Below are 57,671 nucleotides of genomic sequence, written 5' to 3' on the forward strand. Positions count from 1 at the left end.
AAAAGTGGTGAAATACCACAATGGGAAGGCACTGGTAATGCCCATACTGTTACAATTAAACCGGATGGCGTCGAGATTTTTAATGAGTACACCGAAGAAATCTTAATCATTTCAACGATAGAAGAGTTCAAGGGTTATCTCGAAAAGTGGAAAGAATTACTTCTGAGTAGAGAATAACCATGAAAAAGCCGGAAAGATCCCCATGATCTTCCGGCTTTTTTCTTTTTAAGAGCGGCTCAGCCCTTGCCCTTAGTTGCTGTTGTAGTTGCCAATTAGTTCCCGCATTCTCAGCTTAATTTCGCTAAGCTGGTCTTGCTGGCGCTGGTACTGTTGCTTAATGGTGCGGGTCTCGTCACTGTCAGGAATGAGCACCAGACAGCCATCCATAATCTTAACCGTGAGTGTGCAGCCTTTATCAAACCCAGCCGCCTTAAGCCACTGGCCTTTCAAATGGATCGCAGGCGGGGCGTTGGCCTTGTCATTTTGCGGCACGTATCCCACGGTGTAATAACGTTCTGTTTTCGTCGCTTTATTTACTGCACGGTTTTGCTTAGAATGCGCCTTAGCCATCATTCAACTCCTCAGTAGTTGGTTGTGGTGAGCAACTTCGGCGTGTTGCAAGCGCGCCGGAGCTGCGTTAAAAATGCGTTCTCTTTAGCTGCCTTTCTCCTGCTCAACCGGACGCATCGCTGATTCAACCCGGCTCTTCATAATCACCGCATCAATCAGTTTAATCACGGTTTCCTGCTCTTCCGGCTGGCATTCTTCAAGGGCTTTAAGCCGCTCGATTAACCGCGTGTTACTCAGCGGCAACTGCTCGTCAGACGAACCTAATAACAAATAATCAATCGACGTCGTAAATAATTCAGCCAGTTGTATCAGCTTATCCGCAGGTGGGATGTGCATCCCGGACTCGTACTTGTTGTACTGCGAAAGCTGCAATCCAATCAGGCCAGCGACTTCTTTCTGTGTCCGCCGTTGTTGGTTACGCAATGCTTTTAGCCGTTGACCAAATGCCCGGCGCTGTTCTTCGGTCTGCATAATCTCTTCTGTCATATCAGCCATAAAGTGCTCCGAGTATAAGGCGTGTTATTAAAACGACTTGCTTTACTATCGTATTGCGATTATATAATATATCGCATAGCGAATCAAAATAAATCTTGACAGGTTTTTAAAGGAATATCGGTATGGCTCGCATTCCCGATGCAGAATTACAGCACTTAAAATCCGCTGTCTCCTTAGTTGCTATCATTGAGCAGCAGGGGCGGCAGTTGTTTAAACGCGGCAAAGATATGACGGTGTTGTGCCCGTTCCATGAGGAGAAAACGCCCTCGATGGTGATTACACCGGCGAAAAATCTCTATCACTGCTTTGGCTGCGAGGCGGGCGGTTCAGTGCTGGACTGGGTCATGCAAACGGAAGGGCTGAGCCTGCGTCATGCCGTGGAACGCTTAAAAGCGGTGCTGGGGCACAATCCGGCGGTCGAGCCACACTGGTGCAACCGGAAGAGCTGGCCAATGATACGATCGGCCAACAGGGGTTGCTGTCACGGGTGGTTGAGTTTTATCACCATACCTTGCTGACTGCGCCGGTGGCTCAGGCGTATCTGTCCAAACGGCGGCTTAATCATCCTGAGCTGGTCAGCCATTTTAAGCTGGGCTTTGCCAACCGCACGCTTGCTTACCGCCTGCCGCCCAGTAAATACAAGGCAACCAGTGCGAATTTCACGACGATATCAAACTCTTTTTTGGCGTGAAGAGCAGGGAAAACCCGCGAGTTATGAAAGACGTTACTATATAGCAAAATCATACTAATATGTCATAATATCCAAATCCAAAATGACAAGGCATAAAGTGAAATGGGTTACAGTCTAGATTTTCGAAAAAGAGTACTGGCATACAAAGATAAGCATTCGTTGACTTTCGAACAAACGAGTGCCCATTTTGAGATTTCTATTCGTACCCTGTTCCGGTGGAGTCATAAAATAGAACCTTGCATGACGCGTGATAAGCCTCCCATGAAAATTCCTGATGAGGTGCTCATCGCGGATGTCCAAAATTTTCCTGATGACTATCAATGGGAAAGAGCAAAGCGCTTAGGGGTCTCACAATCGGCGATTCATTACGCGTTGAAACGGCTTCGCCTCACTCATAAAAAAAACCTTAAAACATCCTCGCGCTGATCCTCAGCTTCGTCAGGCGTTTGTCGAGCGCATCAGCGGCTATAAACAGGAAGGCAAACCGATTGTGTATTTGGATGAAAGTGGTTTCGCGCAGTCAATGCCACGGATATACGGGTATTCAGAGAAAGGGCAGCGTTGTTTTGGTACACAGGATTGGCACGCGAAAGGCCGTATTAACGTGATTGGAGCCATTCTCGAAAATACGTTCATCACCTTAAGCTTATTTACTGGCAACATTAACGCCGATGTCTTTCATGCGTGGGTGACGCAGGATTTATTGCCCAAACTCCCACACGGTGCCGTGATAGTCATGGATAATGCGCGTTTTCATAAACGACTTGATACGATACAAGCGATAGCAGAGAGTCAATATCAATTAGAGTGGCTGCCCGCTTATAGTCCGGACTTGAATCCCATAGAACACAAATGGGGTGGGGCAAAAGCGATAAGAAGACAAAAAAGATGTTCAGTTGATGAGGTGTTCACCGAGCACATCGAGTGTGTCAGGTTATGTTGATTCTGCTATATTTACAGAGCATATTGAATATGCCATGTTATGCTGATTTTGCTATAGCGGGTACGGCCATCCAGCACCAGTGTCAATTCCGGTGTAAATGGGCGGCCGTGGATGGGGTGCGCCACTTTCAAATTCAGGCTTTTACCATCACTGATCCAGCAGCCATTAACCGGCATCTGTGACCAGTCCCGTTTCTGGTAGGTTTCCAGTGCACGGGCAGCGGAGCCGGTGAGACGGCCCCGGGCTTTTTCCCGCTTCGGCAGTTTTGCCATCACCCAGCGTACCGCATCATAGGAAGGCTGGGCGTCCAGCATGGCCGGCTGGTCAGCGTAAAGTTGCTGCCATTCTTCAATAAAACTGCGGTAAGCCGCCTGTAATGACGGGCCATTCACATTGCGGTAATGTGACAGGAACAGGGGAAACCACTGCACCTGCTCCGGCTGAACTTCTTTATTATGACCGGGTGACAGTAAGGCCAGCCGCTCATCGCCGTTATTGGTGCTCTGGTAGAGCGTGCCCCATTCCTGCAAAGCCCGTGTACCGATGCCGCGCCGGTTTCCCTTGCGGGCATTGGCATTGTCTGCGGCGGCCTGGAGCACCGGCGGTAACGTCCCCTGACGTGATCCGTCAGAAAAATACTGCACCGCCGCCGAACGGGACATGCCCGCATCACGGAGGTTCAAAACCTCCAGCGCCAGCAGGGCGCGGGCATCCGCTACCTGCCGCTGTTGCTCCGTCAGAGACGACAGTTCACGGGACAACAACGCCGGGCACTGGCGCATTAACTGCAACTCATCCAGTGGGTGTACAGTCTGAGAGCCTATTCAGAATCTTTTTTGAATGTCATTGTTTTTCATGTATCCTGCCCGCCAAAATAAGATAAGTGTATATATCTATATAATTAATATGATAAAAATCTATCCGAGTGATATTAGTCGAGAAGCCTTTCAGGAAATTGAGACTTTATTACTCAGCAATAGAAAACGCACCCGGCCTCGGACAGTTGATGTCTATGAGGTATTTTGCGCGTTGCTGTATATCCTCAAGAGTGGCTGCCAGTGGGATATGCTTCCCCGTGATTTCCCCAGCAAAAGTACTGTGTACTATTATTTCAAACTTTGGAAAGAGAAGCCGTCAGAAATGGAGCCAAGCCTGCTGGAGCAGGCTTTAAAAAAATGCAGTTGGCGAGGTCCGCATCAGCCATGGTCGGAGCGCCAGCACTACTTTCATGATAGTTGATACGCAAAGTGTGAAAAACACGGATACGGCGCGTGAGAAAGGCTATGATGCTGGTAAGAAAATCTCCGGTATCAAACGTCATATCGCGGTATACAGTCAGGGATTACCTCATGCAATTGCTGTCACAACGGCGAATGTGACCGACAGGGGATGGCGCTGTACAACCTGTTCAGAGTCTTTACTAAAATACATTGAACCCTGATAATCTGAAGATGAGAAAAGTTTACCCCAGTGATATCACCCGTGAGCAATTTGAGCAGATACGCCCTCTGCTTGAACAAGCCCGTAAACGAACTGCACCCCGTAAAATTGACCTTTACGAGGTATTTTGTGGCCTCTTGTATCTGTTGAAAAGCGGATGTCAATGGCGCATGCTGCCGTCCGATTTCCCTAAATGGCGTACTGTACATTATTACTACCAGATTTGGAGTGAACCCCATGAATCCGGCTCTGTTTTGGCGCTGGCTTTAAAAAAATCAGGTTCAAGAAGCCAGACAAAAAAACGGCCGTGACGCATTGAGCACGTTTTTAATTGTTGATGCACAAAGTGTCAAAAATACCGATACAGCGAAAAGCAAAGGCTATGATGCGGGGAAAAAGATTTCAGGGATAAAGCGCCATATCGTTGTTGATAGTCAAGGACTTCCTCACGCCATGATAGTCACAACGGCCAATGTGACTGACAGGGAAGGGGCACTGGATGCACTGGCCGGGCATCAGGCCAATCTGGGAAACTTAAAATGCCTTTTGGCGGATGGGGGATATACAGGTGATCGTTTTGCTTTGTCGATCAAACTGTTGTGTGGTGCTACCGTGCAAATTGCCCAACGTCATGAGTTACATAGATTGATAGTCATTCCTAAACGTTGGGTTGTTGAACGCTCGTTCAGTGGGTTGGAAAAATGCAGACGGCTTTGGAAAAATTGTGAACGAAAACTGAATACCAGTTTGCAAATGATCAATTTAGCTTTCTTAGTGGTGTTATTAAAAAGACTCTGAACAGGTTGTAGTACTACAGTCGTAATGTGTCATGTGTCATGATAGCTATCGTCCTTCTTTCTAACCCTAAGGGAGGTGCCACATGGCCTCACCTGTCAATCTCTGGGAACAGGAGCTCCTGAACGCCCATTCCCGTCTGGCTCCGTTGTTTCACTCTGCGAGTTCTCAACAACGTTGTCTGGCCTATCTTCGGGGATTACTCAGTGATGTTGAACGTAAAAATGGCTGGCAACTGGCTGAATGGCTCGGTGAACGCTCACCGGATGGCATTCAATATTTTCTGGAACGTGCCCATTGGGATGCTGAAGCCGCTCGCGATATCTTACGCGGAGCATCTGGGTGATGAGCAAGGTATCCTTATTCTCGATGAAACCGGTTTTATCAAGAAAGGGACGCATTCTGCCGGGGTACAGCGTCAGTATAGTGGAACGGCGGGACGGGTAGAAAACAGTCAGGTCGGTGTCTTCCTGTGTTACGCCGGCAACGGCGGCCATGCCTTTATTGACCGGGCCTTATATCTGCCCAAACAGTGGACGGAGGATCGCCCCCGCTGTGACGCCGCCGGCATTCCTGACTTGGTGAGTTTTGCGACCAAACCCCAGCTCGCCCGGCACATGCTGGCGCGGGCATTCAATGCCAATGTCCCCTGCCACTGGGTCACCGCCGATGCGGTCTATGGACATGACCGCCGCTTGCGATGTTGGCTGGAATCCCAACATCAACCGTTTGTCTTAGCGATCCCCAAAAATGAGCGCCTCTGGTGGCAAAAACCGCACTACACCCGAGCAGACCCATTGCAGCCAGTCTGACCCCTGACGACTGGGAAAAACAGTCAGCCGGACTGGGAACAAAAGGCGAACGTTGGTATGACTGGGCACGGATCCCGCTCTGGCGCTTACAAGTGAGTGAAGAGGAACGGCGTTATGGCCATTATCTGCTGATCCGGCGTAACCGGGATGTGAAGCAGGAACTGGCCTACTATGTTGTCTATGCCCTTAAAGAGCAGGCCGATCTCAAGACGCTGATTCAGGTGGCCGGACATCGCTGGGAAATCGAAAGCGGTTTTGAGGAAACAAAAGGCGAGTGCGGTCTGGATCATTACGAAGTCCGGCAGTGGCAGAGTTGGTATCGGCATATTACGTTGTCATTATTGGCGCCTGCGGTTCTGGCGGTTTTGCGGATACAGGAGAAAAAAAACGCCGGCGGGACTGATAGCCCTGAGTGTAGCGGAACTGCGTAAGCTCCTGTCAAAACTGATGAGAAAAACAGGAGAAACCCTAAAGCAGATTTTATATTGGTCAACCTGGCGGCGACGACATCAGTATCGCGCACAACAATGCCATTATCGTCGGCGGAATAGCCTTATGATTACAGAACGATTACGACTGTAGTAGTAGAAGTATTGGTGCCCCATCAGACTAATTTAGGGCAGTTAAAGAGCCTTTTAGCTGATGGGGGTTATAGTGGTGATAAATTTGCATTATAAATCAATCTATTATGTGGATCTGACGTACAAATTGCCAAGCGCAATGAACTCCATACTTTTGCAGTCATCCCTAAACGTTGGGTGGTTGAACGTTCGTTTGGTTGGCTGGAAAAATGCCGACGGTTATGGAAGAACTGTGAAAGGTATTTGAATACCCGCCTCCAGTTCGTCAATTTAGCATTTCTTGTCTTGCTATTGCGTAGAAAAAATACTGAATAAGTTCTGAGTTACCGGGGTATTGATCAGGGGTTACGCATGAAAATATTGAGTGGATAATTCCTTCATTTTGAGAGGGGTGCAGATGAAAGAATTAGTGGAGGTCTTTTCTGATTTTCCAGAACCACGTTGTCAGGGAAAGGTTAAACACCGTTTTATTGATATCTTAGTGAGCGCCGTATGCGCTGTCATTGCCGGGGCTAATGCCTGGACCGATATTGAACAGTACGGCCAGCTAAAAAAAGATTGGCTGGGTTCATTTCTTCCGCTCAAAGGCGGTATTCCTTCACATGATACTTTCCGGCGCTGTTTCAGTTTATTAAATCCCGCTCTCTTTGAACGTCATTTTTATCAGTGGGTTTCTCGTGACGTCTCTTCAGAAAAGCGGGGGATCATTGCGATTGATGGTAAAAGTTTACGCCATTCGTTTGATAAGAAAATTGAACAAAGCCCACTACATGTGGTGAGTGCATTCTCGGTTGAGAAAGGACTCAGCTTATGTCAGTGTGCAGTAGACGGAAAATCAAACGAAATTAAGGCTATCCCGGCATTATTATCGATGCTTTCATTGAAAGGACATCTCGTGACGATGGATGCGATGGGCTGCCAACGCACGATTGCTCAGCAATTACGCGAGAGTGAAGCTGATTATATTTTGTCGCTTAAAGGCAATCAGGGGAAAACTTTTTCGGAAGCTGTTAACTATTTTCAACAACCACAGATAACCCGAAAACCTTACCTTAAACCTGACTATGATGAATTCGATGATAGTCACGGACGTACCGTCAGACGACGCGGGTGGGTTCTGCCGCTGACCTCAGAAACAAAATACTTAAGTTCTTGGCCAGATATTCAGGCTTTTCTGGTAACGGAAACGATACGACAAGAACGCTATTCTGACACAGTGGCCTCTGATTTTCGTTATTATTTAAGCCGTTGTCATGATTCTCCCGCCTTTCAACTAGGTGCCATAAGACAACATGGGGCTATCGAAAATAGTTTACACTGGGTACTGGATGTCACTTTTAGAGAAGATGATGCACGGATGAGAGAGCGGACCGCCACAAGAGTATTTGCCCAATGACGTAAAATGGTGCTCAATATTGTTAAACGAGATACCAACAGTAAACTGAGTTTGAGTGCTCGAAGGAAATCGGCCGGGTGGGATAATAGCTAAATGGAAGCGCTGCTATTTAATCAATTTTAGCCCACCAACATTTCATGCGTAACCCCTGGTCTTAGTAATGGGAAATAAAAAATCAGGATGAAAAAAACGGCTCCCGATTGGGAAGCCGCTTGAAAAGGCTTAGGCTAAGTTACCTTCCTCAACCTTAACACCCCGCCGATTTATCTGGCGAGATATTTGAATCTGGCTCCTCCAGCTGGACTCGAACCAGCGACATACGGATTAACAGTCCGCCGTTCTACCGACTGAACTATGGAGGAATCGGGTTGTTCTTGAGAACGGGGCGAATACTAGCGATGAACTGGAATAGTGTCAACGAAAAAATTCTTTTTTCTTACTGTTTGCTCATCATATGAACTTATTGGTTTGCTAGTGTACTATTTTATTGAATTTATTATATTTATGCACTTTTATTAACCATGCTAATAGATGGGGCATAAGGTGATTGTTCCGAACAAGCGAGCATAAACACATCATAAAAACAAACCTCCTGTTTCTTCTGCATGATATGCTTGATGTCATCTTTGATTATATTTGGCACTTGGGGATGAGTAAGTATCTTATTGATCGCTTTCTTAGAAACTTGCTCGTTGACAAACCATTCACCGTTATAGCATACCCGTAAATCAAGTACGTCAATATCTTCGAAATGATAGACTGGCTTGATATCAAATAGCAAAACGCCTGCCATAGCAATAAAGGCTAGAGTAAATGCAAAGAGAGACCCGGTGCCGAAATAGGGTGCATACCACATGAGCATAGCAAGAAAAGCATAGGCAATGACCATCGCCAGACACAAGTAGGGATGATGGCGAATAAAAGTGCTGTTGAAATGTACTTTACCATCACGATGCTCTGTAAGATTGATCCGCTCAAGATCTTGAATCAATATCTGTTGTATGATTTTCATAATATTAACCCACTCACTTTGTAGAAATTGTGTCGTAAAAAAATGCTGTAAAAATCGTGATCGAATTGAAAGTTATGGCATTTTCAAGGTTAGCATGTCCTGAACCGATATCTGTATAGCAATTGTTTTAATTTATTTGGCAAATTGTTATTGTTGGCAAGCAATATCTTGTATTTTTCGTGCTAAGAAAAAGTTGAATAAATCAAATAAAATTATAAAAAAACCTGTTTATTATATTATTCTGTTCTAATATTGAGCGTCTGAGTTTTTTTTAAAACGATAATACATAAAAAGGTTGATATTCGTGTGCGGTCATGCGTTAATGCGTTTGGCCTGATTAACAGACCTACTTTATGTACGACATATTGAGTTAATGCGTTATGTGTAAGTGCTATCCATCTGGTAGCCTTTGTTGACCGTTTCCTTCTTAGTGCCTCCATAAGTAATAGCTGATACTGGCCAACACATGCCCGAGGTGGCGAGTTTTTTTGATATATAGGAAAGTCAAATGTCTGACAAAATGAAAGGTCAAGTGAAGTGGTTCAACGAATCTAAAGGCTTTGGTTTCATCACTCCAGCTGATGGTAGCAAAGACGTATTCGTACATTTCTCTGCCATTCAAGGTAACGGTTTCAAAACCTTAACAGAAGGCCAGAACGTAGAATTCACCATTGAAAATGGTGCCAAAGGCCCAGCTGCAGCAAACGTGACTGCTATCTAATTTCTGCCTTTATGCCTTATTTAAGCTCGCCAGCGCAAATGCCATGGCGGGCTTTTTGTTTTCCTGCACCTGTGTTTTCTATACCATAAAATTTATTTCACGAATCTCATTTTATATGCCCAATCCTAAAATTTCCGCAGTTTATTTGTTTAGTTGATAAAAAATCACATAATGAAAGTAAATTAGGGAAAAACAGAAAGCCATTGCTGTTTTGTAGAACAATCTGCTTGTTTAAGGCCTTTACTTGTTAATTTTAACTGTTTATACTCCCTCGAAAATCCTATTGGAGAACAATTAATTGGACAGTCAATGTTTTTGGTTAAATAAAAAAATAATCTGGTAAGCTGTTCATATCCTTTCGATTTGCTGCTTACCTGTGAATGGTGGGCGGTGCTACTTTAACTTCATGAGTTGTACCCACCTGAAGAAAAATCATCCGATATTAAGGATCTACTGAGTTGGAATTCTTAGTAAGGTATTAACTGAAGGTATATCGGGGTATACATGATGTGGTCATATAGCAAAATCATCATAACATGGCATATTCAATATGCTCTGTAAACAGCTCATCAACTGAACATCTTTTTTGTCTTCTTATTGCTTTTGCTCCACCCCATTTGTGTTCTATCGGATTCAAATCAGGGCTATAAGCAGGAAGCCATTCCAGTTGACATTCGCTATCCACTATCGCTTGTCTCGTGTCATTTCTTTTGTGGAAAGACGCATTATCCATGACTATCACTGCACCGTGCGGGAGTTTTGGCAATAAATCTTGCGTTATCCATGCATGAAAGACATCCGCATTAATGCTCCCGGTAAACAAACTTAAGGTGACGAAGCGATTGTTGAGAATGGCCCCAATCACGTTAATACGGCCTTTCGCCTGCCAGTCGTGTGTACCAAAACAGCGCTGTCCTTTTTCAGCATACCCATGTGTACGTGGCATGGATTGAGCAAAACCACTTTCATCTAAGTAAACTATCGGTTTGCCTGCCTGTTCATAGCCATTGATCCGCTCGACAAACGCTTGACGAGCCTGAGGGTCAGCGCGAGGGTGTTCCAGCGTTTTTTTTATGCGTGAGCCGAAGTCGTTTCAAGGCGTAATGAATAGCCGACTGCGAGACACCTAAACGTTTTGCTCTTTCCCACTGATAATCGTCGGGAAATTTTTGGATATCCGCGATAAGCACCTCATCAGGAATTTTCATGGGAGGCTTATCACGCGTCATGCAAGGTTCTATTTTATGGCTCCACCGGAACAGGGTACGAATAGAAATCTCAAAATGGACACTCGTTTGCTCGAAAGTCAACAAATGTTTATCTTTGTATGCCAGGACTCTTTTTCGAAAATCTAGACTGTAACCCATTTCACTTTATGCCTTGTCATATTGGATTGGGATATTATGCCATATTGGTATGATTCTGCTATATATTCACTCCTTATTCCCTCCGGGAACATACGAATAATCGATTAAAGATTCGTTGTCAGAATATTCTATGTACGATGAAGAGATGATCTCTTCAGGCTATTTTTTGCGTATTAGTTTTAAACGAATTAAAAAACGCAACCAATAAAAAGCTCAACAAATAAAATGAGCCAGCCGCTCTGTACATGATTTTCTGCACCTGACAGATTTCAAGTTTGGGCTAATCAATCAAGTTCACAATCAATAACTTGAGGAACTTAGAGTATCTTTATCCATTTGATGTTATGGAGAATGCCATGTTGTTAACATCTATTGCAATGCACTTACTGTCTGCGCTGTGTTTTGGGGCCTTGATTGGAGCTGAACGTCAATGGCGCCAACGTATGGCGGGATTAAGAACCAACGCCTTGGTATCAACAGGTGCTGCACTTTTCATGGTTACTGCAATGAGCGTCTCTGAGGGAAACCCTGATCGTATTGCTGCACAAATTATCTCTGGAGTTGGTTTTCTTGGTGCTGGTGTGATTATGCGTCAGGGAATGAGCATCCGTGGTTTAAATACAGCAGCGACATTATGGTGTTCAGCGGGAATAGGGGAATTATGTGGTATGGGACTGTACTGGGCAGCAGGGATGGCTACAGCACTTATTCTCTGTGCGAACATTTTATTCTTCCATATGAAAGGTTAAAACCACCGACTTTAGTCGGTCAGCTTTAGCTGCAATACTGTGTTGTACCGGAGGTGTAATATGGATTACAGATACGGCAGCCACACAGTATTTCAGATTGAATATCATTTTGTGTGGGTAACAAAATATAGGTACAAAGTGCTGATAGGTGAAGTGGCTACACGGGTACGGGAGTTAGTCCGTCAGACATGTGAAACGTTTGAAATCAGGATATTAAAGGGCGTAGTGAGCAAAGACCATATTCGCATACTGGTGAGTAGCCCCCCCGACATTAACGCCCTCAGAAATCATGAGGAGACTGAAGGGAAGGACAGCGAGTAAGTTGTTTGAAGAGTTTCCGCATCTGAAAAAACGATACTGGGGTCAACATTTTTGGAGTAGAGGCTATTTTTGTGCCACGGTGGGCCAATTAACGGATGAGATGATAAAGGCCTCTCTGGAGCATCATTTTGAACCGAATCCGGATGATAATTTCAGAATGGACGATTGACGCGTCGTTTAGCCAAGGAAAAAGAATTTATCGTCGCGAGACGAGCTAATCAAAGCCTTGAACATATTCTTACTGATCTCAACGGCAGTACATTAGCTTTAACCTATGATGATGCCATAGAACGATTAGGACAGTATGGTATTAATGGAGTTGCACATGAAAAAACACCTCATGCCTTGATGCAACTTATTACCGCTTTCCACAATCCATTTATCTATCAGGGCGAGAGCGTGAACTTTTTGTTAAAAAATTTCAGGTTTGACGAATAAGAAAAAATATAATTTCATACTTCTTTTTTCGGGAAGTATTCTTATGAGAATCGATGCTTTTTCTCGGTATTTTAGTACATTAACAGACCCCCGCCAGTCGTCTAAGATCAATTATCCTTTGTTTGATGTCCTTTTTTTGTCGATTACAGCCATCATCGCCGGTGCAGAAGGATGGGAAGATATTGAAGATTTCGGCGAAACGTACCTGGACTGGTATCAAGAAAAAAACCCTTTTTCCTAATGGAATACCGGGACATGATGCTATCGCTCGCCTGATTTCTCGGCTCAATCCCGTTGAGTTTCAGCACTGTTTTATTCATTGGGTTCAATGGGTTAACGAACGCTCAGAAGGGAAAATTATCGCCATTGACGGAAAAACGTTGCGGGGAACTTATGATGGCAAGAATCGGCAGTCGATGTTCCACATGGTGAGTGCGTTTGCCACCCAGAACGGCGTAGTGATGGGACAACTGAAGACAGACAAAAAGTCCAATGAAATCACTGCGATCCCAAAATTACTCCGCTTGCTGGATATCACAGATTGCCTGATAACAATTGATGCGATGGGATGCCAAACGAAGATTGCGGAACAAATTGTGCAGCAGGAAGGTGACTATCTTCTGGCAGTTGAGGAGAGATTCGAACAACAATATCAATTTATTGATTTAAAACAAAAATATAAAAACAAAAATACACACAGTGCTATACACAGAAAAATTTGGTGAGAAAAAACGGATAGTTGAGCAAAATTTATCGGCCCTTGTTCGACTCCTCCATTTTCCGCTAACTCAGGAGTCGAACACAAAGAAACAGTACAAATATAACACGAAATGCTAAAAACCAGATATCTACTCTTTAATCTCTAAGTTAACGATTTCCCAATTTGAAATCGGAAAAATCAGCAGCCATTCAACTATAGAAGAAATCCCTATAGTTGTCGTAGATGGCTCAAATCTGATTCATGGTTGAAATTCCAACCATCTTCAAGGTGGGATATCCCACTTTAGGTATGGTGATTTCCTCTATACCTTTTACCCTCACAGGGTTACTTAATGTAACTCAGTGACTGACGATGTTTTTCGTCGGAATCAATGATCACCAGACTGTAAATATGCCGTCTGCTTACTTTTCAAGCTATCACTGTAACTCATTGATTTATCCGAGGCCGTCATTTTGCCCCCCGGAACATCTCAATATTATCGACGCTCAAACTATGAGCAGACGCCAAATATGGCGTTTGAATGTTTATCAATGGGTTAGGTAACTGACCCGAAATCATCGGGGAGCCTCCCAAACTGAGGACTACGGCAATAGGACTCCTTAACCTCAAGGAATCCCTATAGTTAACCCGAATTCTGCTTAAGCCATCATTGGAACATCTTCTTCTAAGTAGAAAACTTTCAGTGATGGTTTCTTCAATTTAAGGCAGTAAGCAATCAGTCCACCTAAAACGGTCAACATAAATCCTCTTAGACTTCGGTGACGCGAATGCTCTATCTGAGAAATCAATTTTAATTGCCCATTAATCGTTTCAATAATAAAACGCTTTTTTAACATTATTTTATCCCACTCAGCTTGCATGCACGCTTTCATGTTGCGCCGTTTTTTCGTGATGAAAGTGACATCGGTTTTGGCTAAATCGTCCGCCAATTCCTGGCTGAGATAACCTTTGTCACCGTAAAGAGAACCTATTAATTCTTTTGATAATTCATGAACAGGTTCCCGATCATCCACATTTCCCGCAGTCACTTTAAGCGCTAGAATTTCCCCCTGATGATTGACAACCAAGTGTAATTTGAAACCGTAAAACCAACCCATTGAATTTTTTCCGCGCTTTGCTATTCCCGCAAAGACCTTATGTCGAGGGATGCGAATGTTATGGCAGACACTCAAACTGATGGAATCAATAAAAGCAATGCCTGTGGGTTTCCCTTTTAATTGAGTCAGATAGCTGCATAGTGGCACCAGAACGGAAGAAGCCACACTGACAAAGCGAGGATAGCTGAGCAAGGTTGGAAAATCCTTATGGTGATATTTCCAAATATGCTCTAGATAAAAATGTTTAAAATCACGGTAATGCGACAGATGAAAAAGGATCAAAAGGGTCATGATTTCACTGGGATACATATGACCTTGTCGGCGGCGTAAACGATGCCCGCTATCGAGACAAAATTGTTCCCATTGAGGGATGAAAAAACGGCAAAAATCATCGACATCACAGAAAACTTCAACTAACTTGTCCATAGCCTGTTCCACCTCGGAGCGGTTTTTGGTGTGCACCAAAACTTTGCTCCCGGAACAGGCTTCTCGTCAATTTCTTATCCAGAATTCGGGTTAATTAGTTACTGTGATAAACTTCGCGCTTTTTAGTGGTGAAATATGGCTAAGATTGATGTTTGTTGTCGTTATTGTCACAAATCAGAAGAGGTAAAAGGAAGTGCCGGTCATCCCCGTTACCCTTGCTATGCCTGTCGAAAAACCTTTCAACTGAAATATAGCTACCGTGCCTGCAACCCCGGAGTGAAAGAGCAAGTTGTTGATATGGCGATGAATAACAGCGGCATTCGCGACACCGCCCGTGTATTGAAAATTGCCACAGCCACCGTCATGAAAACGCTTAAAAACTCGCTCCCCGAAATGTGACTACGCTTCGGCGTGATATCGAACTCATTTGCGAAGTTGATGAACAATGGTCTTATGTCGGTAACAAGAAAAATCAACGCTGGCTCTGGTACGCTTGGGAGCCTCGTCTAAAACGGGTTGTCGCCCACGTTTTTGGTGACCGCAGTACCGCCACATGACATAAACTTCTAAAATTACTGTCCACCTTTAACATTCGGTTGTTCTGTACGGATAATTATTCTCCTTACCAGGTACTTCCTGAAGAAAAACATCTGGTTGGTAAACAATTCACTCAGCGTATAGAGCGTGCTAATCTGAATCCGCGAACGCGAATCAAGCGATTGAATCGAAAAACCCTTTGTTTTTCCAAATCGGAAGCAATGCACGATAAAGTCATAGGAACTTTCATTGAGCGTGAAAACGACATTTGAGATGTGTATCTAACGCGATGCTCGACTTTAACATCCTATAACGTTGGCTTGTTGAAGCCAGTCGCGTTGACTTTTACCTTGTTTAACATTGGCAAAAATACCCAACGTGTGAGAAAGCAGTTTTCTGGCAATTCGATTACTCAAATGCCACAAATCCCGTGCCCAGCACTTCTCGATAGCAAATTGTCCAGCGAGTTGACCAATCACGGTTTCAATTAAACGGCGTTTGGCATTGATCATACTTCTCGTTTCCTTGGGAAGAGGATCATCCATATTGGCACGCATCGGCGTAATCATCTCAATGCCATGCTTCTTCATTTCCTGTTTAAATTCAATGCCTAAATAGCCTTTATCACCGAGTAGATACCCTTTTATCGGGGCGGCTAAATCCCAGGCGGCTTCACGTTCACTGACACTGGCGGGAGTCAACGTAACCCCGGTTAACACACCGGTTTCATCTATCATCAGATTCCCTTGTATCTTAAAAGTAGGTTAAAATAAATACGATTAGATTTGGCACAGTGTACGCAGTCTGAGTTGCCCTGGGGTTTTAAGCCCGTTTTAAAGCTATTGACGCATACACTGAGCCACTCATCTGAAACCCGAACAGTTGTCCGTCATCCATAACGTATTTGCAAGGCAGGGTAATATGAGTCAGCCAAATCCACTTTGTGTGGGCATCGATGTTTCCAAAGCCTCATTAGATATCGCCGTGAGTACTGGCGTAGAGGCATTCACCGCCAGTAATGATCCTGATGGTTTTGATGCCATTGTGTCCGTACTGAAGCAACATCTCGTGTCCCTGATTCTGATGGAAGCCACCGGTGGACTGGAATCTGCTGTTGCCTGCTCGCTTCAGGCCGAAGGGTTTGATGTCGTTGTTATTAATCCCAGGCAAGCGCGAGATTTTGCCCGGGCCATGGGATATCTGGCAAAGACTGACCGCATTGACGCCAAGGTCCTGACTCAGATGGCAGAAGTGATAAACCGTCATCCCGAACGAGAACGGTTTATTCGGGCGCTGCCAGATGCGGAACGTCAGATTCTTTCTGCCATGGTGGTGCGCAGACGGCAGTTGATTACGATGCTGGTTGCTGAGCGTAATCGCCTACATCCTGCGCATCCTCAGAGCAGAAAGAGCATCAACACTGTCATTAAAGCACTGGAAGCTGAGCTGGCGCGGATCGATGAAGATATGAATAAACATATCCAGATTCATTTTAAGGAACTGGCTGACCGGCTCAGCGCCATCAAGGGCATTGGGGCAATGACAACAGCAGCCCTGCTGGCAGAAGTCCCTGAACTGGGCAAGCTCTCGCGTCGGGAAATCAGTGCACTTGTTGGCGTTGCTCCTGTTAACCGTGACTCGGGAACTATGCGGGGTCGACGAACCATCTTTGGCGGGCGCGCTGGGGTTCGGACAGCGTTGTATATGGCCACACTCGTGGCAACCCGTTTTAACCCGGTAATCAAGACGTTTTACAACCGCCTGCTGGCGGCGGGTAAGGCCAAAAAAGTGGCTCTGATGTGGTCCAATGATTTTGGTCACCGTTATAGAGGTGATATTCTCACTTCAACACGCAAAATAGGTGACATGATGAAAAGACGTTTCAGCCCCGAATTTAAACTGGAATCTGCCCCGCTAGTCCTTGACCAGCATTACAGCATAAGAGAAGCGGCGAAGGCGATGAATGTGAGTAAATCGGCAATGGAATCTTGGGTTCGCCAGTTAAAACAGGAGCGACAAGGCCAATCACCCAAAGCCTCACCCATCACGCCGGAGCAAATTGAAATACGCGAACTGAAGAAGAAACTGCAACGCCTTGAAATGGAAAACGATGTATTAAAAAAAAGCCTCAGCACTCTTGATGTCGGACTACATGAACAGTTCTCGTTAATCGAGCAATTCAGAGTGCATTATCCGGTGGCTTCTCTTTGCCAACTGTTCGGGGTTCATCGCAGTAGTTATCAGGCCTGGCACAAGCGAATCAAGCGGCCAGACTCTGCTCGCGTAACGCTAAAAAGCCGGGTTCGTGAAGCCTTTAACAAAAGTCACGGTTCTGCCGGAGCACGAACGATTGCCTCGATAGTTACCCGTGAGGGGATCCCATTAGGCCGATGGCGGGCCGGAAAACTCATGGCTGAACTCGGGCTGGTCAGTCGTCAACAACCCAAACATCGGTATTCACGAAAGGAGCAGGAACATGTTGATATTCCAAACCATCTTGACCGCCAATTTGCTGTTACGGAACCTAATCAGGTTTGGTGTGGTGACATCACTTACATCTGGACAGGTCAACGTTGGGCGTATTTAGCGGTGGTTCTCGACTTATTTGCGCGTAAACCCGTCGGTTGTGCGATGTCATTTTCGCCCGACGCTGAGTTAACGAAGAAAGCCTTAACAATGGCATTTGAATCAAGAGGAAAGCCACAAGGTGTGATGTTTCACAGCGATCAGGGATGCCAGTATACCAGCAAAGCATTTAGGCGATTATTACAGCAATACGGTATCAAACAAAGCCTGAGCCGACGGGGAAACTGTTGGGATAACAGCCCAATGGAGCGGTTTTTCAGGAGCTTGAAAAGCGAATGGGTGCCTTTAGAGGGATATGCAAATTTTATGGCAGCCAGATATTCAATCACCCAGTATATAACAGGTTATTACAGTCAGCTTCGCCCTCACTGGTATAACAACGGATTAACCCCCAATGAATCAGAAAGATTATTTTGGGAAGCCTCTAAGTCAGTGACCAATTTTTATTGACCACTTCACTCTTGTGGCTTGTATGCGCAAGCGCAAGCTGCTGACCATCTTGAATGTGATGATTAGAAAAAATGAAGAATGGAATAATTCGTATCATCAGATAACGCCATAAAATCGCTTTCAAGACAGTTGCTTAGGATTTTTTCCAGAAGTATACCCGTAAAAAAATAATATTGTTGGGTTGATCGATTCACCTTTCTATATCTGGCAAGACAATGTGCTAGGCTATTTTCTGCTGTGAAGTGCATCTTTAATTTTCCGATTTGTACCTCCGAATGTAAAAAAGGATAGTTTCTAATGTCCAATAGTGGCCTCACCCCAAGCAATGTGCTCTGGTATAACCAATTAGGCATGGATGACGTTAATCGGGTTGGTGGTAAAAACGCCTCGCTTGGCGAGATGATCACCAATCTGGCTGAACTTGGCGTGTCTGTTCCCAATGGTTTTGCGACAACTGCACAGGCATTTAATGATTTTCTGGAACAAAGTGGTGTGAACCAGCGTATTTATCAATTGCTGGATGAAACCAATGTTGACGATGTCAATCAGTTGGCTAAAACTGGCGCACAGATCCGTCAGTGGGTGATTGATACGCCATTTACGGCTCAACTTGAAAAAGATATTCGTGATGCCTATCTGCAATTGTCTGAAGGCGAGCCTGATGCCTCTTTCGCCGTGCGTTCTTCTGCAACCGCAGAAGATATGCCGGATGCATCTTTTGCTGGACAGCAAGAAACTTTCTTGAATGTGCAGGGCATTGATGCGGTGATGGTGGCTATCAAGCATGTCTTTGCATCACTTTTTAATGATCGTGCCATTTCTTACCGTGTTCATCAAGGTTATGACCACCGTGGTGTTGCACTTTCTGCGGGTATACAGCGCATGGTGCGTTCTGATTTGGCCTCGTCTGGGGTGATGTTCACGATTGATACTGAATCAGGTTTTGATCAGGTTGTGTTCATTACATCAGCTTATGGTTTGGGGGAGATGGTTGTGCAGGGGGCAGTAAACCCTGATGAATTTTATGTCCACAAACCGACGTTGAAGAACAATCGCCCGGCAATAGTGCGTCGTAATCTTGGCTCTAAAAAAATACGTATGGTTTATGCAGATAGCAAAGAGCATGGTAAGCAAGTGCGTACGGAAGCTGTATCAGAGGAGTTGCGCAATCGTTTCTCTTTGGCTGACAGTGAAGTGGAAGCGTTGGCTAGACAGGCTTTGCTGATTGAGAAGCATTATGGTCGTCCGATGGATATCGAGTGGGCGAAAGATGGGCATAATGGCAAGTTATATATTGTGCAAGCCCGTCCTGAAACTGTTCGATCAAATCAGCAGGTAATGGAACGTTACCAACTCAATGAGCAAGGTAATGTATTGGTAGAAGGTCGAGCAATTGGGCATCGTATCGGTGTTGGAACAGTCAAAGTTATCCACAATCTGAGTGAAATGGATCGCATTCAAGTGGGGGATGTATTGGTTACTGACATGACTGATCCGGATTGGGAACCGGTCATGAAAAGAGCCGCAGCCCTTGTCACTAATCGTGGAGGACGTACCTGTCATGCCGCCATTATTGCTCGTGAGCTGGGGATTCCTGCCGTTGTTGGTTGTGGTGATGCGACCGAACGTCTACAGGAAGGTCAACAGGTAACGGTTTCTTGTTCGGAAGGTGATACAGGTTACGTTTATCAGCATAAACTAGATTTCAGTGTTCAGAGTGCCCAAATTGATAAACTGCCGGAATTGGATGTGAAGATCATGATGAATATAGGCAATCCTGATCGCGCATTTGATTTCGCCTGTTTGCCAAATGAAGGAATTGGCTTGGCTCGACTGGAGTTTATTATTAACCGGATGATCGGTGTGCATCCTCGTGCTCTGCTTGAATATTCCAAACAGTCTCCTGAGCTGCAAGAGCAAATTAACTCGTTGATGGTGGGTTATGATGATCCGATTGAGTTTTATATAGGGAAATTAACCGAAGGGGTTGCAACGCTAGCGGCAGCATTCTGGCCCAAACGGGTGATCGTTCGCTTATCAGATTTCAAATCCAATGAATATGCGAATCTGGTGGGGGGGAACAGATATGAACCCCATGAAGAAAACCCAATGCTGGGTTTCCGTGGGGCAGGGCGCTACGTTTCTGACAGCTTCCGTCAATGTTTTGCTTTGGAATGCGAGGCGATCAAGCGGGTGCGTAATGTGATGGGATTAACTAACGTTGAGGTGATGATCCCGTTTGTGCGTACCGTTGATCAAGCGGAAGCGGTAATAGCGGAATTGGCATCTCAGGGTTTGAAGCGCGGTGAGAATGGCTTGAAAGTTATCATGATGTGTGAAATTCCATCGAATGCGTTGTTAGCAGAGCAATTCCTTCAATATTTTGACGGCTTCTCAATTGGCTCAAATGATATGACGCAATTAGCTCTGGGATTAGATCGCGATTCTGGTGTGGTATCCGAATTATTCGATGAACGTAATGACGCGGTGAAACAATTACTTTCTATGGCAATTCAGGCAGCTAAACGGCAGGGGAAATATGTTGGCATCTGTGGACAAGGGCCTTCGGATCATGAAGATTTTGCTCAATGGTTAATGAAGGAAGGAATTGACAGTTTATCATTGAATCCTGATACAGTCGTGAAAACGTGGATTGCGTTGGCTGAAAATAATTAACTGGAAATCACTCATAGCATTTAATTCAAATATAAATATAAGAGCCTGTTAAGATACTTTCAGGCTTTTATATTCTGTGTTACATGTTTTTTGGAATGCAAAAAAAAGCCTATCATGGGCTGACAGGCAAAGACTACACACAGCAATATATATACTTCATTGAACCCAGCCTATGGCGTTATAAGCTGAGACGGCAATACTCTGGGAAACATGTGTTTCGATGAACTGAATACTAATTTAATAGGTGAGTTTATTCATTAAGAATCCTCTTAATAAATAGAGATTAGGAAAAAACTTTATGAAAATAACTTTTTTTGCAACAATTTTCTTGGTGGGTTTTATTTTTACGAAAAATAATTTTATATTTTAGGGGGGTGATGATATATCCATCAATTTTATAATCGCGCGAAAAGATAGTATTTTCGCGCGATTATTTAATTATTTGACGTGCTTTTTCCCGAAATGTTTTTCCATATCTGTCATATTTCCTTCGGGTTTAGGAACTTCATTCATCCATGCCAATAGTAAACTGTAAGAAACAGCCAATACAACAGGCCCAATAAATAGCCCAATGACACCCAATGACAGGATCCCGCCGATGACACCAGTGAGAATTAATACCATAGGTAAGTCAGCACCAAGACGGATCAGGAAAGGGCGCAGGACACCATCCATGGTGGTTAATACCAGGCTCCAGATAATTAAAATTGTTCCCCAGGTTGTTTCTCCCGTCCAATAAAGCCATGCGATAGATGGAACGAGAACAAGCAGAGGCCCTAACTGGGCAACACAGCATACAAACATGAGTACTGTCAATATCATTGGATACGGAATGCCGACAATTGCCAACCCAATTCCGCCCGCGATGGCTTGAACCAATGCCGTTACCACCACGCCAAGAGCGACGGCGCGGATCGATCGGGCAGCCAGCAACACTACGGCATCACCTCGTTTATCTGCTAACCGGATAGCAAAATGGCGGATACTCAGCATCACCTGATCACCCTTCCAGTAAAGTAATACACTGAACATGACCATCAGTACCAGATGGAAAAGAAAGCGTCCTGCATTAGCGGCTTGGGTAAAAAACCATGTTGCTGCTTTACCGATATAAGGGGGAATTTTGTTGAGAAGCATGTTACTGCCATCAGCAATCAAATCCTGCCATTTAAGATATAAATCTTTGCCAATGACAGGGACTCGATTGAGCCATTCCAGTTGTGGAAGTTGGAACGAGGAAGGCGATTTTGCCCACTCAATCAATGGCGCACTGTTTTCTACCAAACTGCTGACAAGTAACGCAATAGGGATAACAAATAACAAAACCAACAGTAACGTCATGATAGAAACTGCAATCCAGCGTTTTCCCCATAACCGTTGTTGTAACTTCTCCAAGAATGGCCAGGTTGCGATAACCACCATTCCTGACCAAATAAATCCTAAAATAAAGGGACTTAAGACCCAAAAGCTGGTGGTAATGAGCAATAAAATGAAGAATAGAGCGAATAACAACTTAGGTAAATCTTGGTGTGATTGTGATTTTTCCATGAAATCATTTCTCAGGTAATTAAATAGTGTTGGCAGTAACAACGATAATTAAATATAACGTTATTTCATTGGTTGCTCAAAATCGATAAATATTGTGATATGGTTGAAAACCTGCTCAGAAACCAGAAAATTGTCTGAGTGACGTTATCCAAGATAGTATATAGATAAAGCAATGTGGATATTTATTAGAATAAGGGGCAATTAGCCAATGATCCCACGTATATCACAAGCCCCCCATGTCAGTGAACTGGCTCAAAACTATTTGATTACACTGAAAGAAGCGGGTTTTACCGGAGACACTGCCAGTAGCTATGCCGACAGGCTGACCATGGCGACAGATAATAGTATTTATCAACTGTTACCACAAGCTGTTGTATTTCCTCGTTCCAGTGCCGATGTTGTTTTGCTGACAAGAATAGCAGAAGAGGCGCGTTTTAAGACTCTGACTTTTACCCCCCGCGGCGGCGGAACGGGCACGAATGGGCAATCACTTAACCGTGGTATTGTGGTGGATATGTCCCGTTATATGAACCGCATTCTGGAAATCAACCCAGAGCAGGGATGGGTAAGGGTAGAAGCCGGTGTTATCAAAGATCAGCTTAATCAATATCTAAAACCTTTCGGTTATTTTTTCTCTCCAGAACTTTCAACCAGTAACCGTGCTACGTTGGGCGGCATGATCAATACGGATGCTTCCGGTCAGGGATCGTTGGTTTATGGCAAAACCTCGGATCATGTCTTGGGTATACGTGCGGTTTTATTGGGAGGGGAAATGTTAGATACCCGTCCTGTGAGCACAGCATTAGCGGAATCGATTGCTCAGGAAGAGAGTATAGCGGGTCGTATTTATAAAACGGTATTGGAACGTTGCCGTGAACAACGGAAACTAATCATTGAGAAGTTCCCTGAACTCAATCGATTTCTGACGGGATACGATTTACGTCATGTATTCAGCGACGATATGCAGTCTTTTGATCTCACCCGTATTTTGACGGGTTCTGAAGGTACTCTGGCCTTCATTACCGAGGCGACACTGGATATCACGCCGTTACCTAAAGTCCGGCGACTGGTGAATGTCAAATATAACGCCTTTGATTCTGCCCTACGTAATGCTCCCTTTATGGTCGAAGCCAAAGCACTCTCGGTTGAAACGGTAGACTCTAAGGTACTGAACCTGGCGCGCGAAGATATCATCTGGCATTCAGTGAAAGAATTGATTACTGACGTGCCTGATAAAGATATGCAAGGCCTGAATATTGTCGAATTCAGTGGTAATGATGAACAGAAAATTGATCAGCAGTTGCAGGAGCTTTGCTTACGCCTTGATGAATTGATGGAAAAAAATCAGGCGGGCATTATTGGCTATCAGATATGCCATGATTTGATGGATATTGAGCGCATTTATGCCATGCGGAAAAAATCCGTCGGATTGTTAGGCAACAGTAAAGGTTCTGCTAAACCCATTCCCTTTGTCGAAGATACCTGTGTTCCTCCTCAACATCTTGCCGATTATATCTCTGAGTTTCGCCAGCTTTTGGATAATCACAAACTGAATTACGGTATGTTTGGGCATGTAGATGCAGGTGTTTTGCACGTGCGTCCTGCGTTGGATATGTGTGATCCTCAGCAGGAAATCTTGATGAAACAGATTTCTGATGAAGTTGTTCATTTGACGGCCAAATATGGCGGTTTGTTATGGGGAGAACATGGAAAGGGTTTTCGGGCAGAATATAGCCCTGCCTTTTTTGGTGAGGCTTTGTATAACGAACTGCGCCGCATAAAGACGGTGTTTGATCCACTCAATCGACTCAATCCGGGGAAAATCTGTCCACCCATTGGCGTCGATGATCCTATGATGAAAGTTGATGCAGCCAAGCGCGGGACTTACGACCGTACCATTCCTGTTAATGTAAGGAGAGCATTTCGCGGCGCGATGGAATGTAATGGTAATGGATTATGCTTCAATTTCGATGTCAGAAGCCCGATGTGCCCGTCAATGAAAATCAGTCAGCATCGCATACATTCTCCCAAAGGCAGGGCGACCTTGGTGAGAGAGTGGTTGCGGCTTTTGACAGAACAAGGGGTTGAACCCAAATTGCTGGAGCAGGGGCTGGAGCAAGTGCGCCCCAGTTTGCGGGGACTGATAGAAAAGACGCGCCATAGTTGGCAAGCGTGGCGTGGTGAGTATGATTTTTCGCATGAGGTCAAAGAGGCAATGTCAGGTTGTTTAGCCTGTAAAGCTTGTTCAACCCAATGTCCGATCAAGATTGATGTTCCTTCGTTCCGTTCCCGCTTTTTAGCGCTTTATCACAGCCGTTACTTGCGCCCATTGCGTGATCATATTGTTGCTAATGTTGAATCCAGCACGCCAATGATGGCAAAAGCGCCGCGAGTATTTAATTTTTTCCTGAAACAACCGTGGGTACAAAAAATCAGCCAGTACACCATTGGCATGGCCGATCTGCCGTTACTCTCCTACCCGACATTGCAACAGCAACTGGCGGGTCATTATGCAGCAAGGACAACGCTGGAACAGCTGGAAAGCTTGTCATCATTACAGCGTGACCAATATGTGCTGATTGTCCAGGATCCTTTTACAAGTTATTACGATGCTAAAGTGGTCACCGATTTTGTATTGCTGGCAGAAAAGTTGGGGTATAAGCCTGTTTTACTGCCATTTTCACCCAATGGAAAAGCACAGCACGTTAAAGGATTCTTGCATCGATTTGCCAAAACCGCAGGAAAAACGGCTGACTTTCTTAATCGAATAGCGCGCCTGAATATTCCTATGGTAGGTGTCGATCCTGCTTTAGTTCTGTGTTATCGGGATGAATATAACGCGATTCTGGGTGAACGGAGGGGAGATTTTAACGTTCAGTTGGTACATGAATGGTTAATCAGTATTTTGCCGGAAAAAATGTCACAAGCGAAAAACGAGGGTTCAATGTTCAGAGACGACTGGTATCTGCTTGGGCACTGTACCGAAGTGACAGCATTGCCTAATAGCGGCAAACAATGGGCTGATATCTTCTGCCATTTTGGTCATCAATTGAATCATGTCAATGTTGGGTGTTGTGGTATGGCTGGTACATATGGCCATGAAAAGAAAAATCTGGAGAGATCCATTGGCATCTACAATCTTTCATGGGCACCAGCACTGAGAAATCTATCCTTAGAACATTGTCTGAGTACCGGGTATTCGTGTCGCAGTCAGGTGAAGCGTATAGAAGGAAAACTGCTTAAACATCCATTACAAGCCCTATTGGAGATAATGTCGTGATTTGGAAACGTAATATAGATGTAAATACACTTAATCAATTTAATGGTGAGTGTATGGTAAGACATGTAGGGATCGAATTTACCCAGCTTGGTGATGATTTTATCGAAGGAACAATGCCCGTCGATCAACGCACTAAACAACCCTTCGGGATCTTGCATGGCGGGGCATCGGTGGTATTAGCTGAAACACTCGGCTCGATTGCCGGTTATCTCTGCTCGGAAGGCGAACAGAAAGTGGTGGGCGTAGAGATTAATGCTAACCACCTTAAATCTGTTCATGAAGGCATGGTTAAAGGGATTTGTAAACCTGTCCATCTTGGCCGTTCACATCAGGTCTGGCAGATTGATATCTATAATGATCAGCAACAATTATGCTGCACGTCTCGCCTGACAACGGCAGTTTTATCTTAATTATCCTACCTGTTATGTTTTTGTTCCTGTCAGTATTTGGCTGGCGGGAACAGTCGGACGATATCAATCCCGCTTTGATTACTACGAATAAGATAGAATAGTTTTGCAAAGTAGGCTATTAATTAACCATAAACATGCAAGCATCATTTTCAGGAAGCCCGTATGAAGCGATTTTTAACTGTTATCGGCATGTTCTTGATTGGCATGTTGTCGTTAAGTGGATTGACTCATATCGCCCATGCTATCGAGTACCCATTGCCTCCTGCTAATAGCCGTCTGATTGGCGAAAACTCTGCCTATATTGTGCCCGATGACGGACGTCCGTTAGAATTCATTGCGGCCAAATACCAAATAGGATTATTGGCGATGTTGGAAGCAAATCCTGGCGTTGATCCCTATTTACCTAAACCTGGCACTGAGTTAATTATTCCATCACAGATGCTGCTGCCAGACACTCCCCGCCGGGGAATTATTATCAATCTGGCCGAACTCAGACTCTATTATTTCCCCGAAGGGAAAAATTATGTCGTTGTGTACCCTATTGGAATAGGTCAACTTGGGCGTAACACGCCGACTATGACAACGTCAGTCAGCCAGTTGATCAAAAACCCGACATGGACACCAACCGTTAATATTCGCAAGGATTATGCTAGTCGGGGAATTATTTTGCCTGCCGTAATACCTGCAGGTTCAGATAATCCAATGGGCGATTTTGCCTTACGTTTGGCCGCCGGGCGTGGTGAATATCTGATCCACGGTACAAATGCGAATTTTGGCATTGGTATGCGTGTCAGTTCAGGATGTATTCGTTTGCGACCTGATGATATTGAAGCGTTGTTTCAGACTGTTCCACGAGGAACACGTGTTCAAGTCATGAATGAACCAGTGAAATATGCCATAGAGCCAGATGGTAAGCGCTATGTGGAAGTTCATCAGCCACTTTCTAATAAAGAGACTGATGATCCGCAAACAATGCCAGTTCCGCGTTCTGAAGGTTTAGTGGAGTTCGTTAATCATCGTGAAACAGATGAATTCCTTGTTGATCAGGCTATTATTCGTCGTGCAGGAGTGCCAGTGCAGGTAAATATAGAGCTGACTACAAATAGCCAGGCAGAAAAGGCGATTTTAAGGTCAATTGAAGATGTGGCCGGTCCCGAAATTAAACCAGCTAAAATACCGCCGTTAAACCAACCAAGGCCAATTTATCAACCTGAAACCTGAGAAATTGGGAAATATAGGGCGGCAGGCCAAAATAGAAATGGCGTACAGTGGTACGCCATTTGTTATCAACAATTTCTACCTACTATAAAGATTATTTCTTGTATGAACGAACTTGGTTATCAAGGCGCTGATTCGCACGAGCAGCTTCGTCTCTGGCTGATTGTACATCAGAACGAATAGAACTGAGATCACTGCTCAACTGGTCAACTTTAGAACCGAGAGTTTGAACCTGAGAGGCGAGTTGTTCAACTTTAGTTGCGCTTGAGCAACCCGCTAACAGAGTAGAAGCCAGAATTACTGCACCAAATACAACTTTAGTACGATTCATCACATTACCCTCTAGATTAAGTTAATCCCCAAGTAGCCATCTAAGTATTGCACAAACTATTTTAGAAAGAGAATAAATTTTTGCTACGAAAAAAAATTCCGCACAAACAATAGAGTGACTTATCTGTTTAATTATTTTAATAATAAAAGGATAATTGAATCAATATTGTTAAATTAACATGAATTATTGTTATATAGAAGATCAGCAGCTTTAAACATATACTCGATAAACTTCAAGCTGCAATCCGCAAGACGACGCGAGGCCTTATATTTCCCCGCTGCGTGGAAAAATATAACACGCACCTTGAAGTTGGATTGGTATAATTGAGTGAAGATAGTAAAATATTCTTGTATTGAGCAACAATTTGAAAGAAGAATATTAATTTTTAACGCTCACTATGATGATGGAGCACCATAGAAATATAAGAAGCCCAATTTGCATAATACAAATATAGGCTTCTTTATGATCCCAGTACTGCCCAAATTTAGACAGCACAGTTAGTTAGCTTATTTAATCTTATAGCACGTGAACAGAGGAAGTGTTTGTGGTGCCACTGGGTACTAATGCACCGGATACCATGACAACGATATCCCCTTTGTGTGCCATACCACTTGCCAATGCAGCTTCTTTACCAATACGATAAAAATCATCGGTAGAGGCGATTTCTTTGACAATCTGAGTGGAAACACCTTTGACCAACAGCAATTGGCGGGCAGTGATTTCATTCGTTGTCAATGCAAGGATTGAGGCATTAGGGAAATACTTGCGGATAGATTTTGCAGACTTACCGCCATAAGTTGCTACCACAATCAGTGGAGATTCCAATTTTTCTGCAATTTCAACCGCGCCACGGCACACTGCTTCGGTAACGCGCAGCTTCTGAGTCCTGGTATGTTCAATTTTGCTGCCCATAACGCGATCTGTACGTTCACAGATTGTTGCCATGATGGAAACGGCTTCAACAGGATATTTTCCTTTCGCACTTTCACCAGAAAGCATTACCGCATCTGTACCGTCTAAGATAGCGTTGGCAACATCGCCGGCTTCGGCGCGGGTAGGGCGTGGGTTTTTGATCATTGAATCCAGCATCTGAGTGGCAGTGATAACAACCTTACGAGCTGCATTACATTTTTCGATCATCATTTTTTGCGCGAAGATAACTTCTTCTACCGGGATTTCAACACCCAGATCGCCACGGGCAACCATGATACCGTCAGACGCTTCGAGAATTTCATCGAAGTTATTCAGGCCTTCCTGGTTTTCGATTTTAGAAATGATTTGGATGTGTTCGCCGCCATGAGCTTTCAGGTGCTCACGGATTTCCAGTACATCGGAACGTTTACGGATAAAAGATGCTGCAACGAAATCCACGCCTTGCTCACAACCGAAGATCAAATCCTGTTTATCTTTTTCTGCCAGTGCAGGCAGGTTGATAGAAACATTTGGCAGGTTAACGCCTTTGTTTTCCCCCAAGTCACCGTTGTTCAATACGTCGCAGACGACCTCAGTTGCGGTAGTTTCTTTAACTGTCATGGCGATCAAACCATCATCAACCAATAGGGTGTTGCCTGGTTTCAGATCTTCTGGCAAACCGGCATAAGTCACAGCGACACGCTCTCGATTGCCAATAACAGATTTATCTGTTGTAAAGGTGAAAGTTTGGCCTGCGGTCAGGGAGACGTCATTGCCATCTTCCAGCTTCATGGTGCGGATTTCAGGACCCTTAGTATCCAGTAGGATTGCGGCTTTTTTGCCAGTTTTTGCTACGACCGCGCGAATGTTTTTAATGCGCTGACCATGCTCTTCGTAGTCACCGTGAGAAAAGTTCAGGCGCATCACATTCATACCAGCATTAAGCAGTTCGGTCAATTTCTCTTCGGATTCTGTTTTTGGCCCGATAGTACAAACAATTTTGGTTTTTTTCATGACAATCTATCTACTGATTTAATGGATTAAAAGAGTGAATCGTTAGCCATTAACACTTATGCCCGCATCATCTGATGTTCTGAGTTGCGCAACATAGTGAAAAATAGCTAGCAATAGAAAATGAATAGTAGTAAGCGTCAAATAGTTTTTCAGCGTGAAGTTCGGTATGTGCAGATATACGGATTGAGTGCGACTAATCATCTGTAATTTTTTCTGGATTCGGTAAATTAATTAGCTGAAACCATTCAACTTATGACGTAAGCGTATTATAGAGACTAATTTCTGTGAAATGAATCAAAAAATAGTGCTTGAAAGGATTTCCATACAGAAAAGAGGAGATAGACATGGTTCATGATTAAAGAAATCAAGTTGTTGCGCAAATAAAACGGAATTGAGTTTTTAGTACACAGGTAGACTGGATAACAATCTAGTCTCATCAGTATAAAAGGGTATTGGAATGAAGAAAATCGGAAAAAGGTAGCAGGTATAAGCAAGGTGAGAAGCGATGAATTAGATATGGTGCGTCCGAGTGGACTCGAACCACCGACCCCCACCATGTCAAGGTGGTGCTCTAACCAACTGAGCTACGGACGCACATCAAGATTCTATTTTCTGCCAACCGAATATTTGGTGCGTCCGAGTGGACTCGAACCACCGACCCCCACCATGTCAAGGTGGTGCTCTAACCAACTGAGCTACGGACGCAATCTAAATTTCTGTGGCTGACAACGGGGACGAATATTAACGGGCACTGAGCCTTCTGGCAAGGGGAAAAATGCAAATTCTTGTTCAACTGCTCGCATTTACGTCTTTTAGCATGAATTCGCAGCTTTTTCCCCTCGCATTGATTAACCTAATATATTGAATTAACGAGTAGAACGTTTCAAAACATCATGGGCTGGCTGTTTTTGTGTCCATAAAATGCGGTAACCCATCATGAATGCTGATGCGGTTAAACCGATAATAAACCCAATCCAGAAACCCTGTGGTCCCATCGGCTCAGTGACATAATCAGTCAATGCCAGAATATAACCACTAGGCAGCCCTAAGAGCCAATAAGCAATAAAAGTGATAAAGAAAATAGACCGTGTATCTTTATACCCGCGCAGTACTCCTGATCCAATGACCTGTACCGCATCAGAAAGTTGGTAAATAGCAGCAAACAACATCAAGTGGGAGGCAAGAAGAACGACCTCAGGATTATCGTTGTACATAAAAGCAATGTGTTTGCTAAACAGTACCGTGAAGGTCGCTGTCATACAGGCAATAATTAAGCCAACAATAATACTCGTATACGCGGATATCTTAGCGCCTTCTGTTGATTTTTGGCCCAGGTTGTAGCCAACGCGAATAGTGGCAGCTATCCCCAATGACAGCGGGAACATAAACATCATGGAGCTGAAGTTGAGTGATATCTGGTGCCCTGCAACAGCCACAACGCCGAGCGGAGAAACCAACAACGAGACGACAGCAAACAGAGTAACCTCAAAGAACATCGCTAAAGCGATAGGCAGGCCAAGCAGTGCAATACGTTTTTGCGTATGCCATTCAGGACCCACAAATTTGTTGAATGTTGGGATATCTTTTTGGGAGGGCGAGTGCTTCACATAGGCAAGCAGCAACAGGAACATAACCCAGTAAACGGTTGCCGTTGCAACACCACAACCGACACCTCCCAGTGCAGGTGCACCAAATTTACCGTAAATAAAAATATAGTTAACGGGAATATTGACCAGTAGTCCGGAAAGACCTATGACCATTGCGGGTTTGGTTTTCGATAATCCTTCACATTGACCCCGCAAAACTTGATAAAACAAATAACCTGGCGCTCCCCACATGATAGCATGGATAAACTCCGTGGCTTTTTGTGCCAATACAGGATCGACGTTATGTTGTGCTTCTATAATAAATCGGCTGTTATACAGTATTGCGATGGTCAAGATAGAGAGGAAGGTAGCAAGCCAAAACCCTTGCTGGATTTGACCTGCAATATTTTTTCTCTGGCCAGAGCCATTCATGTGTGCCACGATTGGCGTCAAGGCGAGCAATAAACCTTGGCCAAACAGAATGGTTGGCAGCCAAATTGATGTGCCAACCGCCACCGCTGACATTTCAACAGCACCAGCTTTACCAGCCATGACGGTATCGACGAAACCCATCGCAGTTTGTGAAAACTGTGCGATGACGACAGGGATCCCTAAAGCGAGCAAACTACGCGCTTCATTTAAATATTTCTGCACGTACTACACCTTTTTTGATTGAAAATTAACGAGAAAAACAAGAAATATTTTTGCGAGCAAACGATGTTAATAGAAAATATATCGCTTATAAGCGGCCATATTGTATAGGACTCATTTTATTAATCCAATCATTGCACGATGTTTATACTCAACATGATTGAAGCAACACTCAACAGAAACTAAAATCAACCAAAATAATGTATTAAATAAAATGGTATTTAAACAGGGTGATTTTTAAACGAAATGATGTTTAAACACCATGCTGTTTAAAAGAGGTGGGTGGGTTAAACTAATCCGCCAGATGAAATTATTAAAGAGGTTTCCATGTTTACAGGTATTGTTCAGGGAAAAGCACCGATAGTTGCTATTGATGAAAAAATGCATTTTCGAACCCATGTTGTTAAATTTCCGGCTGAATTATTACCCGGAATTGAAACGGGAGCTTCTGTTTCCCACAACGGTTGTTGTCTGACTGTAACTAATATCGACGGTGATTTAATCAGTTTTGATTTAATGAAAGAAACATTGCGTCTGACCAACCTTGGCGAACTCAGGGTAGGTGATTTAGTTAATCTGGAAAGGGCAGCTAAATTTGGTGATGAAATTGGTGGGCACTTGATGTCCGGTCATATTATTACAACAGCAGAAATTGCCAAAATCTTCACTTCTGAAAATAACCATGAAATATGGTTTCGAATTCACGATAGGCAGTTAATGAAGTATATCCTGCATAAAGGATTTGTTGGTATTGACGGCATTAGCCTAACGATTGGAGATGTAGTCAATAATCGCTTTTGTGTTCATTTAATTCCAGAAACATTGGAACGTACAACTTTGGGCAAAAAACGTCTCGGTGAAAAGGTTAATATTGAAATTGATCCACAAACCCAAGCGATTGTAGATACCGTTGAACGGGTTATGGCTCAGAAAGAACAAGAAAAATTATTGTTACAGATTGAAGAACAATAAAATAATCTTTCTAGATTCGATAAAACACGAAAGCTACAGAAATATCATTTCTGTAGCTTTAGGAATTACATTATGGGGAGTTATCTAGGTACTCTTAATCCTTTTTCGATGCCTCGAGAGCTGAATACTATCTGCCATAACTGTATATCTCTTGCACGAAATGCACCTGCACAGGCGTTCAGGTAATAACTGAACATCCGTTTGAAGCGTGGGCTATAGTTATGCTCTATTTCATGCCAACTGGCGATAAATCGCTCATGCCATGCCATCAATGTCCGATCATAATCAGCCCCAAAATTGTGCCAATCTTCCATGATAAACTTTCCGGTAGTTGCTTTGGCAATTTTGGCAATTGACGGTAAGCAGCCGTTGGGGAAAATATATTTGCTGACCCATGCATCGGAACCTAATTTATCAATATTGGAACCGATGGTATGGAGAAGGAACAGACCATCAGGTGTTAAGTTCTTTTTCACTATATTGAAATAATTGTCATAATTTTTAGGGCCTACGTGCTCAAACATGCCGACAGATACAACGCGATCAAATTGAAGGTTAAGGTTTCGGTAATCTTCAAGGATAATTTTTACATTTAGATCCTTGCAGTGTTCCTGTGCATATTTCTGTTGCTCGGCTGAAATCGTTACCCCTGTGACAGATACACCGTAGTTTTTTGCCGCATAGGCGGCCAAACCTCCCCATCCACAACCGATATCCAATAAAGTCATACCTGGAGACAGTTGTAGTTTTTCGCAAATCAGGCGCAGCTTATGGGATTGTGCTTCTTCCAGTGTGTTGGCATCTTTCCAATAACCGCAAGAATATTGCATGTGAGGATCAAGCATCCGAGTAAATAGGTCATTGCCTAAATTATAATGTTCCTCACCTACAATCCAGGCACGTTTGGGAGATTGTAAATTAAATATACGAGAGATAATTATCTTGAAGATATCCTTGACATTTTTAGGGATACGATGTTCTAAACCTGCCCGTAATACTTTGTAAAAGAAAATATCAAGGCGATCACATTCCCACCAGCCATCCATATAACTCTCACCCAGACCCAAGGAGCCTTCTTTCAATACGCGCTTATAGAAGTCAGGATTTTTAATACGTATGTCGAAAGGGCGCTTGCCATTGATATCAATATCAGTTTCCTGAAGCAATTCATGGGCGATCCTATGCCAAGGATCAGTGATTATTTTTTTACCTTCAACGAAAGACGAACTCATATACTCTCCAACATTTGTGTGATGGAATTTTGAGGTGTCACTTTGTAACTGTTTTTTATTATATAAAACCTAGAAGGTTTGTTTGAAAATAATATAGAAATTGCATTGAAAAGCACATATTGCCTATTCATCCTGAAATTAAATAGAGCGTCAATGCTCTGAAAGACCTCAAATTCCGAGTTTCTAGCATAATGAATCTGTATGAGTATATGAGTGAAATGGTATTTAAACAATCATCTAAAGGTTACATAATGGTGTAACCTTTAGATAATAATGTTATTAACTATTATGTTTTTTGGGAAATTATTGTATTTATGCTTGGTGACTCTTTTCAACACCTTGTTTTTGCAGCCAATAACCGATAGTCATGGGAACAACCGTAAGCGCCATGATTGTCGTCGTCGATAAAAGAGGGTATTCCATAAATAGAGAAACGATCATACTGGCAACAAAACAGAGGCCCAATTGCAGGGCATTTTGTAATGCAGCCGCTTTACCACTATTCTGTGGATAAACAGACAGAGCATTTGCTACTGCAATTGGATAGGATGCACCATTCATTGCTGCCATCACACAAAAAGGAATAAGAATGGCTATAAATGAAGGTTCACTTAATATGGAAATCAAACAAATAATGATCATGCTTACAGCATAGCCCACCAACAGAAATGGGAATACTGTTTCACTTTTTACTTTTTCCAGTAAGATACGGCAACCATACCCGCCAATCATAAATGCCAGAGTTTGGGGAATATAACTTAAGCCAATATCGGTAGGATCATAACCCATATCTTTCAAAATTGTTGGTGAACCCGTTAACCAGGCAAAAAAACCTGCACTGCAAGATGCATAGATCAGTACATTTCCGTTAAAAACTGGGGAAGTTAATAACGTAAAGAAAGAAACTGCCTTTTTATTGGCGTGGGTTTCGATATTGGTGCGTTTGTTGGTCAGAAAAAATGTTGGTATTAACAGCAATATCGTTACGATCATTAAAACAAGGAAAATGATCCTCCAACCATTATGCGTCAATAACCATGCGCCCAACAAAGGCGCAAGAGCCGGGGAAAGAGCAACCAAAGGCATGATCATGGCAAAAACACGTTTGGTACGTTCTACATCATATCTGTCGACGACTAAAGCCTGCCAGGTCACCGCAGCAGAACAAACACCAACCGCTTGCATAAATCTCAATACCAGTAACTGGATCGGGTCTGTAATCCAAAGCATACCTAAACAACTAATGGAAAACAGGGATAGGCCGATAATAAGAACAGGTTTTCTGCCTAAACGGTCAGACAATTGACCCCATAAAAGCTGGGCAAAAGCAAATCCGGCAAGAAAAATGCTAAGGCTCGCACTGATGGCATTAGTGGATGTACCTAATTCTGCTTTCATTGTGTCAAAAGCGGGTAGATACATATCAATGGCCAAATAGCCTAACATGCTTAAGCCTGCGAGATAAGACATAAATGGAATGGCGTTTTTATTTGTTGTCATTGTGTTAATAATTAGGTTTTGTAGTGGATAAGGAAATAGTTGGCTTATTTTATATAGCATGATTTTTACTTGTGAAACGGTAATATTTGCACCATGCCGTGAAAAAAATTGAAAGGAAGATATATGTGGTCTGAATACTCTCTGGAAGTCGTTGATGCTGTTGCCAGAACAGGAAGTTTCAGCGCAGCTGCATCAGAACTTCATCGTGTGCCTTCTGCTATCAGCTATACGGTAAAACAGCTTGAAGAATGGCTGGCAATACCTCTGTTTGAACGTCGTCACCGTGACGTTGATTTAACGGAAGCGGGGGCAATTTTTGTCAAAGAAGCGCGTTCTGTTATCAAAAAAATGAATCACACTCGGCACCAGTGCCAACAGGTTGCCAACGGTTGGCGGGGGCAATTTAGTATTGCGGTTGATCAGGTCGTAAAACCAGAGCGAACGCGTCGGCTAATTTTGGATTTTTATCGCCATTTTCCAGATATTGAGTTATTTGTCTATCCTGAAGTTTTCAATGGCGTATGGGATGCTTTGGTGGATGAACGAGTGGATGTCGCCATCGGAGCGACACGTGCTTCCCCCGTGGGCGAGCGGTATAGCTTCAGGGATATGGGGTTTATGCCTTGGCTGTGTGTAGCCAGCCCTGAACATGAACTGGCAGTAATATCGGGAAAATTGAATGATGAACAAATGCGGCCTTATCCCAGTTTATGTCTTGAAGATACTGCCCGCAGCTTACCTAAACGTGATACATGGGCTTTGGATAATCAACGGAGACTGATTGTTCCCGATTGGGATGTTGGATTAAGTTGCTTAATGGATGGATTGTGTGTAGGCATGGTGCCCAAACACCGTGCTCTACCGCTGATCCGTAAAGGCAAGCTGATGACACTTGAACTTGAGCAACCATTGCCTGACAGTCCATGCTGCTTGACATGGTCGCAAAAAAGCCATTCACCGGCATTAAGCTGGTTACTAGATTATCTGGGGGATAGCGAAACGCTTAATGCCGAATGGCTGCAAGAAAATTAATGGTCAGCGGCGATAATCGATAAAAGGTCCATCTGCAACAGAGCGCCGTTCAACAAGGCGTGGGTGGACTTCGATAGTTTGTGCATCTTCACGTTTATTGACGATCCTGTCCAGTAACATTGAAAAGGCCATTTGCCCTAAACGCTCTTTGGGTTGATGGATGGTTGTTAATGCTGGCGTAAAATAGCGAGCATTGCGAATATTATCATAACCGATGATTGAAATGTCTTGTGGAACGCGCAATCCCAGCTCATCGGCTGCACAAATCGCTCCCATAGCCATGACATCTCCACCACAAAAAACAGCAGTTGGACGATGTTTTTGATTCAGGATTTTATACATGGCTTGATAACCGGACTCCGGCTCAAAATCACCTTGTACAAACCATTCATCCCGAATAGCGATATTGGCTTCTTTTAGTGCTTTGAGGAAACCTTGGTGGCGGCCCCCACCGGTATTTCTTGCCAACGGTCCCGGAATAGATGCAATATCACGATGACCACGTTCAATGAGATAACGGCCAGCTAGGTAACCACCATGAAAGGCATTATCAATAATTGCATCGGTAAAATCACCTCTGGATTCTCCCCAATCCATGACCACCATAGGAATATTACGATAGCCTTCCAACATACTCAAAAGTTGCTCAGGGTATTCTGAACACATTACCAGCAAACCATCTACCCGTTTTTGCGCCAGCATAGCGAGATAAGCTTTCTGTTTATCAAGGTTGTTATGAGAATTACATAAAATCAGTGTATAACCTTTGCTATAGCAGCTATTTTCAACCGATTCTATGATCTCAGCAAAGTATGGTGCTTCACTTGATGTTGCCAGCAATCCAATGGATTTGGTGTGGTTTACTTTCAAGCTGCGGGCAACGGCACTGGGAGAATAGTTCAATTCTTTAATAGCGGCCCAAACTGCGGCCTTGGTATCTTCGGCGACGAAACGGGTTTTATTGATAACATGGGATACGGTTGTGGTCGAAACACCAGCGCGTTTAGCCACATCTTTAATCGTTGCCATGAAAAAAGGACTCCTGACCTTCTGGTCTAATTTATATACCCTTTATCTTTCTTGTCGGGTATAGCTATTTGTTAATCGTTTGCCAATATATTTATATACAGGGTGATGGTTGACAATAATTTAGCGGTAAACCTTGAATTTTGTCTGATCTAGCTCAAAAGTGAAAGCAATAATCGATGCTATAAAGAGTATGGATTAAATATCGCGGTATGGTTTTTCGATATATGGGAAATAACTGCTTAAAATTTAGGATGTTGAGGTGTCTTAATTTTCACATTGAGGATGTTCTATGGATACAGATCTGAAGCTGGGATTGTTGGCTGCCTGTAGTGCATTAATCATGATTGTTTTTCTGGCAAGCCTCTGTCTGATCTGATCAAGATCTAAACGAAGAATGTGTAGTCCCACTTACTTTAAGGGCGGGTTCTCCAGCATGCGGAATTCCGCGAATAAAGGAAAACCCGCCCTTATTATTTCAGGTTAGTATGAGAATGAATCTTATTAAGCCAGGTTTTCCTCAACAAATTTCCAGTTGATCAGAGCCCAGAAGTGCTCCAAATATTGGGGGCGTGCATTGCGGTAATCGATGTAATATGCGTGCTCCCAAACATCAACAGTCAGTACTGGTTTATCTTCGCCAGTCAGTGGGGTTGCTGCATTAGACGTGTTAACAATAGCCAGAGTGCCATCAACTTTCTTGACTAACCAAGTCCAGCCTGAACCAAAGTTTTTCAGGGCTGAGTCGGTGAACTGCTGTTTGAATTCAGCAAAAGAACCGAAGGCATTGTTGATAGCATCTGCAACTTTTCCAGTGGGTTCGCCACCACCATTTGGTGACAGGCTATGCCAGTAGAAAGTATGGTTCCAAACTTGTGCTGCGTTATTGAAAATGCCAGCTTCAGAGGTTTTGATAATTTCTTCCAGCGATTTTCCGGCAAATTCAGTCTCTTTAATCAGATTATTCAGGTTTACAACATAAGCGTTGTGATGTTTGCCGTAGTGATATTCCAGAGTTTCTGCAGAAATGTGTGGTTCCAGGGCATCTTTGGCATAAGGTAATGCTGGTAATTCAAAAGACATTGCATGCTCCTTTTTAATATCGGGTTTTTGGCTCCGCAAACCATGGCTTAGACACTAACCATGGGCAGGGCAAATTTAAGCTTATTATCGTGTTACTATTTTGATAATTATCTTAACAACTTTTCTGCTAAATAACAGGGAAAAAGATGTTATTAAGCTGCGAACTGGTGCAGAACTGAACTTAACATGGATTAGATACAGTCAGTTGGAATGACAATAACTGATGATCAATTGCTGCAAATCATGGCAAAAATTTGCCATATAAAGTTCACGGTAGAAAAATTAGCGCAGAAAGTGGTATTCTGAATCAATCTTTATCTTATGCTGATAAATAGCGCTTGCAGTTTTTAAGGAAGCAAATATGACGAACATGAATACGAATACTAACACGGTTACTGATACAACGGCTGATTCGGTCATTGAAAAAATCGAACGTCAGATCAGAGAAAACCCAATTCTGCTGTACATGAAAGGCTCCCCGAAACTACCAAGCTGTGGCTTTTCTGCTCAGGCAGTTCAAGCTATATCAGCTTGTGGTGAACGTTTTGCATATGTGGATATTCTGCAAAACCCGGATATCCGTGCTCAATTGCCTAAATATGCAAATTGGCCGACTTTTCCTCAGCTTTGGGTTGATGGTGAGTTGGTGGGAGGTTGTGACATCCTTGTTGAAATGTATCAACGTGGTGAACTACAAACACTGATCAAAGAAACAGCTGATAAATATCGTGAGCAGGAATAAGGTCAGTTATTCATCTGAATGATGGTGACTGTTCATAACCCCATACTGTAATCGGTATGGGGCTTGCTTTTTTAGGATCCGCCGTTGGCTGTATCAGCAGATGGTAGCGGCCAACCACCTAGCCGTTTCCAGCGATTAACCAGTTCACAAAAAAGCAGGGCAGTTCGATCAGTATCATAAAGAGCGCTATGGGCCTGATTGCTGTCAAACGGAATTTCCGCTGTGATACAAGCTTTGGCAAGAATTGTCTGACCAAGAACCAGGCCACTGAGTGCAGCGGTATCAAAAGTAGCGAACGGATGGAATGGATTGCGTTTCAAACCCGCACGTTCAGCCGCAGCCATGACAAAACTGTGATCAAAATTGGCATTATGGGCGACCATAACTGCACGGTTACAATTCGTGTCTTTCATGCCTTTGCGGATCATTTTAAAAATTGCGTGCAAGGCAGTGTATTCACTGACAGCTCCTCGCAAGGGGTTTGTAGGATCAATGCCAGTGAAAGCGAGAGCGGCAGGATCAAGATTAGCCCCTTCAAAAGGCTCGATATGAAAATGCAGTGTATTGGTAGGTGTTAGCCAACCCTCTTCATCCATTTTTAAAGTAATTGCAGCAATTTCAAGTAAAGCGTCTGTACGCGCATTAAAACCAGCGGTTTCGACATCAATGACAACGGGATAGTAGCCACGAAAGCGCCCACTTAGCATATTTTGATCATTTTGATTAGGCATCTGATTTTCAGTTCTTAGCTTCAGGATTCTATTTTTAACTCTGGAATAGTGGGTATTATGACAAAATTTGGTATGTCTTGCAGAAGTAATGCTTATTCGGTGGGGAATTAAAGGGCAAGATGCCCTTATTGAGGTATTTAAATAATGTCTAACTATAACTCGATAGTTATTGATAGGGTTAGTTGCCTAATGCATGACTGGCACTTGAATTTCCGATGAGTTCAATCTTATAGCCATCAGGATCTTCAACGAATGCAATGACGGTTGTTCCACCTTTAACTGGCCCTGCTTCGCGAACTACTTTCCCTCCAGCAAGTTTGATGCGTTCACAGGTTGCCGCAACATCATCAACACCTAAGGCGATATGTCCAAATGCGGTTCCCATTTCGTAGTTTTCAATATCCCAGTTATAAGTTAGCTCAATAACTGCGCCTTGACTTTCATCGGTGTAACCAACAAACGCGAGAGAATACTTATACTCTGGATTTTCGCTGGTACGAAGTAAACGCATACCCATGACCTGAGTATAGAAATCAATTGAGCGCTGCATGTTGCCAACACGGATCATAGTGTGGAGTAAACGCATGATTACCTCTTGATCTTTATAGTTTTATTGCGAAATATAGCTTTATTACAAAAACTGTGCGCACATATCTGCATATGTCTGGTTAATATAACGTGTATAGATCAAAAAATTCAAATTATCCGGTTTACTTAGCTTTAAGTTGTTACCATTTTATTTTGAAATGACGGGGAGGAAGTTTATACTGGTCAATAAATGGCCTTATTATGGGGATGATTGACAAACCTGGATATAGGGGAATGAGATGGCTAAACAATTAGAATTTTTTGCTATTCCAAACCCTTGTCGGGGAGTTTGTGAATCTGATCCCCGTGGTTTTTGCCGGGGATGTTATCGTAGTAGGGAAGAGCGATTTATATGGATGAAAGCATCGGATAGTGAAAAAAGAGAAATATTGCGGTTATGTCATCAGAGAAAGCTAAGAGGTCTGAGAAAGAAGGAAGAGGAAAGAAATATTATTCCAAGACAACCGGATTTATTTTAAATCCACTCTGAATTGGCTAAAAAATCTCATTTATATGAATTATAGTTTAGGATGAGCGCAAAAATAAAAAGTATTACTAGCCATAAATGAGATATTATTTATATTACATTTTTTTTATTTGACATAAGTCATTTAAAAATATCACTTCTGTGGTCTATCTTAATCATTTCAGTAAAAATTTCTTATTAAAGAATTATTTGTTGAACAAAAAATAGGCTTTTTTGTTATCTTGTTGTTTTTTATGTTATTTATTTTGATATTATCAATCTCTGTAAGAGAAAAATGATATTAATGTAAAAATATATAGATTAGTATTTGGATGGCGGTTATTCTTATAGAACTTTAACCGAGTGAAAATGTATATATTTGGGGGGATTGTATTTTTTTGTTGAGATTTAAACTTACACTAGTTTAGTTGAAGGATTATTTTATGCAGTTTATATCGTTGGTGGATTAATGCGCGATTTTATTCGGTGCGCCGTACAATGTCGCTCTTTAGAGCGAAGAAGATATCAACTTTAAGTAACAAGCCAACGCGATACTAATTAGGTAATTAGCGAAATTGCTGACTCTGCTAATGTAAGCATGATATAGAGTGCGTATCCATTATTCATATGAATAAACTGATTGGATAATTCATTGATGTTATATGAGTCTCTAATTATAAGGAGGGGTAATTGGAATTGACATTGGGATCAGATCTGGCACGTTTAGTCCGTATCTGGCGCGCTTTAATTGATCATCGTTTGAAACCGTTGAAATTAACTCAGACGCATTGGGTGACTCTATACAATATTAGTCAACTACCACCAGAGCAATCCCAGATACAGCTTGCAAAAGCTATTGGTATTGAGCAACCCTCTTTGGTGAGAACGCTTGATCAATTAGAAGAAAAGAAATTGATTACACGCCACACATGTGCCAATGATCGACGTGCAAAAAGAATCAAATTAACCAAAGAATCGGAAAACTTTATTAAAGAAGTGGATAGTGTTATTGGTTCGACAAGAAAAGAAATTTTGGAGGGAATTACTCATGATGAGTTAATTCTGCTTGCTTCTGTAATAAAGAAAATTGAAAAAAAATATTAACCAATTGCACAAACAGGTAATATAAAAGTTAATCTATAATAATAAAATCGCGGCCCAGATCTTGTTACTGGTAAACCGCGATTTTTTATCTTGCGTTATTTGAACATTTTAGAGTGGTGATACAGTCAAAGAATCTCCGCTGTTTGCGATCCTGACACGTTGCCCTCTGCTGAATACGGTATTGTCTGACTTTTGTACTACGATGGCGCTTTTTCCGCTGTCCATACGAATTTCTAGTTCAATACCTTTCGTTTGGTCTAAAGCACCTTCGATTCTTTGACCAGCCAGACCGCCCGCAATAGCCCCCGCAGCGGTGGCAAGCCTTTGACCAGAACCATCACCAACTGTATTACCCAGCAGTCCTCCCAAAACAGCACCACCAATGAGGCCTAGCATATTAGGATCACCAGCTTGCTTACCTTTAATTGTGATGGGACGTACAGATAGAATGGTGCCATAAGTCACAGTCTGAGCTTGTTTGGCTTGACCAATAGAGTAAGTATCACTAGAAAGTGCTCCCATGTCTGCACAGCCAGACAACGTGGTTACTACAACTGCGCCAACCAGGAAACGTTTTAACATAATCACTCCTAATTTTAATGCCCGATAGTGAAGCTTGAGAATAAACTTATCACCAGTTGTTCGGCTACTAATAATGCATATTTACATGTAATAAATGTTCACGATGAACTCTGAAAGGAATACTTCCTGACCAAAAGTTTAGCATGTTTTGTGAAGAGCTTTCCAAAACTCAGATTTTATCTCTGACAATGATCATTAAACATATATATTCCGAATCGATGTGTTTTATAGTTTACGCAAGATTAAATGTAATCCACATGTTAAATGTTATCCATTATTTAATAGAGGAGTATTTATGAAGTCAGGACGTTATATTGGTGTGATGTCTGGCACCAGCATGGATGGGGTTGATGTTATTTTGGCGGAGATTAGTGATAAAATTGTTACTCAACAAGTGAGTTATAGCCATCCTTTTCCGCAGGAGCTTAAGCAAAAATTGCTATCTATTTGTCAAGGGCAGCAAACGACATTATCAATGGTCGGAAAATTTGACTATGAGCTTGGCACTCTCTTTGCAAAAGCTGTTCAAGGATTACTGAATAAAGCAGGGCTGACTGCACATGATATTATAGCAATCGGATGTCATGGGCAGACGGTATGGCATGAGCCGGATGGTGAAAAACCTTTTACCATGCAAATTGGTGACAATAACCGTGTAGCAGCACTTACCAATATTACAACGGTCGGTGATTTCCGACGGCGTGACATGGCTTATGGTGGGCAGGGAGCTCCTTTAGTCCCCGCATTTCATATGGCTGTATTGGGCCATCCGACAGAAAGGCGTATCATTTTAAACATTGGTGGAATAGCCAATATTTCAGCTCTTCTGCCTAACTTAGCCGTTAAAGGATATGATACCGGACCCGGCAATATGTTGATGGATGCTTGGACATGGCAGCATAAGCAGTTGCCTTATGACAAAGATGCGCAGTGGGCCAGTGAAGGTACTGTTAATGAATCTTTGCTCCAGAAAATGCTTTCTGATCCCTATTTCGTACGAACGGCACCAAAAAGTACTGGGCGTGAATATTTTAATATGGCATGGTTGGAAAAACAGTTGGCTGATTTCCCTGAAGTTGCCCCAGTGGATGTGCAAGCCACATTAGCTGAACTCACGGCTGTAAGCATTGCCCAGCAAGTGATGCTGAGTGGTGGATGTGATCGTCTTTTGGTCTGTGGCGGCGGGGCGCGTAATCCATTCGTGATGAGTCGGTTATCGGCTTTATTGCCTGGAGTTGAAGTGACTACGACAGACAAATATGGTTTGAGTGGTGACGACATGGAAGCTCTGGCATTTGCCTGGCTGGCATTCCGAACAATGTCTGGGTTGTCTGGTAATTTACCGTCAGTCACAGGTGCGGATAGAGAAACGATTTTAGGGGCAATTTATCCGGTTGTCAGATAATGGATTGGATAATGGTCAGTGAACAGATGATCATTATTAGAAGACAGTTAGCTAACAGATAGCAATGATATGCTAATACGCATTAATAAATCGAGAGTTAGAAATGTCAGAAAATAATGAAGCAGATATTGCAGAATTGCGCCGTGAATATATACGTGGTGGATTAAGGCGAAAAGATCTTACTGAAGAACCGATTGAACTTTTTGAACGTTGGCTAAAGCAGGCTTGTGACGCTAATCTCAGCGATCCGACGGCAATGTGTATTGCTACAGTCGATGAGCATGGGCAACCATATCAACGCATTGTTCTATTAAAACATTTTGATGCTAATAACCTGATATTCTACACCAATCTTGGCAGTCGTAAGGCAAAACATCTGGCCCAGAATAACCGGATCAGTCTCCACTTTCCTTGGTATCAATTGGAACGACAGGTCAGTTTTCTCGGCAGAGCAGAGCGCTTGTCTCCGGTTGAGGTTGTAAAGTATTTTCACAGCCGTCCGAAGGATAGCCAAATTGCAGCCTGGGCTTCTCAGCAATCCTCAAAGATTTCAGCCAGAAGCATTTTGGAAGGGAAGTTTTTGGAGTTGAAACAGAAATTCCAGAATGGTGAAGTTCCTCTTCCGAGTTTTTGGGGCGGATTCAAGGTCAAATTTGACTCCGTTGAATTTTGGCAGGGCGGAACCCATCGTCTTCATGATCGTTTCCTGTATCAACGTGATGGTGATAAATGGAATGTTGACCGTTTAGCTCCTTAAGTTGCAAATTACAGCCAACCAGGCAGTGATTTGTAAAGTAAGGGGAATAATTACTGTTTTTAATACTGGCACTTATATAACTGGCGTTTTATGCTATAGCACTTGATTTATCACGAGATGCTTATATACCCAATAGGCTTCAAGTTGCAGCGTAGCTAACAAAGCGGCAGCGTGAAAGAAGAGTATAGAAATATAAGCAAAATATACAAACTGATGGAGTCATTAATGTCTAGCAATAACCTGATTAAACAACTGCAAGAGCGGGGCCTTGTTGCCCAGGTAACGGATGAAGAGGCGTTAGCTGAGAGACTGACGCAAGATCCGGTTTCTCTCTATTGTGGCTTTGATCCTACCGCTGACAGCTTGCATTTGGGCCATCTGGTTCCCTTGCTGTGTTTAAAACGATTCCAACTTGCTGGGCACAAACCGATTGCATTGGTTGGTGGGGCGACAGGTTTGATTGGTGATCCAAGCTTTAAAGCAACTGAACGCAAATTGAATACAGGGGAAACGGTCAAAGAGTGGGTTGAGAAAATTCGTAACCAGGTTTCTCCGTTCCTGAGTTTCAATGGTGAAAATGGTGCAGAGTTAGCCAATAACTACGATTGGTTTGGTCAAATGGATGTGCTGACCTTCCTGCGTGATATCGGTAAACATTTTTCTGTAAACCAGATGATCAACAAAGAAGCAGTAAAGCAACGCCTTAACCGTGATGATGTTGGTATTTCGTACACTGAGTTTTCCTATAACCTGTTGCAGTCATATGACTTTGCAAATTTGAATAGAGAATATGGTGTTGAATTACAGATTGGTGGATCAGACCAATGGGGCAACATTACTTCAGGTATCGATTTGACGCGTCGCTTAAACCAGAAACAAGTGTTTGGTATGACTGTTCCACTTATCACCAAATCAGACGGAACTAAATTTGGTAAGACAGAGGGTGGAGCAGTTTGGTTGGATCCGAAAAAAACGAGTCCGTACAAATTTTACCAGTTCTGGATTAACACAGCAGATGCGGATGTTTACCGTTTCCTGAAACTCTTTACTTTCATGAGCATTGAGGAAATTAATGCGCTGGAAGAAGAAGATAAGAACAGCGGTAAAGCTCCGCGTGCTCAATATGTACTGGCAGAACAAGTTACTGGTCTGGTGCATGGCGAAGAAGGGCTTGCAGCAGCGAAACGTATCACTGAGAGTTTATTCTCAGGGGCGATTGCTGATTTGACCGAAGAAGATTTCGCTCAATTGGCACAAGATGGAATGCCGACAATAGAATTTGAAAAAGGTGGGGATCTGCAACAAGCACTGGTTACCGCCGAATTTGTTCCTTCCCGTGGGCAGGCTCGTACCATGATCAGCTCTAATGCGGTTTCCATCAACGGTGAAAAACAATCTGAACCGATGTATGTATTTACGGATAGTGACTGTTTATTTGGGCGTTATAGCTTATTACGCCGTGGTAAGAAACATTATTGCCTTATCAATTGGAAATAATTAACTAATATTATTATTAAGGGCAACGATAATGTTGCCCTTAATGTATCTGATGTCTTTATAAATATTATCTATACTCGATAAACTTCAAGTTGCAATCCGCAAAACGATGCTAGGCCTTATATTTCCCCGCGTAACGGGGAAATATAACACGCATCTTGAAGTTGGATTGGTATATTCATAAATTAAAAATAATAAACCAGGTATTATCATGAATAATGTTCTCTCAATTCAGTCTCATGTTGTCTTTGGTCATGCCGGAAACAGTGCGGCTGTTTTTCCGATGCGGCGTATGGGGGTGAACGTATGGGCATTAAATACGGTTCAATTTTCAAACCATACCCAATATCCTCAATGGCGTGGTTGTGTCATGCCGCCGGAACATTTGACTGAAATCGTGCAGGGAATAGGTGAAATAAATAAACTCGCATCCTGTAATGCAGTCCTGAGTGGTTATATTGGTTCTGCGGAGCAGGGAAATGATATCCTTGATATCGTGAAGCAGGTTAAAGCAGACAACCCTGAGGCATGGTATTTCTGTGACCCGGTCATGGGGCATCCAGAAAAAGGATGCATAGTTGCTCCAGGCGTTGCTGAATTTTTATGTGATAAAGCCTTACCTGCCAGTGATGTTATTGCACCTAATTTGTTGGAACTTGAAACATTGGCTATGCGGAAAATTGGTAGCGTAGAACAAGCTATATTGGCTGCGCGTGAGTTATGTGACAAAGGTCCCAAGATTGTATTGGTTAAGCATTTGAGTCGAGCAGGTTATCAGGCCGATTGTTTTGAAATGCTTTTGGTAACTAAAGAACATAGTTGGCACGTTAGCCGTCCATTAATTGATACAGGGGCACGTCAACCCGTTGGTGTTGGTGATTTAACGAGTGGTTTGTTTCTTGCCAATCTATTGAAAAACCCTTCTTTGACGAATGGAGCAGTACAAGCTGCTTTAGAACATGTTGCAGCTGCGGTCTACGAAGTGATGCTGGAAACGCAAAAGAGTGGGGAATATGAATTACAGATTGTTGCCGCACAAGATAGAATAGTGACTCCAGAACATCAATTTCATGCTGTCAGAATAGATTAATAATAAAAAACAGTGCCACCCATAATTTTTATGGGTGGCACTGTTTTTAACATACCATTACTTTAACTCTAACTCATTCATGGCCGCAATGCTGAAACCACCATCAACATGTAAGATCTCACCGCTGATACCACCAGCCAGATCTGAACATAAGAAGGCAGCCGCATTACCGACATCCTCTGTTGTCACCGTGCGGCGGATAGGTGTAACCGCTTCACAGTGTGCCAGCATCTTACGGAAATCTTTGATACCAGAAGCTGCCAGAGTACGGATTGGGCCAGCAGAGATACCATTAACACGAACACCTTCAGTACCCATTGCATTTGCCATATAACGCACGTTTGCTTCCAGAGAAGCTTTCGCCAGACCCATGACGTTATAGTTAGGAATTGCGCGCTCGGCCCCCAAATAACTCAAGGTGAGCAGGGCAGAACCCGGATTCAGCATAGTACGGCAAACTTTCGCCATGGCGACAAAGCTGTATGCGCTGATGTCGTGTGCAATTTTGAAACCTTCACGGCTAACTGCGTTAACATAATCACCATCAAGCTGGTCAGCCGGCGCATAACCAATAGAGTGAACAAAACCATCGAATTTAGGCCATACTTTGCCTAATTCAACGAACAATGCGTCGATACTTTCATCTTCAGCCACGTCACATGGCAGAACGATATCTGAATTCAGTGATGCGGCGAATTCTTCGACACGAGGTTTCAACTTGTCATTTTGGTAAGTGAAAGCCAGCTCAGCTCCTTGATCGTGCATTGACTTGGCAATTCCATAAGCAATAGACAGTTTGCTGGCGACGCCAGTAATGAGAATGCGCTTGCCGGTCATGAAACCCATAGCAGTATCCTTATTGTTCTTTATGATCAAAATTGTTCTTTGTGATCAAACACCAAAAGTCATGGATGAACAGAGATAATAAATCTCTAACCATAACTGCGGTATTTATGGTGAATAAACGGGGGATGATTCTACCATGCCGGAGGAAAATGTGGTGAGTTTCCCATGCTGTTCCGATCAGTGATTACAATACATCCAATAAAAACATTAGGTGATATCCTGTCGCCATGCTTCAGCAGACAGGGCTTCACCAAAATGGCTGGCTATCAATTTGCGTGTAATATCGTGCAGCGGAGAAGCCAGAACTTCCGCTGTATTGCCACGTTCGACAACTTCCCCTTGATGCATGACCAGCACGTGATCACTGATATGTTTCATCATACCGAGATGCTGGGTGACATAGATATATGAAATACCGTGTTTTTCCTGTAATTCCAGCATCAAGTTGATGATTTGGGAACGCATCGACATATCAAGGGATGCCAGGGCTTCGTCTGCAACAATGATCTGTGGTTGCAATATTAGGGCCCGTGCCAAAGCCACACGCTGTTTTTGCCCTGATGCGAGCATATGTGGGTAATAATTGGCATGATCTGGCAGTAAACCAACCTGGCGCAATGTTTGGTTGATACGTTTTTCCCGTTCGGCGGGAGATAACTTCGTATTCAAAATTAACGGCATATCCAGAATCTGACCAATGCGTTGGCGAGGATTCAGTGATGTGCTGGGATCTTGAAAAATCATGCGAATGCGCTGGCTGCGGTAGCTATAATCCCCGTAAGACAGCCTATGACCGTTAATCAGAATTTCACCTGAACTCGGTTCAATAACCCCTGATAACATTCTCGCGAGTGTAGATTTACCGGAACCATTTGCCCCAAGGATAGCCAGGGTTTTTTTGGGTTGCAGGGTAAAGCTCACTGGTTTTACGGCGTCAAGTTGATGACGGTGAAATAGCCCGGTTCGATAGCGAAATGTTTTAGTCAGGTTTTTAACTTCCAGCAACGTCTCAACCAATTACGGTTCCTCCATATTCAAAGGGAAATGGCAGGCGAATGCATGGCTCTTAATCACCCGTAGCCGTGGGGTTGCAATACAGGTTTTTTGTGCATAAGGGCAACGTGGTCCCAAACGGCAACCTACCGGCAAATGTTCCAGTGATGGAATAACGCCAGACAGCGTGTTTAACCGGCTTTTGTGTGGTAACGGGCTGCCAAAATCAGGAATTGAACGGATCAGTGCTTGCGTATAGGGATGGTAAGGTTTCACCAGCAACTCATCCGGTGTAGCGCTTTCCACTGTCTGACCGCAATACAGCACATTGATGCGTTTGACCAGTTTACTCATCATTTGCAGGTCATGACTGATTAACAGAATAGTCATGTTGTTGTTCTGATTGAGGCTCGACAGCAAACGGAATATTTGTGCCTGGGTCGTTGGCTCCATTGCATTGGTCGGTTCGTCGGCAATCAGCAATCGCGGCTGGTTGGCAAGTGCAATGGCAATCATCACTTTTTGACATTCACCTTCTGTTAATTCATAAGGGTAACTGCGCATAATGTCAGAGTGATCTTTAATACCAACACGGTGCAACAACTCAATTGCGCGGCGTTTTCGCCAATTAAACCTCTGCCACCAACGGCCTTTATACGTCCACCCGGGAATAGATTGAGTAATCTGTTTACCAATATTTTCTGATGGATCAAGACATGACTGTGGCTCCTGAAAAATCATTGAAATGTTGTGCCCAATGACCTTACGCCGTTGCCGTGGTGTCAGGCGCAATAAATCAATGTCGTTAAAACGGAAACGATCTGCGGTTACTTTGAGGTTATCTTTTGTAACGCCACAAATCGCTTTGGCAATCAAACTCTTGCCTGATCCTGATTCACCAGCCAAACCTAATATTTCACCTTCTGCCAGTGAAATACTCATTCGGTCAACAGCTTTGACGGGACCTTCTGCCGTCATGAATTCAATGGTGAGGTTTCGAATATCAAGTAATGGCATCATTCGACTCCTGCGTTAATAGCGCGGTGCAGCCCATCACCCAGTAAGTTGACCAGCAAAACGCTGAACATAATTGCTGCTCCGGGTAACATAACAGTCCAGGGGGGCAGCATAGATCAATTCTAATGAATCTCCCAGCATAGCTCCCCATTCGGGGGATGGTAGCTGTGCTCCAAGGTTGAGAAATCCCAATGCGGCAATATCAAGAATAGCGATAGAGAGGGTACGGGTTAATTCACTGACTATTACCGCAGTGATATTAGGGAGGACGGCATAACGTAAAATATGGTAGTTTGAAGCGCCATCCAGACGTGCTGCAATAATGTATTCTTTATCCAGTTCGTCATGCACAGCCGTATAAACGGTACGTATTATTCTTGGCAGCAATGCCAGAAAAACGGCAATCATGGCATGGTGCAGGCTGGCACCAACAAAAGCAACAACAATAATAGCCAGTAGTAATGAAGGAATAGAGAGCAAGGTGTCAAGAATATGGTTCATAACCGCTGATCTCAAACCATGTGTCATTCCGGCAAGGCTACCGATGATTAATCCTACAATCGCTGACGCCGCAGTGACCACCAATGCTCCCCCGAATGTGGAAGATGTGCCAATTAATAGGCGGCTGAAAATATCACGACCGAGATCGTCAGTTCCAAGGAAAAAGGCGACATTACCGTTATGCGACCATGAAGGCGGCATAAGTTGGGACATGAATTGTTGGTCAAGCCGATATGGGGCGAAAAGAACGCCCAACAGGCACAGTGCAATTAAAATTAACACCCCATAACAACCTGTCATTGCTAATATATCTGAATAGAAAAACCGCCAGATAACTCTCAATGGCGACGGCATTTTCTTTTCGCGGTAAAAATTATCTAACGGCATACCATTCCTTATGCTTTAGGGGATTAGCCATTGCACCAATAATATCTGTCAGAATATTAACGGAAATAACCAGCGTGCCTACCACCATGACGCCCGCCGAGATGGCGGAATAATCCTGCTGGCGGATAGCGCTGATAAGCCAACGCCCTAAACCAGGCCAGTTAAAGACTTGCTCTGTCGTCATAGCTAATGTGAGCATGGTTGAAAATTGCAACCCTAACTTAGGTATGATGGGTGGCAAGGCATTATGCAATAAATGGCGACGAATGATAGTTAACTGTGATAAACCACGTGTTGCTGCCGACTTGATGTAATTTTCCCCTGAAACTTCTTCTGCACTATTGCGCATCAAACGGATAACTTCAGTAGTAGGAGCAACGGCCAGTGTCATAACGGGCAGAACCATATGCAGAATAACACTCATGATCATTTCATTGCGATAAGGTGATTTTGATAGCCAGGCATCAATCAGTGCAGAACCAGTGACAGGCTCCATCCGGTAGAGTAAATCAAAACGTCCTGAGACAGGCAGCCAGCCCAAATAAAGTGAAAAAAACAGAGTCAGCAGCAACGCCAGCCAGAAAACAGGAATGGAAAAACCGCATAGGGCGAACGTACTGATAATGATATCGACTTTTTTTATTGCGCCAGACACCCGCAATAATCCCAAGAGGGATGCCAATTAACAATGCCATGGAAAAAGAGAGGACACACAGTTCCATCGTGGCTGGGAGAACAGTGTACAGCTGTTCAATAATTCGTTCCCCATTAATTCTGGAAATACCAAAATCCCATTGAAGTAAACTACGGAAATAGTATACGTAAGCGTCTGTCAGTGATGCACCACTTAAGGCACCATGAGGAGTGAAATACATCAGGCTGAAACTGATTAATGAAAGAAAAAACAACGTTACAACCAGAAGCAATAAACGACGCAGGATATAAATAATCATTTGCTTCCCTTTGTATTTTCATCAGGAACGGTGGCTTCCTGTTCGCGGTAGACTTTATCAAAGGAACTATTGCCAAACGGACTGAGCACCAATCCTTGAATGTTATAACGAGAAATTTGTAAACGCATCGAATAAGCCAGAGGTAACACGGGTAATTGTTGCGAAAGAATTTCTTGTGCAACATGATAATTTTTGATGCGTGAAGCAAGCTGTTGATTTAATAAGGCCTCATGAAGCGCATTATCAAAAACTGAGTTACACCAACGGCTCAGATTCGTTTGCGACGCAATGGCGGCACAACTTAATAATGGGCGGAAAAAACTATCGGGATCATTGCTATCAGTAGACCAGCCTGCCAGCGTCATATCATGGGTTTTATCCATGAGTTGGTTTTCCTGAAAACGGCCTTCGACGGGACGAATAGACATCTTAATACCCACTTGTGCCAAATCGGCCTGAATCAGCTCCGCCATTTTCAGCGGGCTTGGGTTATAGGATTGTGACGCTGTCGGAACCCATAAAGTTAATTCCAACCCGTTTAATCCTAGCTCATTTAACATCTTGCGGGATTTTTCCGGGTTGTATTCGGTGATTTCAGCGCGACTATCATACGCCCATGATGCACGAGGCAAAATAGAAGCCGCTGTCTCTGCCGTACCATAGTAAATGGATTTCATCAGGCGTCGGTTATTGATAGCGTAAGCAATGGCCTGACGAACGGCTAACTGATCCAGTGGTGGTTTACTGGTATTAAAAGCAAGATACGCAATATTCATGCCTGAACGTAATGTCTGACGCAGATTTGGATCATCATGCAAAATATTCCACTGATTAGCATCGGGATAAGCCAGGACATCACATTCACCCGTGAGTAGTTTTGAGATCCGGCCAGTGCCGCCCGCGCCAGTATCTATAACCACCTGTTCCATGCGTGGTTTGCCTTTCCAATACTTATCATGGCGAACAAGGCGGATAAATTGGTCCATCTGATGATCTTCCAGCATGAAAGGACCGGTTCCGACCGGTTTCCAATCTATTTGCCCCTGTCTATTTATTTGTTGCAATTTTTCAGCATATTCCTGGGACAGTATAGGAGCATAGTAGGTTGCCAGGTGCCAGAGAAAAGAAGCATCGGGTGCATTAAGGCGAAATTCGACCGTATATTGGTTGATTTTCCGAATATTTTTTACTGAATCACCAAACTGTAAACTGTCAAAATAGGGATAGTGACCCCCATTAACATCATGATAATCATGTGTCTTATCGAAGACACGGCGGAAACTGAAAACAACATCATCCGCGTTCATTGCACGGGTTGGTGTAAACCAATCGGTTGATTGGAAAGCAACATGATGACGCAAGTAAAGGCGGTAAGTTGCTCCGTTATCCCGTACTTCCCAATCAGTAGCCAGTTCAGGGATCAGACGATAGGTAAGAGGATCAACACCCAGCAGGCGATTGTAAATCTGTGCAGCAAGTGTATCTACCGTCAAGCCGCTGATAGCCATTTGCGGGTTAAACGTATTCAAATTGCCATTAACGCAATAAATAAAACCGTTCTGCCGTAAGGAGGCTGAAATATGAGGCAGATTTTCCGAGGTACTGTTTGGCCTCGATTCTGGGATCATTTTAGTTGGTTCTGGAATGGGATTCGCAGTCATTTCTGGAGCAGTATTCTTGGCCGCCAGAGTCGGAGCGGAAATCAATAATATAATCCAGTAAATCAAATAACGCATATAAAATGTCAGTCATAAAAAAGAGTTTGGCCATTGTAACTTAATTAACGCGTTCTGCTCAAAAACAACGAGCAGATCACGATAATGAGAAAAGTTCTCAATAAAATGCTTTACAAGTGTAATTGATAAGTATTATCATTCGCATGTGCTTTCAGGGAAACACTTTGCAATAGCAAGTATGTATCTCAGAAAAAGCACGACATTGCTCACATTGCTTCCAGTATTTTTATTAGCCGGCTCGGGTGCCGGCTACTTTTTTACCTATCTTTTTTATCTCTCTACTCTATCTTGCCATTAACTTCAATACGGTGTTTCTTGATTAACCCGCGGAACTGGTGGTAAGTCAAATGAAGTTTGTCGGCCGCCTTTTTCTGATGAAATTGACTTTCTGTCAAAGCCTGTATGATTAAACCCTTTTCGCTGTCATTTTGCCATTGCCTTAAATCGAGAGGTAAATTGGGAAGGGAGTCATTGGTAATCTCACTCTCAGTGAATGAGGAAGCAGATCGCTGTGATGGTGAAAAGGGATTGATGATGATCGTGTTTAATTCATTTTCACTACTACCATGCCGATAAATAGAGCGTTCGATGACATTCTTCAATTCGCGAACATTTCCAGGCCAGTGGTAGGAAAGTAACTGTTGTTTGGCTTCGTCAGTCAATCCGGGAAAAAATGGCAGATCTAACTCACGGCACATCTGAATCGCAAAATTCTGTGCCAGTAACATAATATCCTGTTGCCGTTGGCGCAGTGGTGGGATATGAACCACGTCGAACGCGAGCCTGTCGAGCAAATCAGCCCTGAATTTTCCACCGGCAGCCATGGCAGGCAAATCTTCGTTGGTGGCACAGATCAAACGTACATCAACGTGTAATGCCCGAGTACCGCCAACACGCTCCAGGTGACCATATTCAATGACACGCAATAATTTTTCCTGTACTTGCATGGGGGCAGTAGCGAGTTCGTCAAGAAACAAAGTTCCGCCGTCGGCTCGCTCAAAGCGCCCTTGGTGTTTTGAACTGGCCCCCGTGAATGCCCCCGCCTCATGACCAAATAGTTCTGAATCAAGCAGATTTTCATTGAGTGCGGCACAGTTCAGGGAAATGAAAGGGCCTTGCCAACGTGGAGAAAGGTAATGTAAGCGTCGGGCAATTAACTCCTTGCCGGTTCCTCGTTCCCCCAGAACTAAAGCAGGTTTGTTCAACTTCGCTAATGCGGAGACCTGTTCCAACATTTCAATAAAACAGTTTGCTTCACCTAATAGGTTATCAATGAACTGAGACATGGTATTTCTCGCCAAAAATTGGTTAATATGACTAAATTAGCTAATTGCAATAAAAAAGCAAAGAAAAAATTATATCAATAATTTCAATTGGATAAGAAAAGAAAGAAAGTTGGCATGTATCTTGTATTTAGTTAAGTGCCTTACCGTGTATCTTGTATCCGTATGTAACAATACACAGGCATAACATATATACATTCTAATGAAAGAGGTTTATGACTATGGGTATTTTTTCTCGTTTTGCTGATATCGTGAATGCCAATATCTCTTCTCTGCTGGATAAAGCAGAAGATCCACAGAAAATGATCCGTTTGATGATTCAGGAAATGGAAGACACACTGGTGGAAATCCGCTCGACTTCCGCCCGTACCCTGGCAGAGAAAAAGCAGCTTTTGCGCCGTATCAATATGGGTGAAAACCAAATCGATGGCTGGCAAGAAAAAGCTGAACTGGCACTGAGCAAGGGTAAAGAAGAGTTAGCGCGTGCCGCGTTGATTGAAAAACAGAAAGCCAGTAGCTTAGTTGAAACACTAACACACGAATTATCCATTCTGGATGAGGCGCTGGAACGCATCAAAGGCGAAGTGACTGAACTGGAAAATAAATTAACAGAAACGCGTGCGAGACAACAATCGTTGGCACTGCGTCATCAGGCCGCCGCCTCTTCGCGCCAGGTACGCCGTCAGTTGGATAGTGGTAAAATCGATGAGGCAATGACGCGCTTCGAACAGTTTGAACGCCGGATAGACCACATGGAAGCGGAAGCAGAAGCTTTTGGACTAGGTAAACAGAAATCACTCGATCAGCAATTTGCAGAATTGAAGGCAGATGATGAAATCAGTGCACAATTAGCGGCCTTGAAAGCTAAAATGAATATCAAAGATCCTCAATGAGGACATATGTCATACATACATAACTAAGGAAAGATAATGGGCTATATATTTCTTGGTATCCCGCTGATCATTTTTGTGCTTTTTGTCTTACCCATCTGGTTGTGGCTGCATTACAGCAACCGCAATCGGGATCAGTTAGGGAACAGTGAAATTCAGCGTCTAGAACAGTTGACCGAGAATGCCAGACGTATGCAAGAACGGGTCAAAACGTTAGAAGATATCCTTGACGCAGAGCATCCAAACTGGAGACAGTCATAATGTCAAATCAATATCGCCGGAAACTTTACCGCCTGCCAGAACAGGGGGTAGTTAAAGGAGTTTGTGCCGGATTAGCAGACTATTTTGACGTACCCGCTCCGCTTATTCGTACCATTACGGTATTATCACTGTTTTTTGGTCTATTTGGCATAACGCTATTGGCTTATATTATTTTGACCTTTGTCATGGATCCCGCCCCTGCGGGATATTCAGCAGAGGAAAAATATAGAGGGCCATCAGCACAGAAGATGTTGGACGAAATAGATTACCAATTGAAGGCAAGCGAAGCCCGTTTGCGTCAAATGGAACGCTATGTGACTTCTGATACTTACAATGTACGCAGCCGTTTCCGCCAGCTCTGAGCGTAGTGGATAACATGGGATCCGGCCTGTAACAGCAGAAATAATATTAAATTTTGCCAAGGTTACAGGCCAGATGAGATTAATTCACAGTATTCCCATTTAGGAGAAACATGAAACGGTTGCAAAACGAACTCACAGCGCTTGTTAATCGTGGAATGGACCGTCATTTGCGACTGGCGGTAACAGGATTAAGTCGCAGTGGAAAAACCGCATTTATTACTTCCTTGGTAAATCAACTTTTGCATGTTCACAGTGGCGCCAGATTGCCGCTGTTTTCTGCCGTGTGCGATGGGCGCTTGCTTGGTGTGAAGCGGGTGCCACAGCGAGATTTTGGGGTGCCTCGTTTTACCTATGATGAAAACATCGCAGAATTATATGACTCTCCCCCTGACTGGCCGACACCAACCCGTGGCGTGAGTGAAATACGTTTAGCATTGCGCTATCGTTCTGAAGATTCCCTGTTTCGTTATCTCAAGGAAACGTCTACCCTTTATCTGGAAATTGTCGATTATCCGGGCGAATGGCTATTGGATTTACCCATGCTGGATCAAAATTATCTGGCGTGGTCACGACATATGCACGCATTACTGAAAGGGGAAAGGGCGAATTGGGTTAAGTCATGGTTAGCGTTATGCCAGCAATGTGATCCACTGGCGCCCGCGGATGAAAATTTACTGGCCAAAATCGCTCAGGCTTATACGGACTACCTGCATCAATGTAAACAGCAAGGTTTACACTTTATCCAACCCGGCCGTTTTATCTTGCCGGGTGATCTGGCGGGGGCACCCGCGTTGCAATTTTTCCCGTGGCCGAATATTGACAAAATTGGCGAGCCGCAATTGGCGAAGGCAGGCAAACACA

48 protein-coding genes, 3 tRNA genes and 12 pseudogenes (2 of these 63 cut by a window edge) are annotated in these 57,671 nt (G+C 43.5%); 34 read left to right on the forward strand and 29 right to left on the reverse strand.

The window, feature by feature from the left end; translation table 11 throughout:
• A protein-coding gene (locus PXH59_RS04410) for a hypothetical protein (RefSeq protein WP_285810522.1) crosses the window boundary here: on the forward strand, positions 1-177 show its 3' portion. The gene continues 141 nt to the left of window position 1, outside the view; only the last 177 of its 318 coding nucleotides appear in the window; the start codon falls outside the window, past its left edge; it ends in the stop codon at positions 175-177.
• Positions 178-249: 72 nt separating this feature from the next.
• On the opposite strand, the gene PXH59_RS04415 is transcribed toward PXH59_RS04410, so the two are convergent.
• Together PXH59_RS04415 and PXH59_RS04420 are read right to left on the reverse strand one after the other, a co-directional pair.
• Positions 250-570, reverse strand: a complete 321-nt coding sequence (locus tag PXH59_RS04415; protein ID WP_285810524.1) for a SymE family type I addiction module toxin — start codon at positions 568-570, stop codon at positions 250-252.
• Positions 571-654: 84 nt separating this feature from the next.
• Complete coding sequence (locus PXH59_RS04420; protein ID WP_285810511.1) at positions 655-1,065, reverse strand: helix-turn-helix domain-containing protein; 411 nt, start codon at positions 1,063-1,065, stop codon at positions 655-657.
• A gap of 122 nt (positions 1,066-1,187) precedes the next feature.
• Between PXH59_RS04420 and PXH59_RS04425 the strand changes: the two are divergent.
• The 3 genes and pseudogenes from PXH59_RS04425 to PXH59_RS04435 all read left to right on the forward strand — a co-directional run.
• Positions 1,188-1,720, forward strand: a pseudogene (locus tag PXH59_RS04425) (CHC2 zinc finger domain-containing protein); the annotation flags it as partial.
• A 138-nt stretch (positions 1,721-1,858) separates the two neighbouring features.
• On the forward strand, positions 1,859-2,182 hold the full coding sequence (locus PXH59_RS04430; protein ID WP_285808283.1) for an IS630 transposase-related protein: 324 nt from the start codon (positions 1,859-1,861) through the stop codon (positions 2,180-2,182).
• Positions 2,151-2,699: an IS630 family transposase gene (locus tag PXH59_RS04435; RefSeq protein ID WP_285811610.1), complete on the forward strand. Its 549-nt coding sequence runs from the start codon at positions 2,151-2,153 to the stop codon at positions 2,697-2,699. The genes PXH59_RS04430 and PXH59_RS04435 overlap by 32 nt, the downstream gene beginning before the upstream one ends.
• 11 nt (positions 2,700-2,710) lie before the next feature.
• On the opposite strand, the gene PXH59_RS04440 is transcribed toward PXH59_RS04435, so the two are convergent.
• A complete protein-coding gene (locus PXH59_RS04440; protein ID WP_285810525.1) occupies positions 2,711-3,481 on the reverse strand; it encodes a hypothetical protein in 771 nt (256 codons plus the stop codon).
• Positions 3,482-3,605: 124 nt separating this feature from the next.
• Between PXH59_RS04440 and PXH59_RS04445 the strand changes: the two are divergent.
• The 5 genes and pseudogenes from PXH59_RS04445 to PXH59_RS04465 form a co-directional block, all read left to right on the forward strand.
• A pseudogene (locus tag PXH59_RS04445) lies at positions 3,606-4,086 on the forward strand (IS5 family transposase); the annotation flags it as partial.
• Between the two features lie 64 nt (positions 4,087-4,150).
• Positions 4,151-4,937 (forward strand): IS5 family transposase gene (locus PXH59_RS04450; RefSeq protein ID WP_285810526.1). Its coding sequence is split into 2 segments (ribosomal slippage): positions 4,151-4,410 and positions 4,409-4,937, totalling 789 coding nucleotides; the frame shifts between segments, so codons are not numbered across the junction.
• 82 nt (positions 4,938-5,019) lie between these two features.
• A pseudogene (locus PXH59_RS04455) lies at positions 5,020-6,177 on the forward strand (IS701 family transposase).
• Positions 6,178-6,360: 183 nt separating this feature from the next.
• Positions 6,361-6,642, forward strand: a pseudogene (locus PXH59_RS04460) (transposase); the annotation flags it as partial.
• Between the two features lie 82 nt (positions 6,643-6,724).
• Positions 6,725-7,723, forward strand: a complete 999-nt coding sequence (locus PXH59_RS04465) for an ISAs1 family transposase (protein ID WP_285810527.1) — start codon at positions 6,725-6,727, stop codon at positions 7,721-7,723.
• A gap of 286 nt (positions 7,724-8,009) precedes the next feature.
• Here the strand turns inward: PXH59_RS04465 and PXH59_RS04470 are convergent.
• Positions 8,010-8,085 (reverse strand) — tRNA-Asn (locus tag PXH59_RS04470).
• 140 nt (positions 8,086-8,225) lie between these two features.
• Positions 8,226-8,735 (reverse strand): YlaC family protein, encoded by a 510-nt coding sequence (locus PXH59_RS04475; RefSeq protein WP_285810528.1) that lies wholly within the window; start codon positions 8,733-8,735, stop codon positions 8,226-8,228.
• Between the two features lie 508 nt (positions 8,736-9,243).
• On the opposite strand from PXH59_RS04475, the gene cspE reads away from it, so the two are divergent.
• Complete coding sequence (gene cspE, locus PXH59_RS04480) at positions 9,244-9,456, forward strand: transcription antiterminator/RNA stability regulator CspE (RefSeq protein WP_047766586.1); 213 nt, start codon at positions 9,244-9,246, stop codon at positions 9,454-9,456.
• 529 nt (positions 9,457-9,985) lie between these two features.
• On the opposite strand, the gene PXH59_RS04485 is transcribed toward cspE, so the two are convergent.
• Together PXH59_RS04485 and PXH59_RS04490 are read right to left on the reverse strand one after the other, a co-directional pair.
• Positions 9,986-10,531 carry an IS630 family transposase gene (locus PXH59_RS04485; protein WP_327213539.1) on the reverse strand — a complete coding sequence of 182 codons (546 nt, stop codon included), beginning with the start codon at positions 10,529-10,531 and terminating at the stop codon, positions 9,986-9,988.
• Complete coding sequence (locus PXH59_RS04490; RefSeq protein WP_285810529.1) at positions 10,500-10,823, reverse strand: IS630 transposase-related protein; 324 nt, start codon at positions 10,821-10,823, stop codon at positions 10,500-10,502. Before PXH59_RS04490 ends, PXH59_RS04485 begins: the two co-directional genes overlap by 32 nt.
• Positions 10,824-11,179: 356 nt before the next feature.
• Here PXH59_RS04490 and PXH59_RS04495 point away from each other — a divergent pair.
• The 4 genes and pseudogenes from PXH59_RS04495 to PXH59_RS04510 all read left to right on the forward strand — a co-directional run.
• A pseudogene (locus PXH59_RS04495) lies at positions 11,180-11,551 on the forward strand (MgtC/SapB family protein); the annotation flags it as partial.
• An 81-nt stretch (positions 11,552-11,632) separates the two neighbouring features.
• A pseudogene (gene tnpA / locus PXH59_RS04500) lies at positions 11,633-12,062 on the forward strand (IS200/IS605 family transposase).
• Positions 12,059-12,331 carry a cation-transporting P-type ATPase gene (locus PXH59_RS04505; RefSeq protein WP_285810530.1) on the forward strand — a complete coding sequence of 91 codons (273 nt, stop codon included), beginning with the start codon at positions 12,059-12,061 and terminating at the stop codon, positions 12,329-12,331. The pseudogene tnpA and the gene PXH59_RS04505 overlap by 4 nt, the downstream one beginning before the upstream one ends.
• A gap of 43 nt (positions 12,332-12,374) precedes the next feature.
• Positions 12,375-12,963: pseudogene (locus PXH59_RS04510) on the forward strand (ISAs1 family transposase); the annotation flags it as partial.
• A 727-nt stretch (positions 12,964-13,690) separates the two neighbouring features.
• Here PXH59_RS04510 and PXH59_RS04515 read toward each other — a convergent pair.
• Positions 13,691-14,575 carry an IS982 family transposase gene (locus tag PXH59_RS04515; RefSeq protein ID WP_285810531.1) on the reverse strand — a complete coding sequence of 295 codons (885 nt, stop codon included), beginning with the start codon at positions 14,573-14,575 and terminating at the stop codon, positions 13,691-13,693.
• A 135-nt stretch (positions 14,576-14,710) separates the two neighbouring features.
• Here PXH59_RS04515 and PXH59_RS04520 point away from each other — a divergent pair.
• Positions 14,711-15,384, forward strand: a pseudogene (locus PXH59_RS04520) (IS1 family transposase).
• Positions 15,385-15,411: 27 nt separating this feature from the next.
• Here PXH59_RS04520 and PXH59_RS04525 read toward each other — a convergent pair.
• Positions 15,412-15,929, reverse strand: a pseudogene (locus PXH59_RS04525) (transposase); the annotation flags it as partial.
• Between the two features lie 104 nt (positions 15,930-16,033).
• Between PXH59_RS04525 and PXH59_RS04530 the strand changes: the two are divergent.
• From PXH59_RS04530 to ppsA, 3 genes and pseudogenes are all read left to right on the forward strand, one after another.
• Positions 16,034-16,912 (forward strand): annotated as a pseudogene (locus PXH59_RS04530) (IS110 family RNA-guided transposase); the annotation flags it as partial.
• Between the two features lie 66 nt (positions 16,913-16,978).
• Positions 16,979-18,148, forward strand: coding sequence for an IS3 family transposase (locus PXH59_RS04535; protein ID WP_285811629.1), 1,170 nt, complete (start codon positions 16,979-16,981; stop codon positions 18,146-18,148).
• Between the two features lie 297 nt (positions 18,149-18,445).
• The gene (ppsA, locus tag PXH59_RS04540; RefSeq protein ID WP_285810533.1) at positions 18,446-20,824 is read left to right on the forward strand and encodes a phosphoenolpyruvate synthase; all 2,379 of its coding nucleotides are present in this window, start codon (positions 18,446-18,448) and stop codon (positions 20,822-20,824) included.
• Positions 20,825-21,262: 438 nt separating this feature from the next.
• Here ppsA and ydiK read toward each other — a convergent pair whose 3' ends face one another.
• Positions 21,263-22,372, reverse strand: coding sequence for an AI-2E family transporter YdiK (ydiK, locus tag PXH59_RS04545; protein ID WP_047770161.1), 1,110 nt, complete (start codon positions 22,370-22,372; stop codon positions 21,263-21,265).
• Positions 22,373-22,580: 208 nt separating this feature from the next.
• Between ydiK and ydiJ the strand changes: the two genes are divergently transcribed.
• The 3 genes from ydiJ to PXH59_RS04560 all read left to right on the forward strand — a co-directional run bounded on the left by ydiJ (position 22,581) and on the right by PXH59_RS04560 (position 27,283).
• On the forward strand, positions 22,581-25,652 hold the full coding sequence (gene ydiJ, locus PXH59_RS04550; RefSeq protein WP_285810534.1) for a D-2-hydroxyglutarate dehydrogenase YdiJ: 3,072 nt from the start codon (positions 22,581-22,583) through the stop codon (positions 25,650-25,652).
• A complete protein-coding gene (locus PXH59_RS04555) occupies positions 25,649-26,062 on the forward strand; it encodes a hotdog fold thioesterase (protein ID WP_047770165.1) in 414 nt (137 codons plus the stop codon). The genes ydiJ and PXH59_RS04555 overlap by 4 nt, the downstream gene beginning before the upstream one ends.
• A 162-nt stretch (positions 26,063-26,224) precedes the next feature.
• Complete coding sequence (locus PXH59_RS04560; RefSeq protein ID WP_285810535.1) at positions 26,225-27,283, forward strand: L,D-transpeptidase family protein; 1,059 nt, start codon at positions 26,225-26,227, stop codon at positions 27,281-27,283.
• A gap of 91 nt (positions 27,284-27,374) precedes the next feature.
• On the opposite strand, the gene PXH59_RS04565 is transcribed toward PXH59_RS04560, so the two are convergent.
• From PXH59_RS04565 to PXH59_RS04585, 5 genes are all read right to left on the reverse strand, one after another.
• Positions 27,375-27,611 (reverse strand): major outer membrane lipoprotein, encoded by a 237-nt coding sequence (locus PXH59_RS04565; RefSeq protein ID WP_047770169.1) that lies wholly within the window; start codon positions 27,609-27,611, stop codon positions 27,375-27,377.
• A gap of 516 nt (positions 27,612-28,127) precedes the next feature.
• Positions 28,128-29,537: a pyruvate kinase PykF gene (pykF, locus tag PXH59_RS04570; RefSeq protein WP_047770171.1), complete on the reverse strand. Its 1,410-nt coding sequence runs from the start codon at positions 29,535-29,537 to the stop codon at positions 28,128-28,130.
• A 517-nt stretch (positions 29,538-30,054) separates the two neighbouring features.
• Positions 30,055-30,131: transfer RNA gene (locus tag PXH59_RS04575), tRNA-Val, on the reverse strand.
• 34 nt (positions 30,132-30,165) lie between these two features.
• A tRNA-Val gene (locus PXH59_RS04580) sits at positions 30,166-30,242 on the reverse strand.
• A 161-nt stretch (positions 30,243-30,403) separates the two neighbouring features.
• Positions 30,404-31,777 (reverse strand): MATE family efflux transporter, encoded by a 1,374-nt coding sequence (locus PXH59_RS04585; RefSeq protein WP_047770173.1) that lies wholly within the window; start codon positions 31,775-31,777, stop codon positions 30,404-30,406.
• Positions 31,778-32,101: 324 nt separating this feature from the next.
• Between PXH59_RS04585 and PXH59_RS04590 the strand changes: the two genes are divergently transcribed.
• Entirely contained in the window at positions 32,102-32,746 is a 645-nt protein-coding gene (locus tag PXH59_RS04590) for a riboflavin synthase (RefSeq protein ID WP_047770175.1), read from the forward strand.
• An 80-nt stretch (positions 32,747-32,826) separates the two neighbouring features.
• Here PXH59_RS04590 and cfa read toward each other — a convergent pair whose 3' ends face one another.
• The gene (gene cfa / locus PXH59_RS04595; RefSeq protein ID WP_047770177.1) at positions 32,827-33,978 is read right to left on the reverse strand and encodes a cyclopropane fatty acyl phospholipid synthase; all 1,152 of its coding nucleotides are present in this window, start codon (positions 33,976-33,978) and stop codon (positions 32,827-32,829) included.
• A gap of 312 nt (positions 33,979-34,290) precedes the next feature.
• Positions 34,291-35,478, reverse strand: a complete 1,188-nt coding sequence (gene punC / locus PXH59_RS04600) for a purine nucleoside transporter PunC (RefSeq protein WP_285811631.1) — start codon at positions 35,476-35,478, stop codon at positions 34,291-34,293.
• A 123-nt stretch (positions 35,479-35,601) separates the two neighbouring features.
• On the opposite strand from punC, the gene punR reads away from it, so the two are divergent.
• On the forward strand, positions 35,602-36,510 hold the full coding sequence (punR, locus tag PXH59_RS04605; RefSeq protein ID WP_285810536.1) for a DNA-binding transcriptional activator PunR: 909 nt from the start codon (positions 35,602-35,604) through the stop codon (positions 36,508-36,510).
• A gap of 3 nt (positions 36,511-36,513) precedes the next feature.
• Here punR and purR read toward each other — a convergent pair whose 3' ends face one another.
• Both purR and sodB read right to left on the reverse strand, forming a co-directional pair.
• Positions 36,514-37,539 carry an HTH-type transcriptional repressor PurR gene (gene purR / locus PXH59_RS04610; protein ID WP_285810537.1) on the reverse strand — a complete coding sequence of 342 codons (1,026 nt, stop codon included), beginning with the start codon at positions 37,537-37,539 and terminating at the stop codon, positions 36,514-36,516.
• A gap of 501 nt (positions 37,540-38,040) precedes the next feature.
• Positions 38,041-38,619 (reverse strand): superoxide dismutase [Fe], encoded by a 579-nt coding sequence (gene sodB, locus PXH59_RS04615; RefSeq protein WP_285810539.1) that lies wholly within the window; start codon positions 38,617-38,619, stop codon positions 38,041-38,043.
• Positions 38,620-38,980: 361 nt separating this feature from the next.
• Here sodB and PXH59_RS04620 point away from each other — a divergent pair, with 361 nt between their 5' ends.
• On the forward strand, positions 38,981-39,361 hold the full coding sequence (locus tag PXH59_RS04620) for a Grx4 family monothiol glutaredoxin (RefSeq protein ID WP_434223342.1): 381 nt from the start codon (positions 38,981-38,983) through the stop codon (positions 39,359-39,361).
• 71 nt (positions 39,362-39,432) lie between these two features.
• On the opposite strand, the gene rnt is transcribed toward PXH59_RS04620, so the two are convergent.
• Both rnt and gloA read right to left on the reverse strand, forming a co-directional pair.
• A complete protein-coding gene (gene rnt, locus PXH59_RS04625; RefSeq protein ID WP_285810541.1) occupies positions 39,433-40,092 on the reverse strand; it encodes a ribonuclease T in 660 nt (219 codons plus the stop codon).
• 178 nt (positions 40,093-40,270) lie between these two features.
• On the reverse strand, positions 40,271-40,678 hold the full coding sequence (gloA, locus tag PXH59_RS04630; RefSeq protein WP_285810543.1) for a lactoylglutathione lyase: 408 nt from the start codon (positions 40,676-40,678) through the stop codon (positions 40,271-40,273).
• A 241-nt stretch (positions 40,679-40,919) separates the two neighbouring features.
• Between gloA and PXH59_RS04635 the strand changes: the two genes are divergently transcribed.
• Positions 40,920-41,159, forward strand: a complete 240-nt coding sequence (locus PXH59_RS04635) for a DUF1289 domain-containing protein (protein ID WP_072059779.1) — start codon at positions 40,920-40,922, stop codon at positions 41,157-41,159.
• Positions 41,160-41,836: 677 nt separating this feature from the next.
• A complete protein-coding gene (gene slyA, locus PXH59_RS04640) occupies positions 41,837-42,250 on the forward strand; it encodes a transcriptional regulator SlyA (protein WP_285810545.1) in 414 nt (137 codons plus the stop codon).
• 108 nt (positions 42,251-42,358) lie between these two features.
• Here the strand turns inward: slyA and PXH59_RS04645 are convergent, their stop codons facing one another.
• Positions 42,359-42,832: an outer membrane lipoprotein gene (locus tag PXH59_RS04645; RefSeq protein WP_285810546.1), complete on the reverse strand. Its 474-nt coding sequence runs from the start codon at positions 42,830-42,832 to the stop codon at positions 42,359-42,361.
• Between the two features lie 295 nt (positions 42,833-43,127).
• Between PXH59_RS04645 and anmK the strand changes: the two genes are divergently transcribed.
• From anmK to pdxY, 4 genes are all read left to right on the forward strand, one after another.
• The gene (gene anmK / locus PXH59_RS04650; protein ID WP_285810547.1) at positions 43,128-44,237 is read left to right on the forward strand and encodes an anhydro-N-acetylmuramic acid kinase; all 1,110 of its coding nucleotides are present in this window, start codon (positions 43,128-43,130) and stop codon (positions 44,235-44,237) included.
• A 103-nt stretch (positions 44,238-44,340) separates the two neighbouring features.
• Entirely contained in the window at positions 44,341-44,994 is a 654-nt protein-coding gene (gene pdxH, locus PXH59_RS04655) for a pyridoxamine 5'-phosphate oxidase (protein ID WP_285810548.1), read from the forward strand.
• A 225-nt stretch (positions 44,995-45,219) separates the two neighbouring features.
• Positions 45,220-46,491, forward strand: coding sequence for a tyrosine--tRNA ligase (gene tyrS, locus PXH59_RS04660; protein ID WP_285810549.1), 1,272 nt, complete (start codon positions 45,220-45,222; stop codon positions 46,489-46,491).
• Between the two features lie 211 nt (positions 46,492-46,702).
• On the forward strand, positions 46,703-47,581 hold the full coding sequence (gene pdxY, locus PXH59_RS04665) for a pyridoxal kinase PdxY (protein ID WP_285810550.1): 879 nt from the start codon (positions 46,703-46,705) through the stop codon (positions 47,579-47,581).
• 57 nt (positions 47,582-47,638) lie between these two features.
• On the opposite strand, the gene fabI is transcribed toward pdxY, so the two are convergent.
• From fabI to pspF, 7 genes and pseudogenes are all read right to left on the reverse strand, one after another.
• Positions 47,639-48,427, reverse strand: a complete 789-nt coding sequence (gene fabI / locus PXH59_RS04670) for an enoyl-ACP reductase FabI (protein WP_285810551.1) — start codon at positions 48,425-48,427, stop codon at positions 47,639-47,641.
• Positions 48,428-48,634: 207 nt separating this feature from the next.
• Complete coding sequence (gene sapF, locus PXH59_RS04675; RefSeq protein WP_047769867.1) at positions 48,635-49,444, reverse strand: putrescine export ABC transporter ATP-binding protein SapF; 810 nt, start codon at positions 49,442-49,444, stop codon at positions 48,635-48,637.
• Entirely contained in the window at positions 49,445-50,437 is a 993-nt protein-coding gene (sapD, locus tag PXH59_RS04680; RefSeq protein WP_047769865.1) for a putrescine export ABC transporter ATP-binding protein SapD, read from the reverse strand.
• Positions 50,437-51,325, reverse strand: a pseudogene (gene sapC, locus PXH59_RS04685) (putrescine export ABC transporter permease SapC). Before sapC ends, sapD begins: the two are co-directional and overlap by 1 nt.
• A pseudogene (gene sapB, locus PXH59_RS04690) lies at positions 51,312-52,278 on the reverse strand (putrescine export ABC transporter permease SapB). Before sapB ends, sapC begins: the two co-directional pseudogenes overlap by 14 nt.
• On the reverse strand, positions 52,275-54,014 hold the full coding sequence (gene sapA / locus PXH59_RS04695; RefSeq protein WP_285810552.1) for an ABC transporter substrate-binding protein SapA: 1,740 nt from the start codon (positions 54,012-54,014) through the stop codon (positions 52,275-52,277). Before sapA ends, sapB begins: the two are co-directional and overlap by 4 nt.
• 278 nt (positions 54,015-54,292) lie before the next feature.
• Positions 54,293-55,300 (reverse strand): phage shock protein operon transcriptional activator, encoded by a 1,008-nt coding sequence (gene pspF, locus PXH59_RS04700; RefSeq protein ID WP_047769856.1) that lies wholly within the window; start codon positions 55,298-55,300, stop codon positions 54,293-54,295.
• A 218-nt stretch (positions 55,301-55,518) separates the two neighbouring features.
• Here pspF and pspA point away from each other — a divergent pair, with 218 nt between their 5' ends.
• From pspA to PXH59_RS04720, 4 genes are all read left to right on the forward strand, one after another.
• Positions 55,519-56,190, forward strand: a complete 672-nt coding sequence (pspA, locus tag PXH59_RS04705) for a phage shock protein PspA (RefSeq protein WP_285810555.1) — start codon at positions 55,519-55,521, stop codon at positions 56,188-56,190.
• Between the two features lie 36 nt (positions 56,191-56,226).
• Positions 56,227-56,448, forward strand: coding sequence for an envelope stress response membrane protein PspB (gene pspB / locus PXH59_RS04710; RefSeq protein WP_047769854.1), 222 nt, complete (start codon positions 56,227-56,229; stop codon positions 56,446-56,448).
• On the forward strand, positions 56,448-56,810 hold the full coding sequence (gene pspC, locus PXH59_RS04715; protein WP_285810557.1) for an envelope stress response membrane protein PspC: 363 nt from the start codon (positions 56,448-56,450) through the stop codon (positions 56,808-56,810). The genes pspB and pspC overlap by 1 nt, the downstream gene beginning before the upstream one ends.
• 110 nt (positions 56,811-56,920) lie before the next feature.
• Positions 56,921-57,671 carry the 5' portion of a YcjX family GTP-binding protein gene (locus PXH59_RS04720; protein ID WP_285810559.1) on the forward strand. Its footprint extends 647 nt past the window's final position, so the window shows 751 of its 1,398 coding nt (coding positions 1-751); the start codon lies at positions 56,921-56,923; its stop codon lies off the right edge, out of view.

It is taken from the genome of Xenorhabdus bakwenae (assembly GCF_030272115.1).
Lineage (GTDB): Bacteria > Pseudomonadota > Gammaproteobacteria > Enterobacterales > Enterobacteriaceae > Xenorhabdus > Xenorhabdus bakwenae.

Coding starts and splice junctions, on each gene's coding strand:
- PXH59_RS04465 (WP_285810527.1), top strand. CDS start 6,725: ATGAAAGAATTAGTGGAGGTCTTTTCTGATTTTCCAGAACCACGTTGT.
- sapD (WP_047769865.1), bottom strand. CDS start 50,437: ATGCCATTACTTGATATTCGAAACCTCACCATTGAATTCATGACGGCA.
- pspF (WP_047769856.1), bottom strand. CDS start 55,300: ATGTCTCAGTTCATTGATAACCTATTAGGTGAAGCAAACTGTTTTATT.
- PXH59_RS04560 (WP_285810535.1), top strand. CDS start 26,225: ATGAAGCGATTTTTAACTGTTATCGGCATGTTCTTGATTGGCATGTTG.
- sodB (WP_285810539.1), bottom strand. CDS start 38,619: ATGTCTTTTGAATTACCAGCATTACCTTATGCCAAAGATGCCCTGGAA.
- PXH59_RS04515 (WP_285810531.1), bottom strand. CDS start 14,575: ATGGACAAGTTAGTTGAAGTTTTCTGTGATGTCGATGATTTTTGCCGT.
- PXH59_RS04635 (WP_072059779.1), top strand. CDS start 40,920: ATGGCTAAACAATTAGAATTTTTTGCTATTCCAAACCCTTGTCGGGGA.
- PXH59_RS04475 (WP_285810528.1), bottom strand. CDS start 8,735: ATGAAAATCATACAACAGATATTGATTCAAGATCTTGAGCGGATCAAT.
- pspC (WP_285810557.1), top strand. CDS start 56,448: ATGTCAAATCAATATCGCCGGAAACTTTACCGCCTGCCAGAACAGGGG.
- punC (WP_285811631.1), bottom strand. CDS start 35,478: ATGACAACAAATAAAAACGCCATTCCATTTATGTCTTATCTCGCAGGC.
- pdxY (WP_285810550.1), top strand. CDS start 46,703: ATGAATAATGTTCTCTCAATTCAGTCTCATGTTGTCTTTGGTCATGCC.
- anmK (WP_285810547.1), top strand. CDS start 43,128: ATGAAGTCAGGACGTTATATTGGTGTGATGTCTGGCACCAGCATGGAT.
- PXH59_RS04415 (WP_285810524.1), bottom strand. CDS start 570: ATGGCTAAGGCGCATTCTAAGCAAAACCGTGCAGTAAATAAAGCGACG.
- PXH59_RS04645 (WP_285810546.1), bottom strand. CDS start 42,832: ATGTTAAAACGTTTCCTGGTTGGCGCAGTTGTAGTAACCACGTTGTCT.
- ydiK (WP_047770161.1), bottom strand. CDS start 22,372: ATGGAAAAATCACAATCACACCAAGATTTACCTAAGTTGTTATTCGCT.
- cspE (WP_047766586.1), top strand. CDS start 9,244: ATGTCTGACAAAATGAAAGGTCAAGTGAAGTGGTTCAACGAATCTAAA.
- pspB (WP_047769854.1), top strand. CDS start 56,227: ATGGGCTATATATTTCTTGGTATCCCGCTGATCATTTTTGTGCTTTTT.
- purR (WP_285810537.1), bottom strand. CDS start 37,539: ATGGCAACGATTAAAGATGTGGCTAAACGCGCTGGTGTTTCGACCACA.
- ppsA (WP_285810533.1), top strand. CDS start 18,446: ATGTCCAATAGTGGCCTCACCCCAAGCAATGTGCTCTGGTATAACCAA.
- sapA (WP_285810552.1), bottom strand. CDS start 54,014: ATGCGTTATTTGATTTACTGGATTATATTATTGATTTCCGCTCCGACT.
- PXH59_RS04620 (WP_434223342.1), top strand. CDS start 38,981: ATGACGAACATGAATACGAATACTAACACGGTTACTGATACAACGGCT.
- pspA (WP_285810555.1), top strand. CDS start 55,519: ATGGGTATTTTTTCTCGTTTTGCTGATATCGTGAATGCCAATATCTCT.
- tyrS (WP_285810549.1), top strand. CDS start 45,220: ATGTCTAGCAATAACCTGATTAAACAACTGCAAGAGCGGGGCCTTGTT.
- punR (WP_285810536.1), top strand. CDS start 35,602: ATGTGGTCTGAATACTCTCTGGAAGTCGTTGATGCTGTTGCCAGAACA.
- rnt (WP_285810541.1), bottom strand. CDS start 40,092: ATGCCTAATCAAAATGATCAAAATATGCTAAGTGGGCGCTTTCGTGGC.
- PXH59_RS04420 (WP_285810511.1), bottom strand. CDS start 1,065: ATGGCTGATATGACAGAAGAGATTATGCAGACCGAAGAACAGCGCCGG.
- pykF (WP_047770171.1), bottom strand. CDS start 29,537: ATGAAAAAAACCAAAATTGTTTGTACTATCGGGCCAAAAACAGAATCC.
- PXH59_RS04535 (WP_285811629.1), top strand. CDS start 16,979: ATGATGAAAAGACGTTTCAGCCCCGAATTTAAACTGGAATCTGCCCCG.
- PXH59_RS04565 (WP_047770169.1), bottom strand. CDS start 27,611: ATGAATCGTACTAAAGTTGTATTTGGTGCAGTAATTCTGGCTTCTACT.
- gloA (WP_285810543.1), bottom strand. CDS start 40,678: ATGCGTTTACTCCACACTATGATCCGTGTTGGCAACATGCAGCGCTCA.
- PXH59_RS04440 (WP_285810525.1), bottom strand. CDS start 3,481: ATGCGCCAGTGCCCGGCGTTGTTGTCCCGTGAACTGTCGTCTCTGACG.
- pdxH (WP_285810548.1), top strand. CDS start 44,341: ATGTCAGAAAATAATGAAGCAGATATTGCAGAATTGCGCCGTGAATAT.
- PXH59_RS04430 (WP_285808283.1), top strand. CDS start 1,859: ATGGGTTACAGTCTAGATTTTCGAAAAAGAGTACTGGCATACAAAGAT.
- PXH59_RS04490 (WP_285810529.1), bottom strand. CDS start 10,823: ATGGGTTACAGTCTAGATTTTCGAAAAAGAGTCCTGGCATACAAAGAT.
- fabI (WP_285810551.1), bottom strand. CDS start 48,427: ATGGGTTTCATGACCGGCAAGCGCATTCTCATTACTGGCGTCGCCAGC.
- PXH59_RS04590 (WP_047770175.1), top strand. CDS start 32,102: ATGTTTACAGGTATTGTTCAGGGAAAAGCACCGATAGTTGCTATTGAT.
- cfa (WP_047770177.1), bottom strand. CDS start 33,978: ATGAGTTCGTCTTTCGTTGAAGGTAAAAAAATAATCACTGATCCTTGG.
- ydiJ (WP_285810534.1), top strand. CDS start 22,581: ATGATCCCACGTATATCACAAGCCCCCCATGTCAGTGAACTGGCTCAA.